This window comes from Methylopila capsulata (genome assembly GCF_016907975.1).
Taxonomy (GTDB): Bacteria; Pseudomonadota; Alphaproteobacteria; order Rhizobiales; family Methylopilaceae; genus Methylopila; species Methylopila capsulata.
This window is the reverse complement of record NZ_JAFBCY010000004.1, coordinates 279443-334824: the sequence shown is the minus strand read 5'-3', so window position 1 is coordinate 334824 and position 55382 is coordinate 279443. Positions and strand designations below refer to the sequence as shown.

At 70.8% G+C, this 55382-nt stretch carries 53 protein-coding genes, 1 pseudogene and 1 riboswitch (2 of these 55 running past the window's edge); of the genes and pseudogenes, 24 read left to right on the top strand and 30 right to left on the bottom strand.

All coding sequences use genetic code 11. The features are described 5' to 3' along the window. Positions 1-588, bottom strand: partial view of a competence/damage-inducible protein A gene (locus JOD31_RS17475; RefSeq protein ID WP_204951716.1) — the 5' portion only. 144 nt of this gene lie to the left of the window's left edge; only the first 588 of its 732 coding nucleotides appear in the window; its start codon is at positions 586-588; its stop codon lies off the left edge, out of view. 104 nt (positions 589-692) lie between these two features. Between JOD31_RS17475 and JOD31_RS17470 the strand changes: the two genes are divergently transcribed. Together JOD31_RS17470 and sfsA are read left to right on the top strand one after the other, a co-directional pair. Beyond that, positions 693-1106: a VOC family protein gene (locus tag JOD31_RS17470; protein WP_204951715.1), complete on the top strand. Its 414-nt coding sequence runs from the start codon at positions 693-695 to the stop codon at positions 1104-1106. 1 nt (position 1107) lies between these two features. Further along, entirely contained in the window at positions 1108-1842 is a 735-nt protein-coding gene (gene sfsA, locus JOD31_RS17465; protein WP_246482567.1) for a DNA/RNA nuclease SfsA, read from the top strand. Between the two features lie 10 nt (positions 1843-1852). On the opposite strand, the gene JOD31_RS17460 is transcribed toward sfsA, so the two are convergent. Continuing rightward, positions 1853-2500, bottom strand: coding sequence for an invasion associated locus B family protein (locus JOD31_RS17460; protein ID WP_204951714.1), 648 nt, complete (start codon positions 2498-2500; stop codon positions 1853-1855). Positions 2501-2738: 238 nt separating this feature from the next. Here JOD31_RS17460 and JOD31_RS17455 point away from each other — a divergent pair, with 238 nt between their 5' ends. Beyond that, positions 2739-3584: an AAA family ATPase gene (locus JOD31_RS17455; protein WP_204951713.1), complete on the top strand. Its 846-nt coding sequence runs from the start codon at positions 2739-2741 to the stop codon at positions 3582-3584. A gap of 19 nt (positions 3585-3603) precedes the next feature. Here JOD31_RS17455 and JOD31_RS17450 read toward each other — a convergent pair whose 3' ends face one another. Then, positions 3604-4140: a 3'-5' exonuclease gene (locus JOD31_RS17450; protein WP_204951712.1), complete on the bottom strand. Its 537-nt coding sequence runs from the start codon at positions 4138-4140 to the stop codon at positions 3604-3606. A 123-nt stretch (positions 4141-4263) separates the two neighbouring features. Here JOD31_RS17450 and aroC point away from each other — a divergent pair, with 123 nt between their 5' ends. Together aroC and JOD31_RS17440 are read left to right on the top strand one after the other, a co-directional pair. Continuing rightward, positions 4264-5352 carry a chorismate synthase gene (aroC, locus tag JOD31_RS17445; RefSeq protein WP_204951711.1) on the top strand — a complete coding sequence of 363 codons (1089 nt, stop codon included), beginning with the start codon at positions 4264-4266 and terminating at the stop codon, positions 5350-5352. 304 nt (positions 5353-5656) lie between these two features. Next, positions 5657-6050 (top strand): annotated as a pseudogene (locus JOD31_RS17440) (GFA family protein). Between the two features lies 1 nt (position 6051). Here the strand turns inward: JOD31_RS17440 and JOD31_RS17435 are convergent. From JOD31_RS17435 to JOD31_RS17425, 3 genes are read right to left on the bottom strand one after another with little or no spacing between them, the layout of a single operon-like run. Continuing rightward, positions 6052-7098: a YcjF family protein gene (locus JOD31_RS17435; RefSeq protein WP_204951710.1), complete on the bottom strand. Its 1047-nt coding sequence runs from the start codon at positions 7096-7098 to the stop codon at positions 6052-6054. Next, a complete protein-coding gene (locus JOD31_RS17430) occupies positions 7095-8570 on the bottom strand; it encodes a YcjX family GTP-binding protein (RefSeq protein ID WP_204951709.1) in 1476 nt (491 codons plus the stop codon). Before JOD31_RS17430 ends, JOD31_RS17435 begins: the two co-directional genes overlap by 4 nt. Then, positions 8567-9094 carry a SixA phosphatase family protein gene (locus JOD31_RS17425; RefSeq protein WP_204951708.1) on the bottom strand — a complete coding sequence of 176 codons (528 nt, stop codon included), beginning with the start codon at positions 9092-9094 and terminating at the stop codon, positions 8567-8569. The genes JOD31_RS17430 and JOD31_RS17425 overlap by 4 nt, the downstream gene beginning before the upstream one ends. A gap of 332 nt (positions 9095-9426) precedes the next feature. Between JOD31_RS17425 and JOD31_RS17420 the strand changes: the two genes are divergently transcribed. The 3 genes from JOD31_RS17420 (at position 9427) to JOD31_RS17410 (ending at position 11412) form a co-directional block, all read left to right on the top strand. Continuing rightward, positions 9427-9804 carry an Hpt domain-containing protein gene (locus JOD31_RS17420; RefSeq protein WP_204951707.1) on the top strand — a complete coding sequence of 126 codons (378 nt, stop codon included), beginning with the start codon at positions 9427-9429 and terminating at the stop codon, positions 9802-9804. A gap of 173 nt (positions 9805-9977) precedes the next feature. Then, entirely contained in the window at positions 9978-10298 is a 321-nt protein-coding gene (locus tag JOD31_RS17415) for a 2Fe-2S iron-sulfur cluster-binding protein (RefSeq protein ID WP_204951706.1), read from the top strand. Between the two features lie 85 nt (positions 10299-10383). Beyond that, positions 10384-11412 (top strand): NAD(P)/FAD-dependent oxidoreductase, encoded by a 1029-nt coding sequence (locus JOD31_RS17410; protein ID WP_204951705.1) that lies wholly within the window; start codon positions 10384-10386, stop codon positions 11410-11412. A gap of 220 nt (positions 11413-11632) precedes the next feature. Here JOD31_RS17410 and JOD31_RS17405 read toward each other — a convergent pair whose 3' ends face one another. Then, positions 11633-12811: a vWA domain-containing protein gene (locus JOD31_RS17405; protein WP_204951704.1), complete on the bottom strand. Its 1179-nt coding sequence runs from the start codon at positions 12809-12811 to the stop codon at positions 11633-11635. A gap of 294 nt (positions 12812-13105) precedes the next feature. Here JOD31_RS17405 and JOD31_RS17400 point away from each other — a divergent pair, with 294 nt between their 5' ends. Then, positions 13106-20236, top strand: coding sequence for an apolipoprotein A-IV repeat region-like domain-containing protein (locus tag JOD31_RS17400; protein ID WP_204951703.1), 7131 nt, complete (start codon positions 13106-13108; stop codon positions 20234-20236). Between the two features lie 93 nt (positions 20237-20329). On the opposite strand, the gene JOD31_RS17395 is transcribed toward JOD31_RS17400, so the two are convergent. The 7 genes from JOD31_RS17395 to JOD31_RS17370 all read right to left on the bottom strand — a co-directional run bounded on the left by JOD31_RS17395 (position 20330) and on the right by JOD31_RS17370 (position 25492). Beyond that, positions 20330-20821: a DUF6644 family protein gene (locus JOD31_RS17395; RefSeq protein ID WP_204951702.1), complete on the bottom strand. Its 492-nt coding sequence runs from the start codon at positions 20819-20821 to the stop codon at positions 20330-20332. Positions 20822-20825: 4 nt separating this feature from the next. Next, positions 20826-20966, bottom strand: a complete 141-nt coding sequence (locus tag JOD31_RS19570; RefSeq protein ID WP_246482566.1) for a hypothetical protein — start codon at positions 20964-20966, stop codon at positions 20826-20828. After that, the gene (locus tag JOD31_RS19565) at positions 20963-21175 is read right to left on the bottom strand and encodes a DUF6152 family protein (protein WP_271206213.1); all 213 of its coding nucleotides are present in this window, start codon (positions 21173-21175) and stop codon (positions 20963-20965) included. The genes JOD31_RS19570 and JOD31_RS19565 overlap by 4 nt, the downstream gene beginning before the upstream one ends. 86 nt (positions 21176-21261) lie before the next feature. Beyond that, positions 21262-21897, bottom strand: coding sequence for an ABC-type transport auxiliary lipoprotein family protein (locus JOD31_RS17385; RefSeq protein WP_204951701.1), 636 nt, complete (start codon positions 21895-21897; stop codon positions 21262-21264). Positions 21898-21947: 50 nt separating this feature from the next. Further along, positions 21948-23528: an MlaD family protein gene (locus tag JOD31_RS17380; RefSeq protein ID WP_204951700.1), complete on the bottom strand. Its 1581-nt coding sequence runs from the start codon at positions 23526-23528 to the stop codon at positions 21948-21950. Between the two features lie 21 nt (positions 23529-23549). Beyond that, positions 23550-24344 carry an ABC transporter ATP-binding protein gene (locus JOD31_RS17375; protein WP_204951699.1) on the bottom strand — a complete coding sequence of 265 codons (795 nt, stop codon included), beginning with the start codon at positions 24342-24344 and terminating at the stop codon, positions 23550-23552. Positions 24345-24346: 2 nt separating this feature from the next. Continuing rightward, complete coding sequence (locus JOD31_RS17370; RefSeq protein ID WP_204951698.1) at positions 24347-25492, bottom strand: ABC transporter permease; 1146 nt, start codon at positions 25490-25492, stop codon at positions 24347-24349. Positions 25493-25603: 111 nt separating this feature from the next. Here JOD31_RS17370 and dgcN point away from each other — a divergent pair, with 111 nt between their 5' ends. Beyond that, positions 25604-26611 carry an N-acetyltransferase DgcN gene (dgcN, locus tag JOD31_RS17365; RefSeq protein WP_204951697.1) on the top strand — a complete coding sequence of 336 codons (1008 nt, stop codon included), beginning with the start codon at positions 25604-25606 and terminating at the stop codon, positions 26609-26611. A 178-nt stretch (positions 26612-26789) separates the two neighbouring features. Here dgcN and ntrC read toward each other — a convergent pair whose 3' ends face one another. Genes ntrC through dusB form a run of 3 tightly spaced genes read right to left on the bottom strand, consistent with a single transcriptional unit; the run spans position 26790 to position 30392 of the window. Beyond that, complete coding sequence (ntrC, locus tag JOD31_RS17360) at positions 26790-28232, bottom strand: nitrogen regulation protein NR(I) (RefSeq protein WP_020185519.1); 1443 nt, start codon at positions 28230-28232, stop codon at positions 26790-26792. Between the two features lie 7 nt (positions 28233-28239). Continuing rightward, positions 28240-29367, bottom strand: a complete 1128-nt coding sequence (locus JOD31_RS17355) for a two-component system sensor histidine kinase NtrB (RefSeq protein WP_020185520.1) — start codon at positions 29365-29367, stop codon at positions 28240-28242. Next, positions 29364-30392, bottom strand: a complete 1029-nt coding sequence (gene dusB / locus JOD31_RS17350) for a tRNA dihydrouridine synthase DusB (RefSeq protein ID WP_204951696.1) — start codon at positions 30390-30392, stop codon at positions 29364-29366. Before dusB ends, JOD31_RS17355 begins: the two co-directional genes overlap by 4 nt. Before the next feature lie 160 nt (positions 30393-30552). Here dusB and JOD31_RS17345 point away from each other — a divergent pair, with 160 nt between their 5' ends. Then, on the top strand, positions 30553-31776 hold the full coding sequence (locus JOD31_RS17345; RefSeq protein WP_204951695.1) for a bifunctional 2-C-methyl-D-erythritol 4-phosphate cytidylyltransferase/2-C-methyl-D-erythritol 2,4-cyclodiphosphate synthase: 1224 nt from the start codon (positions 30553-30555) through the stop codon (positions 31774-31776). Then, on the top strand, positions 31773-32276 hold the full coding sequence (locus JOD31_RS17340; RefSeq protein ID WP_204951694.1) for a CinA family protein: 504 nt from the start codon (positions 31773-31775) through the stop codon (positions 32274-32276). The genes JOD31_RS17345 and JOD31_RS17340 overlap by 4 nt, the downstream gene beginning before the upstream one ends. 25 nt (positions 32277-32301) lie before the next feature. Here JOD31_RS17340 and JOD31_RS17335 read toward each other — a convergent pair whose 3' ends face one another. From JOD31_RS17335 to JOD31_RS17310, 6 genes are all read right to left on the bottom strand, one after another. Next, on the bottom strand, positions 32302-33222 hold the full coding sequence (locus JOD31_RS17335; protein ID WP_204951693.1) for a homoserine O-succinyltransferase: 921 nt from the start codon (positions 33220-33222) through the stop codon (positions 32302-32304). Positions 33223-33265: 43 nt separating this feature from the next. Further along, positions 33266-33374, bottom strand: a riboswitch (SAM-I-IV-variant riboswitch). A gap of 63 nt (positions 33375-33437) precedes the next feature. Beyond that, a complete protein-coding gene (locus JOD31_RS17330; RefSeq protein WP_204951692.1) occupies positions 33438-33968 on the bottom strand; it encodes a gamma carbonic anhydrase family protein in 531 nt (176 codons plus the stop codon). Positions 33969-33991: 23 nt separating this feature from the next. Then, positions 33992-34306, bottom strand: coding sequence for a DUF6949 family protein (locus JOD31_RS17325; protein ID WP_204951691.1), 315 nt, complete (start codon positions 34304-34306; stop codon positions 33992-33994). 93 nt (positions 34307-34399) lie between these two features. After that, positions 34400-34609 (bottom strand): DUF3126 family protein, encoded by a 210-nt coding sequence (locus tag JOD31_RS17320; RefSeq protein ID WP_204951690.1) that lies wholly within the window; start codon positions 34607-34609, stop codon positions 34400-34402. Positions 34610-34724: 115 nt separating this feature from the next. Continuing rightward, entirely contained in the window at positions 34725-35549 is an 825-nt protein-coding gene (gene cysE / locus JOD31_RS17315) for a serine O-acetyltransferase (RefSeq protein ID WP_204951689.1), read from the bottom strand. A gap of 96 nt (positions 35550-35645) precedes the next feature. Beyond that, positions 35646-36398, bottom strand: a complete 753-nt coding sequence (locus tag JOD31_RS17310) for an alpha/beta fold hydrolase (RefSeq protein WP_204951688.1) — start codon at positions 36396-36398, stop codon at positions 35646-35648. A 156-nt stretch (positions 36399-36554) separates the two neighbouring features. Here JOD31_RS17310 and JOD31_RS17305 point away from each other — a divergent pair, with 156 nt between their 5' ends. Genes JOD31_RS17305 through JOD31_RS17295 form a run of 3 tightly spaced genes read left to right on the top strand, consistent with a single transcriptional unit; the run spans position 36555 to position 38942 of the window. Further along, on the top strand, positions 36555-36803 hold the full coding sequence (locus JOD31_RS17305; RefSeq protein WP_204951687.1) for a zinc-finger domain-containing protein: 249 nt from the start codon (positions 36555-36557) through the stop codon (positions 36801-36803). Positions 36804-36810: 7 nt separating this feature from the next. Next, positions 36811-37950: an FAD-dependent monooxygenase gene (locus tag JOD31_RS17300; protein ID WP_204951686.1), complete on the top strand. Its 1140-nt coding sequence runs from the start codon at positions 36811-36813 to the stop codon at positions 37948-37950. A 23-nt stretch (positions 37951-37973) separates the two neighbouring features. Beyond that, a complete protein-coding gene (locus JOD31_RS17295; protein WP_204951685.1) occupies positions 37974-38942 on the top strand; it encodes a hypothetical protein in 969 nt (322 codons plus the stop codon). Between the two features lie 6 nt (positions 38943-38948). Here JOD31_RS17295 and JOD31_RS17290 read toward each other — a convergent pair whose 3' ends face one another. Both JOD31_RS17290 and JOD31_RS17285 read right to left on the bottom strand, forming a co-directional pair. Continuing rightward, positions 38949-39908 (bottom strand): hypothetical protein, encoded by a 960-nt coding sequence (locus JOD31_RS17290; protein ID WP_204951684.1) that lies wholly within the window; start codon positions 39906-39908, stop codon positions 38949-38951. 57 nt (positions 39909-39965) lie between these two features. Next, complete coding sequence (locus JOD31_RS17285) at positions 39966-40724, bottom strand: SDR family oxidoreductase (protein WP_204951683.1); 759 nt, start codon at positions 40722-40724, stop codon at positions 39966-39968. A gap of 276 nt (positions 40725-41000) precedes the next feature. Here JOD31_RS17285 and JOD31_RS17280 point away from each other — a divergent pair, with 276 nt between their 5' ends. Further along, entirely contained in the window at positions 41001-42176 is a 1176-nt protein-coding gene (locus JOD31_RS17280; protein ID WP_204951682.1) for an FAD-dependent monooxygenase, read from the top strand. Between the two features lie 4 nt (positions 42177-42180). Here the strand turns inward: JOD31_RS17280 and JOD31_RS17275 are convergent, their stop codons facing one another. Further along, a complete protein-coding gene (locus JOD31_RS17275; RefSeq protein ID WP_204951681.1) occupies positions 42181-43128 on the bottom strand; it encodes an AEC family transporter in 948 nt (315 codons plus the stop codon). 86 nt (positions 43129-43214) lie between these two features. On the opposite strand from JOD31_RS17275, the gene JOD31_RS17270 reads away from it, so the two are divergent. From JOD31_RS17270 to hspQ, 3 genes are all read left to right on the top strand, one after another. Beyond that, on the top strand, positions 43215-44153 hold the full coding sequence (locus tag JOD31_RS17270; RefSeq protein ID WP_271206214.1) for a lysophospholipid acyltransferase family protein: 939 nt from the start codon (positions 43215-43217) through the stop codon (positions 44151-44153). A gap of 91 nt (positions 44154-44244) precedes the next feature. Beyond that, on the top strand, positions 44245-45285 hold the full coding sequence (locus JOD31_RS17265; protein ID WP_204951679.1) for an HpcH/HpaI aldolase/citrate lyase family protein: 1041 nt from the start codon (positions 44245-44247) through the stop codon (positions 45283-45285). Positions 45286-45413: 128 nt separating this feature from the next. Further along, the gene (hspQ, locus tag JOD31_RS17260) at positions 45414-45755 is read left to right on the top strand and encodes a heat shock protein HspQ (RefSeq protein ID WP_020185538.1); all 342 of its coding nucleotides are present in this window, start codon (positions 45414-45416) and stop codon (positions 45753-45755) included. A 197-nt stretch (positions 45756-45952) separates the two neighbouring features. Here hspQ and JOD31_RS17255 read toward each other — a convergent pair whose 3' ends face one another. Continuing rightward, complete coding sequence (locus tag JOD31_RS17255; protein WP_204951678.1) at positions 45953-46696, bottom strand: invasion associated locus B family protein; 744 nt, start codon at positions 46694-46696, stop codon at positions 45953-45955. Between the two features lie 280 nt (positions 46697-46976). Here JOD31_RS17255 and JOD31_RS17250 point away from each other — a divergent pair, with 280 nt between their 5' ends. From JOD31_RS17250 to JOD31_RS17235, 4 genes are all read left to right on the top strand, one after another. Continuing rightward, positions 46977-48791, top strand: a complete 1815-nt coding sequence (locus tag JOD31_RS17250; RefSeq protein WP_204951676.1) for an extracellular solute-binding protein — start codon at positions 46977-46979, stop codon at positions 48789-48791. 17 nt (positions 48792-48808) lie between these two features. After that, positions 48809-50323 carry an AMP-binding protein gene (locus tag JOD31_RS17245; protein ID WP_204951675.1) on the top strand — a complete coding sequence of 505 codons (1515 nt, stop codon included), beginning with the start codon at positions 48809-48811 and terminating at the stop codon, positions 50321-50323. A gap of 97 nt (positions 50324-50420) precedes the next feature. Beyond that, positions 50421-51086: a DsbA family oxidoreductase gene (locus JOD31_RS17240; RefSeq protein ID WP_204951671.1), complete on the top strand. Its 666-nt coding sequence runs from the start codon at positions 50421-50423 to the stop codon at positions 51084-51086. Positions 51087-51165: 79 nt separating this feature from the next. Continuing rightward, positions 51166-51390 carry a hypothetical protein gene (locus tag JOD31_RS17235; protein ID WP_204951670.1) on the top strand — a complete coding sequence of 75 codons (225 nt, stop codon included), beginning with the start codon at positions 51166-51168 and terminating at the stop codon, positions 51388-51390. A 12-nt stretch (positions 51391-51402) separates the two neighbouring features. Here JOD31_RS17235 and argC read toward each other — a convergent pair whose 3' ends face one another. The 3 genes from argC to fabG all read right to left on the bottom strand — a co-directional run bounded on the left by argC (position 51403) and on the right by fabG (position 54633). Further along, entirely contained in the window at positions 51403-52455 is a 1053-nt protein-coding gene (gene argC / locus JOD31_RS17230; RefSeq protein WP_204951668.1) for an N-acetyl-gamma-glutamyl-phosphate reductase, read from the bottom strand. 337 nt (positions 52456-52792) lie between these two features. Further along, positions 52793-53776 (bottom strand): acrylyl-CoA reductase (NADPH), encoded by a 984-nt coding sequence (acuI, locus tag JOD31_RS17225; RefSeq protein WP_204951666.1) that lies wholly within the window; start codon positions 53774-53776, stop codon positions 52793-52795. Between the two features lie 83 nt (positions 53777-53859). Continuing rightward, complete coding sequence (fabG, locus tag JOD31_RS17220) at positions 53860-54633, bottom strand: 3-oxoacyl-ACP reductase FabG (protein WP_204951664.1); 774 nt, start codon at positions 54631-54633, stop codon at positions 53860-53862. 171 nt (positions 54634-54804) lie between these two features. On the opposite strand from fabG, the gene JOD31_RS17215 reads away from it, so the two are divergent. Continuing rightward, a protein-coding gene (locus JOD31_RS17215) for an ABC transporter substrate-binding protein (protein ID WP_204951662.1) crosses the window boundary here: on the top strand, positions 54805-55382 show its 5' portion. The gene runs 562 nt beyond the window's last position; the window shows 578 of its 1140 coding nt (coding positions 1-578); the start codon lies at positions 54805-54807; its stop codon lies beyond the right edge, outside the window.

Genomic DNA, 55382 nt, shown 5'->3' with positions numbered 1-55382 from the left:
CTTCTGCACGGCGCCGAGCGGCGTCGCAATGTCGCCCTCCTTGGCGTCGGCCCGCACGCTCTCGCTCAGGACTTTGACGCCCGCCGCGAGCGTCGGCCCGACCTCGTCGAGCATGGCCTGCATGATCGAGGGCACGCCGGCGAAGACGAAGACGTTCTCGAGCCGGAAGCCCGGGGCCTTAGAAACCTTGTTGGCGATGAGGTCCGCGCCGAAGGGAATGCGGGCCATGCGCAGCCGGCCCTCGTTGAGGTCCGCCGCGTTGGGAAAGCGCTCCCGCAGCATCGCGACGGCCCGAGGATCGTGGTCGATGCCGACGCCGAAGGCTTTCGCCACCGAATCGGCGGTGATGTCGTCGTGCGTCGGGCCGATGCCGCCGGTCGTGAACAGGTAGGTGTTGCGGGCGCGGAGCGCGTTGATCGCCTCGACGATGGCCGCCTCGTCGTCCGCCACGACGCGCACCTCCTTCAGGTCGATCCCGATGTTGGTGAGATACTGCGCGATGTAGCCGCTGTTGCTGTCCCGCGTGCGTCCCGAAAGCACCTCGTCGCCGATCACGAGGACGGCGGCGGTGGCGGGCGTGTTCGACATGGGATCGGCCTTGCGATGGGAGGACGTGGCGGAGATAGAGGAGCGATCGGCGGCGAACAAGCGAGGCGCCGCCTCGGGAGCCGCTTCGCCTGAAGGAGACAGCCGTGACGCCGCTCATCAACATCGACGTTCCGGATCTCGCCGCCGCCGTGCGGTTCTACCGCGCGGCCTTCGGCCTGGCGCCGACGCGCCGGATCGGCGACGCCGCGGTGGAGATGGCGGGCTGGCCGACGCCGGTCTATCTGCTCCAGCGCGGGGAGCACACCTCGACCGCCGGACGCGCGCGCCGCTCCTACGCCCGGCACTGGACGCCGCTGCATCTCGACGTCGTCGTCGACGACGTCCGGGCCGCGCGCGACCGCGCGGCGGCGGCCGGGGCGGTCGTCGAGGGCGAGATCGCCGCCCACGACTGGGGCTCCCTCGTCACGCTGTCCGATCCCTTCGGCCACGGCTTCTGCCTCATCCAGTTCCACGGCGACGGATACGGCGCGATCTCCACGGCGGCCGACGATCTCTGAGATGGACGCCGCCACGCCCGCGTTCCCCGTGCTGCCCTACCCGGCCACGCTCGTGCCCGGCCGGCTGGTCCGCCGCTACAAGCGCTTCCTCGCCGACGTCCGGCTCGACGACGGCCGCGAGGTGGTCGCCCATGTGGCGAATTCGGGCTCGATGATGGGGCTTTCCACGCCCGGAATGCGCGTCTGGCTCTGCCCGAAGACCAGCGGGTCTCTGCTGTGGTCCTGGGCGGTGGTCGAGGTGGAGATCGACGGGCGTCCGACGCTGGTGGGCGTCGACACCGGAGCGCCCAACAAGCTCGGGCTCGCGGCGGTCGCCGCCGGCCTGCTGCCCGCCTTCGCCGGCTACGACAGCGTACGGCGCGAGGTGCGCTACGGCGTCAACAGCCGCATCGACCTGCTGCTCGAAAGCGCAGGCCGGCCGAAGGCCTTCGTCGAGATCAAGAACGTCCACCTGTGGCGTCGCGGCGCGCTCGCGGAGTTCCCGGACGCGGTGACCGCCCGGGGCGCGAAGCATCTCGTGGAGCTCTCGAACGAGGTCGCGGCCGGGGCCCGCGCGGCGATGCTGTTCATCGTGCAGGGCCCGGCGGCCGGCTTCGCGATCGCCCGCGACGTCGACGCTGCGTATGGTCGCGCCTTCGACCTGGCTCGCGCCCGCGGCGTCGAGGCGCATTGCTGGAGCGCGACGGTCACGCTGGACGGCGTCCGGCTCGACCGCGAGGTCCCGATCGTTGACTGACCTCTGAGGGTCAGCTTCCCAGCGCCGCCAGCCGGTCGAGCGCGGCGGAGAAGCCGTTCAGCGAGACGCTGAAGCTCGTCACCTGGCCGTCGCTCTGGTTGAGAGAGGACACCGTCAGGCGCTGGCCCTTCTTCATCGCGTCCGTCGCCGCCGCGGGGAACGACACCGGCAGCACGCAGCCCTGCGGCACGCAGGTGGAGAAGCGCAGGCCGCTCCCGAAATCCTTGTCGTCGAGGGTGAGGATGGCGCCGTTGTCGAGCTTCAGGCCGAAGGGCATCAGCACCGCGCCCTCGGTCTTCCCGTCCGCCGGCACGCGCAGCTCGATCGCGAACACGCGGCGGCCGGACTGCTTGTCGCCTTGCGCCTGCGACAGCAGGCAGCTCTTGCGACTGTCCGCGACCCGGCAATCCACGGTCCAGTCGCCGTAGGTCTCGTTGATGGAGCCCGCGCCATTGGGCAGCGCCGCGGCGGCGGGCTGTCCCGGAGCCTGCGCCTTCGCCGCCTGAGCGTCGGTCGGCTGCGGCTGCGTCGTCCGGTCGTTCTTCCGCAGCCGGTCGGTGGCGGCCTTCATCTCCTCGGGCGTCGGCTGCTGGGCGAAGGCGGCCGGAGCGGCCGCCAAGGCGGCGGCGAGAAGGATGGCGGCGCTGAAGCGGAGCATGACGGGGGCTCTTCCAAAACATCGAACGGCGGATGCAGGCCGCTTTACACCAAAGGCGCCGCGCAAGGTAAGTCCCTCGCCGCAGGAGATCGCAAAAGCGGCAGAACTGCAAAGTATAGAATAGATCTAAAGTTCAACCGTGACAGCGGACCGGCGCGGCGATCGAGCGCCTGACGCGCACGCCCGCCGGATGCTATCTGTCCTGCGACGCAACCACGCACGGACGGGCGCCCGACGCATGAGATTCGAAGGCACGACCTCCTACGTCGCGACGGAGGATCTCAAGATCGCCGTCAACGCCGCCGTGACGCTGGAGCGGCCGTTGCTGGTGAAGGGCGAACCGGGCACGGGCAAGACCGTGCTCGCCCGCGAAATCGCCCAGGCGCTCGGCGCCCCATTGCTCGAGTGGCACGTGAAGTCGACGACGAAAGCCGTTCAAGGGCTTTACGAATACGACGCCGTCGCCCGGCTTCGCGACGGTCAGCTCGGCGACCCGCGCGTGTCCGACATCGCCAACTACATCCGCAAGGGCCCGCTGTGGACCGCCTTCGCGGCGGAGCGCCGCCCGGTGCTGCTGATCGACGAGATCGACAAAGCGGACATCGAGTTCCCGAACGACCTGCTGCTCGAGCTCGACCGCATGGAGTTCCACGTGCCCGAGACCGGCGAGACGGTGAAGGCCGCCCGCCGGCCGGTCGTGATCATCACCTCGAACAACGAGAAGGAGTTGCCGGACGCTTTCCTTCGCCGCTGCTTCTTCCACTACATCCGCTTTCCCGATCCGGACACCATGGCCGCGATCGTGGAGACGCATTTTCCCGGGCTGAAGAAGCGCTTGCTGTCGGAGGCTCTCGCGCTGTTCTACGAGGTGCGCGATGCGCCCGGGCTGCGCAAGAAGCCCTCGACCAGCGAGTTCCTGGACTGGCTGAAGCTGCTGCTGGCCGAGGACGTGGCGCCCGAGACCCTGCGCGCGAAGGATCCGCGCCGGGCCATCCCGCCGCTCCACGGCGCGCTGCTGAAGAACGAGCAGGACGTCCAGCTGTTCGAGCGCATGGCCTTCATGATGAGGCGCGAGGGACGATAGCGCGCCCGTCGACCGGGACTCAGACGAGCGCCAGCGACTTCTCGAACACGGTGAGGCCCGTCAGGCAGTCCTCCATCGCGCGGCGGGCGCGGGGGCGCGGCACGTCGAGGGCCTTGGCGACCGTCTCGAGGCGGTGGTTCGGGAGGTCCTTCACGCGGCCCTGTGCGAAGCGCATGGCGCACACGGTCGTCGCCGGCGCCGTCAGGCCGGCGCGCTCTGCCTCGGCGACGAGGAAAGCGTGGTCGAAGCCGATGTTGTAGGCGACCAGGGGATCCTCGCCGACGAAGGCGAAGAAGCTCGCCAAGGCGTCCTTTGGCTCGGGCGCCTCGGCGAAGGCGGCGTCGTCGAGGCCCGTCATCGCCCTGACGAAGGCGGGAATCGCCCGGTCCGGCTTGACCAGCGACTGGAAGGCCGACAGTTCGCCGGTGGCGCGGTCGAACTTGAGGGCCGCGATCTCGATCACGCGGTCCCGCTTCGGCGTCAGGCCCGTCGTCTCGAGGTCGAAGAAGACATAGCGGCTTTCGCCGGCGGCGATGCGTTCAAGCGGCGTGGACATCTCTTTCCGATCGGGACTCGACTGGCGCGTGCGGCGGGACGTTAACGGATCGTTCCTACGGTATCGAAAAGAGCGTCGCCAGAAGCTTTTCGCCACGATCACAGCGTGGCATAGCCTCCACCCATGTCGCACAACAGCTTCGGCCACCTCTTCCGCGTCACCACCTTCGGCGAAAGCCACGGCCCCGCCATCGGCGCGGTGGTCGACGGCTGCCCGCCGCGGCTGACCTTCCGGCGGGACGACGTCCAGGCCGCGCTCGACCGCCGGCGCCCCGGCCAGTCGCGTTTCACCACCCAGCGGCGCGAGCCGGACGAGGTCGAGATCCTGTCGGGGGTGCTGGAGGCCGAGGACGGCCTGCTCACGACCACCGGCACGCCGATCGGACTGCTGATCCGGAACGTCGACCAGCGCTCGAAGGATTACTCCAACATCGCCCAGAGCTACCGCCCGGGGCATGCGGACGTGACCTACGACATGAAGTACGGCGTGCGGGACTACCGCGGCGGCGGGCGCTCGTCCGCGCGCGAAACCGCCATGCGTGTGGCGGCCGGCGCCATCGCGCGCCTTGTTCTCCCGAACGTCACCATCCGCGCTGCGCTCGTCGCCATGGGCGAGATCGAGATCGATCGGTCGCGCTGGGATTGGGCGGAGGTCGACCGCAACCCGTTCTTCTGCCCCGATCCGGTCGCGGCGAAGGAGATGGAGGCCTATCTCGACGGGATCCGCAAATCAGGCTCCTCGGTCGGGGCGGTGCTCGAGGTCGAGGCGGACGGCGCGCCCGCAGGCCTCGGGGCGCCGATCTACGGCAAGCTCGACGGCGACCTCGCGGCGGCGCTGATGAGCATCAACGCGGTCAAGGGCGTCGAGATCGGCGCGGGATTCGCCGCGGCGCGCCTCACGGGCGAGGACAACGCCGACGAGATGCGGGCCGGGAACGACGGCAAGCCGGTGTTCCTGTCGAACAAGGCCGGCGGCGTCCTCGGGGGCATCTCGACCGGGCAGGCCATCGTCGCGCGCTTCGCGGTGAAGCCGACCTCGTCGATCCTCACGCCGCGCCGGTCGATCGACGCCTCGGGCGCCGACGTCGACGTCTCGACCAAGGGCCGTCATGACCCCTGCGTCGGCATCCGCGCCGCGCCCGTCGGCGAGGCGATGGTCGCCTGCGTGCTCGCGGACCACGTCCTGCGACATCGCGGCCAGACCGGCGGCTGATCAAAGGCTTGACGCGTCGTCCGGGCGGCCCGAAACCGGGGCGCGTCCAGACGGCGATTTCGACGACGCGACCGAAGGCGCGGTTGGTCCGCGGCGAGGTAAATCCGTTGTCACGAACGCGCCGTACGAGACCGCATAGGCGCACCCCCTCGGGGCCGCGTTTTCAACTTGAGAAACCCGCCGGCCGGTAAGCAGTCCCCGAGCCGGCGGTTTTTTTTGCTCTCCGCGCCCCATGGTCCAAGCTGATGTTCGGCGCGGGCGGCGGATCCCTGCCCCTGGCGACCTCAACCGGAGGGCTGCGGCCATGGAGCGATTTACAGGTGGTTGTCTCTGCGGCGATGTCCGGATCGTGGCGTCGGGACGTCCCTACCGGGTCGGGCTCTGTCACTGCCTCGACTGCCGCAAGCACCACGGCGCGCTGTTTCACGCCTCCGCGGTGTTTCCCCAGGATGCGGTCGCGGTCCACGGCGAACCGCGCTCCTACGCCGGACGGCTTTTTCTGTCCCCGTTGCGGCTCGTCGGTGTTCGCGCGCACGGGCGACGAGGTCGAAGTGAACCTCGGATCTCTCGACGCGCCCGACCAGCTGCGTCCCACCTACGAAAGCTGGACCGTCCGTCGCGAGTCCTGGCTGCCGCCGTTTCCGCTGCCGCGCCGTTACGGCGGCGACCGCGACCCCACGGGGCGGTCCGAGGACTGAGCTAGGGGCGCTGCGTGTCGAAAAGGTTGCCGGCGACCTCGCGCACCGTCGGAGGACGGCGTTCGACGAAGGGCAGAGGCCGGCAGACCGCCATGGCGGCGAGGCCGACGCGGGCCGTCAGAAGACCGTTCAGCACACCCTCCCCCAGCCGCGCCGAAAGCTTCGCCGCAAGGCCATGGCCGAGCACCTGCTCCAGCAGACCGTCGCCGACCCCCATGCCGCCGGTCACGGCCAGATGGCCAAGCACATGCTTCGCCAGCTTGAAGAAGCCGAGCGACCCCGGGCGGCCGCCGTAGATCGTCCCGATCCGCCGGATGAGTCGCATGGCCTCCACCGCCACGAAGGCGAGATCCACGATGGCGCGCGGCGACACCGCGGTCACCACCGACACGCGCTTGGCGGACGACGCGATCGCGCGCGTCGCCTCTACGTCGAGCGCCGCCAGCAGTTCGCGCTCTGCGATCTTGAGACGGTCTGAGCCGTCGATGATGTCGTCGTCGTGGGCGGCGATGGCGCGGCGCGCGCGCGCCGTCTCCGGCCGCGCGGCGTAGAGCGCCATCACGTCCGCGATCACGCGCTTGGCGGCCTTGGCGTCGTCGCTCGCGTGCGCGGCGTCCGCCGCCTCCCGCAGGTGCTCGATCCGCGACAGGCGCATGAGGCCAGCGGCCTCTCGCCCGATGATGGCGAGGCCGGCCAGCGCCGCGAGCCCGGCGAGACCGAGCGCGACCCACCCCAGCCAGTCCGAGCGCGCGAACAGGTCCTCGACCACCCGCGTCGCCCACAGGCCGACCGCAAGACTGACGAGGCCCCCGAGAGCGCCGAAGAACAGGTTGCCGAGCGACAGCCCCTTGCGCCGCGGCGCGACAGGCGCGGCCGCCGGCTCCTCGACCTCGAAGGGATCGGGCTGCGAGGTCACGACCACGCCGCCGCGCGAGGTGGCGACCGTCTCGTCGGGAGCGGCCATCACCACGGAGGGATCGTTCAGGCGGAAGGCGGTCGGCCGCCGCGGGGCCTGCCGCCGCGGGTCGTTTGACGGAGCGTCGGTCACAGCAACGCGTCTCCCAGCAGGAATTCGAGCGTGCGGTCGAGCCGGATGTGCGGAAGCTGCGTGACCCCGCGCTCGGGCGCGAGCCTCGGCGGACGAAACTTCACGAAGCGGATGTCGCCGCCGTCGTCGCTCACCGCGCGGCCGCGGTAGCCGCCAGCGCTGAGCGCCGTCTCAGGGTCCTCCGGCAGATCGCCGGGGAACACCGCGATCTCCTCCTGGCCGTCGAACACCTGGCCTCCGGAGCGCTCGCCCGCCTCCGGCACGCCCACGATGACGGGGAGATCGTCCCGGCCCTGCCGCGCCGTAGCTTCCCGTGTGGCCCGCACCGCGGCCAGCGCCACGACGTCGACCGCCGCGCCGTCGAACTCCGCATTCTTGATCGCCCGTCCGACGAGGCGCCGCAGGATCGCCTCGAGCCGGTCATGGCTGGTGTGATGCAGGTGGTCGGCCTTGGTGGCCGCGAACAGCAGCCGGTCGACCTTCGGCCGGAACAGGCTGGTGAGCCACGAGTTCCGGCCGTGCCGGAACGCCGCGAGCACGTCGGTCAACGCCACCTCGAGATCCGCGACCGCTTCGGGGCCCGCGTTCAGCGCGGCCAGCGCGTCGACGAGCACGACCTGGCGGTCGAGCCGCGCGAAGTGGTCGCGGAAGAACGGTTTCACGACGTGGTTGCGGTAGGATTCGTAGCGCCGCTCCATCATCGCCCACAGCGACCCGGTCGGGGCCTCGCCTTCGGCCGGAAGGTCGAGCGGCGCGAAGGTCAGCGCCGGGCTGCCGTCGAGATCGCCCGGCATCAGGAAGCGGCCGGGCGGGAGCGTCGACAGCGCGACGCGTTCGCCGCGGCCTGCAATCAGATAGGCGCGGAACAGCGCGGCCGCCTGCCGGGCGGCGGTTTCGTCTTCGCGGGCGGTCGGATCGAGGGTCGCGAGATGGGCCCGCCATTCGGCGGCGAGCGGCGCGCGCGTTGGGCCGTCAGAGGCTTGCAGCGTCTTCTGCGACCAGGTCCGGAAGTCCTGCGACAGCAGGGCGAGATCGAGCAGCCATTCGCCGGGGTAGTCGACGATGTCGAGCGTGAGGCGACGGCCCGGCCGCTGCCGGCTGAGAAAGCCGGAGCGGCTTTCGAAATCGACCACCACGCGCAGCTCGGAGATCCGCCGGGTGGACTCGGGCCAGTGCCGGTCGGCGCCGGTCAACGCCCTCAGATGGGTCTCGACCTCGAACCGCGGCACGGCGTCGTCCGGCTGCGGCGCGAGCCGCGCCCCGGCGATGCGGCCCTGGCCGTAGGCGCGAAACGCGGGCAAGCGGCCGCCCTGCGTCAGGGCGTTGACCAGCGCGGTGAGGAACACGGTCTTGCCCGCGCGCGACAGCCCGGTGACGCCGAGCCGCAGCGTCGGATCGAGCGTGCCTGCGGCGGCGTCGAGCAGGCTCTGCGCCGCGATCCGGGCTTCGTGGGCAAGGTCGCCGAAGTTCATGCGACGTCGAGGCCGAGGCTCTTGGGGGTGACGAACCGGTCGAGCCGTCCCGCGCGCGGCGCAGTCTCGGTCCAGCGATCGAATGGCAAATCGAGCACCGCGATCGCGGCCGTCGGAAACTTCACCGACAGCAGCCGCCGGGCCTCCGGGTCCCCCGAGCCCGCCAGCAGGTCGACCAGATCCGCGAGGCCGGGATTGTGGCCGACGAGCATCAACGTCTGCGCCTCCGACGGCGCGGAGCGGATCAGGTCCAGCAAGCCCTGGGCGGACGCCTCATAGGCCTCCCGCAACACGCGTGTCTCCGGAGCCGGCGAGAAGGCGCCCTTCGCGATGTCCCAGGTGGCTTTCGCGCGCTTGGCCGTCGAGCACAGCACGAGGTCGGGGCGGAAGCCCCGGCCCGCCAGCCACGCCCCCATGGGCCCGGCGGCCTTTCGGCCGCGGGTGGCGAGGCCGCGGTCATGGTCGGCGGTCGCGGCCAGCGACCAATCGGACTTCGCGTGACGGAACAGAATGAGACGGCGCATGGATCCCCGGAATTCACAGCCGCGACGATTCCACGGCGCTGCAGGAGGTGGGGGCCTCAAACGCCTTTCTCAAGCCTCGCCGTTCACGACTCGGAAACCTTCCATGGCGTTTCCATGGGTGGCGCCAGGGTGAACGGCGGATGAACGCCGCGTTCGGACCGAGTTCAACGTCGCTCGGCGAAACTGATCACCGTGGCCGAAAGGTCACTTTCTAGGAAAAGCTTTCGCCGAAAGGTGATCAAGACGTTTCGGCGCCTTTGTTTCACCATCGCAGTCGCACACTTCAGAAAGGCGCCCGCAGCGTATCAGCGGGGTTGGAGTTTAAAGTCATCATGTCGAGCATCATGGAACAGTACGAGCAACGCACCGGCGGGGAATTCGCGACTGCGATCGACCTCGCCCACCTCTCCCGCCAGACCCTTGGCGACCGGACCCTCGAGCGCGAGGTCCTCGAGCTCTTCCGCCGTCAGGCGCGCATCCTCCTCTTCCGTTTCGAAGCGGTGACCTGCCCGTCCGAGCGCGCCCAGATCGCGCACACGCTGAAGGGCTCGGCCCGCGGCGTCGGCGCCGGTCGCGTGGCCTATGCGGCCGACGAGCTCGAGCGCGCGGCGAACGCCGGCGAGCCTACCGGCAAGGCTCTCGCCGAAGTCGCCGAGTCCGTCGCAGAGGCGACCTCCGCGATCGAACTGCGCTTCGGGTTCGACCGCTGAGCCTTCAGGCTTCGAACGTACGGGCCGGCTGGATCAGCCGGCCGCGATCTGAACGCGCGACGACGGCGACCGGCCGGCGTCTGGCGCGCGGATGCGAAACGCTCTAAACAGCCCGCCGAAGGATCGGCCGCGGCACGGCGGGCCGGTCCGTCTGTGCAAGAGGCGGCGCGGCGATGGCCCAGATCACCTTCACCGATCATGACGGCGGCGAACGCACGGTCGAGGCGCGAGAGGGCCAGACCGTGATGGAGGTCGCCATCGCGAACGACGTCCCCGGCATCGAGGCCGAGTGCGGCGGCGGATGCTCCTGCGCGACCTGCCACGTCTACGTGGACGAGGCCTGGAGCGAGGTGGTCGGCGGTCCGACCCCGATGGAGGAGGACATGCTGGACTTCGCCTTCGACGTCCGGCCGTCCAGCCGCCTCTCCTGCCAGATCAAGATCACGTCGGCGCTCGACGGCCTCAAGGTGACGACCCCTCAGCGTCAGGGCTGACGCCGTTCGGCCGCCGGTCCTTTTCCCGGGGCCGCGCCTCGGCTAGATCTGCGCGTCCTCACGCTTCGCGCAGATCCGGGACGCCATGACCGACATCATCCGCACAGACGCCGTGATCGTCGGGGCTGGCCCCGTCGGCCTCTTCGCCGTGTTCCAGCTCGGCATGGTCGACGTCGAGGCCCATGTCGTCGACATTCTCGACCGGCCCGGCGGGCAGTGCGTCGAGCTGTATCCCGAGAAGCCGATCTACGACATTCCCGGCCTGCCGGAGGTCACCGGCCAGGGGCTCGCCGACAACCTGCTCGCCCAGATCAAACCCTTCGCGCCCCGGTTCCACTTCAACCAGATGGTCTCCGCTCTCGAGCGGACCTCCGACGACCGCTTTCTTCTGACGACCGACGCCGGGACCCGCTTCGACGCCAAGGTCGTGGTGATCGCCGCCGGCGGCGGCTCGTTCCTGCCGCGGCGCGCGCCGATCCCGGGCGTGGAGGCCTACGAGGGGCGCTCGGTGTTCTACGCCGTCCGCGCCAAGGACGCGTTCCGCGCCAAGCATCTGGTGATCATCGGCGGCGGCGACTCCGCGCTGGACTGGACGCTCAACCTCGCGCCGATCGCCGAAAGCGTGACGCTGATCCACCGGCGCGACGTGTTCCGCGCCGCGCCGGACACCGTCAACAAGATGCGCGCGCTGGTGGACAAGGGGGTCGTCGACCTGTTCATCGGCCAGGCCACCGGCCTCATCGGCGAGAACGGCATGCTGAAGGCAGTGAAGGCCAAGGCTGAGGACGGGTCGCTCCACGAGATCGCCGCCGACGCCATGCTGCCGTTCTTCGGCCTCGCGGCCCAGCTCGGCCCAATCGCGGACTGGGGACTGAACCTTAGCGAAAACCTCATCCCGGTCGACGTCAAGAGCTACCAGACGACGACACCCGGCGTGTTCGCGATCGGCGACGTCAACGCCTACCCCGGCAAGCTTAAGCTAATCCTCTCGGGCTTCCACGAGGCGGCGCTGATGGCCCAGGCCGCCGCCCGCCGCGTTCATCCGGAGCGCCGGATGGTCTTCCAGCACTCGACCTCGTCGTCCACCCTGCAGAAGAAGCTGGCGGGCGCCTGACGGCCGATCGCGCCCAACTGGCGCCCGTTCACCGCGACTTCGAGCGCGTGAACCACCGTCGTAATGCCGTCCGAAGTGCCGGCATCCATAACCACGACGGTGCGTAACAACCTGATACGACTGGGTTTATGACCCCGGCACTTCGGCCGGGACGACGTGGAGCGTGTTCGCCGCCACAAGCGAACTCTGGCGAACGTGTTTTAGGACGCCGACCGGGCCTTCAGCGCGCCAGCGCCCGGGTCGCGCGGTCGAGTCCGTCGAGGCTGAGCGGGTACATGCGTCCTTCGACCACGTCCCGGACGATGTCGATCGACTCCGTCCACGACCAGTTCCGCTCCGGCAACGGATTGACCCAGGCGAGCTTCGGGAAGCGATCGGCGAGCCGCCGCAGCCAGACGCGGCCTGCCTCCTTGTTCATGTGCTCGACCGAGCCGCCGGGCGACAGCAGCTCGTAGGGGCTCATGGACGCGTCGCCGACGATCACGACCCGGCACTCCGGCGGATAGCCGCGCAGCAGGTTGAGGGTGGGCGTGAGTTCGGCGCGCCGGCGGCGGTTGTCGCGCCACACGTGCTCGTAGACGCAGTTGTGAAAATAGAAGTGGTCGAGCCGCTTGAACTCGGACCGCGCGGCCGAGAACAGCTCCTCGCAGGCGCGCACGTGCCCGTCCATGGACCCGCCGACGTCGAGCAGCAGCAGCACCTGCACCGCGTTGCGCCGCTCCGGGCGCAGCTTCACGTCGAGAAAGCCCTGGCGCGCGGTCGCGCCCACGGTGCCGTCGAGGTCGAACTCCTCCGCCGCGCCGGCGCGGGCGAAGCGACGCATGCGCCGCAGCGCCACCTTGATCGCCCGCGTGCCGATCTCGACATCGCCGTCCAGATCGCGGAACTCCCGCTTGTCCCAGACCTTCACCGCCTTGAAATTGCGGTTGCCCTCCTGCCCGATCCGGATCCCTTCCGGATTGTAGCCGTAGGCGCCGAAGGGCGACGTGCCGCCCGTGCCCACCCACTTGTTTCCGCCCTCATGCCGCCCTTTCTGCTCCGCGAGGCGCTGGCGCAGCGTCTCGAGCAGCTTGTCGAGCCCGCCCATCGCCTCGATCGCCGCCTTCTCTTCATCCGACAGCAGCCGTTCGAAGCGCTTCAGCAACCAGTCCGGCGGGATCTCGGCCCCGGCGAGCGATTCCGCGAGGGCCTCGGCTCCGGCGAAGATCTGGGCGAAAACGCGGTCGAATCGGTCGAAGTGCCGCTCGTCCTTGACGAGGCAGGCGCGGGCGAGCGCATGGAGCCCGTCGGCGTCCGTCGGACGAAGCCCGCGGTCCAGCGCCTCCAGAAACGCGAGGTGCTCCCGCAAGGACACCGGCACGCCGGCGCTGCGGAGCGCCTCGAAAAACCTCAGGAACATGACGCGGGACCGGCCGAATCGTTTGAGATGGTGAACAACCCGTTAACGACGTTTGCCAACGGATGGATTCCGCGGTTCTCTAGTCGCGGGATCATCGGTACCATCAGAAGCGTGGGGACGCATGCCTGACGACGCCGCGGCGTTTTCGTGGCGATGGCGTGACGACCCCGAACGGCGAGACGGGCCGTGTCTGTGTGGGGACACGATCCGGCAGAGGGCGTCGTCAGTCTCGCGTGAGACCGGCGGGTCCGAAGCGACCGATGTGTGCAGTGTACGGACGCGAGGCTTGAGACGATGGCGAATCCCAATCCTGCCAAGGATCCCGCGGAAGCGGCCCTGTCCGCCATCGAGGAGGCGCTGAACCTGGTCGCCCCCGGCGCGAAGGCGGTCGTCGCCCCGCGCAAGGCCGCGCCCGAACCTACCGTGACGGAGCCCATGGTCGAGCCGCAGCTTCAGGCCGCCGCTCCCGAACGCCGCGTCGCGCCGACGCCCGACCGCTCCGGCCGCCGCGCGCCCGCGAACGACGACGCCCGCTCCTTCGCACACATCCTCTACGCCCTGCAGCGCAAGCCCTCGAACGGCCCGTTCGTGCTGGCGACCGCCGCCGCCGTGGCCTGGGCCGCGCTGGGCGCGCTCTATGTCTTCGGCGTCGTGGGCCTCGGCCAGGGCGGCGCCGACCTCGCCGACCGCGCGATCCAGGCGCAGCTCGCCGCCGCCTTCGTCGGCACCTTCGCGCCGATCGTATTCTTCTTTATGCTCGCGATGATGGCCTGGCGCTCGCAGGAGATGCGCCTCGTCGCCCGTTCGATGACCGAGGTCGCGCTCCGTCTCGCGGAGCCCGAGACCTCGTCGACCGACTCCGTCACCTCGCTCGGCCAGGCCGTGCGCCGCGAGGTCGCCGCCATGGGCGACGGCATCGAGCGCGCCGTGAACCGCGCCGGCGATCTGGAGTCGCTGGTGCGCGGCGAGGTCTCCTCGCTCGAGCGCTCCTTCCACGACAACGAACTGCGCGTCCGCAACCTGATCGCAGAGCTGCAGAGCGAGCGCGAAGCCATCGACGGCAACGCTGAGCGCCTGCGCGAGACCATCGCCGGGGCGCACGAGCTCCTCGCCCGCGACCTCAACGCGGCCGCGACGCTGCTGACCGCGAACATCGCCGAGTCCGGCGCGCGGGTGACCGAACACCTCGACGCCAAGAGCATGGAGCTGTCCGCGGCGATCGCCGAGGCCGGCGAGGCGATGCTCGTCGCCGTCGGCGGACGCGGCGCGGAGCTGATCGAGCGTCTCTCCAGCACCAGCGACGCCGTGACCCGCAGCCTCGACGAGACCGGCTCGCGGCTCGCCGAGACCGTCGCCGCCCGCGCCGACGCGGCGCGCGACGCAATGACCGACAGCGGCGAGAGCCTCGCCCGCTCGCTCGAGGAGCGCACCGCGCTGCTCACCGACCGGCTGGCGGCGACCGGCGTCGACCTCGACGAGCGGCTCGCACGCACCAGCGAACAGATCGTCGGCGTGCTCGACGGTCGCGGAAGCCAGATGGCGACCGAGCTGGAGCGCTCCGGCGCGGCCGTCCTCGACCGCATCTCCGAGCGCTTCGGCGAGCTGCACGTCGCGCTCGATCGCACCAGCGCCGATCTCGGCGAGGGCTTCGCAGCGCGCGCCGGGGAGCTGACCGACGCCCTCGCCTCCACCGCCGCCTCCGTCACGGACGCGTTCGGCGAACGCGGAGCGCGCGTCACCGAGCAGCTCGAGACCGTGGCCTCGCGCCTGTCCGACGATTTCGCCGCCCGCGGCGAGCGCGCGGCGGAGACGCTGCAGCGCGCCGGCGACGACGTGACCGGCGGATTCACCGAGCGCGCCGACCTCATCCTCCGCAGCCTGTCGGAGCGCGCCGAGGCGGTGTCCGAGGCGCTCCGCGAGGTGGGCGAGGACTTCCAGGGCGTGCTCGCGGTTCGCGCGGCCGAGGTCACCGAGGCCGTCAAGACCGCCGGCGACGGGGTCGTGCTCGACCTGTCGCTGCGCGGCTCCGAGATCACCGGCAAGCTCGACGAGACCGGCGGACGCCTTGCAGAAAGCATCTCGCTGAAGAGCGGCGAGCTCGCCGACCGTCTGTCCGAGGCGAGCGCCAAAATGCACGAAGCGATCGTCGTCCACGGCGGCGAACTCGAGCGTCGGTTCGGCGAGAACGGCGAGCGCATCGCCGCCCTGCTCGAGGAGCGCGGCGACAACGTCGCGACCCGCATCGCCGCGGCCAGCGACCGCGTCCACGAGGCCGTCGTGGGCCGTTCGGGCGAGGTCGAGCGCGAGTTCGACGCGGCCGGCGCCCGCATCGTCGCGGCCATCGAGACCCGCGCGCTCGAAGTGCGCGAGAGCATCGAAGCCACGACCGTCACCATCGCCGACGTGCTGTCGGAGCGCGGCGGCATCCTCGTCACCCAGCTGGGCGACGCCGCCGAGCGGATCCACGACGTCGTCGTCGTCCGCGGCTCCGACCTCGAAAGCCGCCTGGCGGCCACCGGCGACAACCTCGGCGAGACCATCGAGGCCCGCGCCGTCGCGGCGCAGGCGGCGTTCGACGCGGCGGCGGAGCGCATCTCCTCCGGCGTCGAGGAGCGCCTGCGCGCCTTCGAGGAGCGGCTTTCGACCACCGGCGGCTCCGTCGCCGATATCATCGCCGACCGTGGCGGCGCCCTTGCCTCCACCCTCGAGGAGACCGCGGAGCGCATCCACGAGAGCATCGCCGGTCGTGGCGGCGAGCTCGAGGGCCGCCTCGTGGCGGTCGTCGGCTCGCTCGGCGAGGCCATCGACGGCCGCGCGGCTGCGGTCGAGGAGATCTTCGCGTCGGCGTCCGAACGCGCCACCTCCGGACTTGACGAGCGCCTCGTGGCGTTCGAACAGCGCCTCACCGGGGCGGGCGGCGTGATCGCCGGGGTCATCGCCGAGCGCGGCGGCGACCTTGCGACCCGCCTCGACGACGCGGCCGAGCGGATCGACTCACTGCTCGCGGGCCGCGGCGGCGCGCTCGGCGACCGGCTCGAAGCCGGCGCCGAGACCCTGCGCGTCGCGCTGGAAGAACGCGCGGCGGCGATCGAAGCCAAGTTCGGAGCGGCGGTGGAACGCGTCGCGACCGGTTCGGACGAGCGCCTGCGCGCCTTCGACGAGCAGATCACCAGCACGGGCGGCGTGATCGCCGAAATCATCGCGGAGCGCGGCGGGGCCCTGGTCTCCTCGCTCGGCGAAACCGCCGAGCGCATCCACGACGTCGTCGTGCTGCGCGGCGACGAGCTCGAGCGCCGGCTCTCGGCCAGCGGCGATGGCCTCGGCGCCAAGATCGACGAGCGGGCGGCCGCGGCGGAAGCGGCGTTCGACGCCGCCACGGGCCGCATCTCCACCACCGTCGAGGACCGCCTGCGCGCCTTCGAGGAGCGCCTCGCCACCACAGGCGTCTCGGTGGCGGACGTCATCGCCGAGCGCGGCGGCCAGCTCACCATGACGATCGGCGACACCGCCGAGCGGATCCACGACGCCATCGTCAACCGGGGCGCCGACCTCCAGACCCGCCTCGCCTCGGCGGAGATCCGCTTCGTCGAGACGATCGACGCCCGGGCTCTCGCGGCCGAAGGCGTCTTCGACGCCGCCGGCCAGCGCCTCGGGGCGAGCTTCGAGGACCGGCTCGGCGCCTTCGAGCAGCGCTTCGACGGCGCGGGCTCCGCGCTCGGCGAGCGGCTCGCAGGCGAAGTCGCCCGCGCGGAGCGCCTGCTCGGCGAGGCCGCGAGCCTCGTCGCGCTGCGCCTGCGCGACGGCGCCCAGAACGCCGGCGCGACGCTGCAGGCGTCCGTCGAAGGCTTCGGCGTCGCCCTTGACGGGCGCGTCGCCGAGGTCAACAGCCAGCTGGAACGCGTCAGCGACGAGATCGGCTCGGCCATTGCGAGCCGCGGCGAGACCCTGAGCGAGGCGCTTGCGGCGACCGCGCGTCAGCTCGCCGACGAGATCGCGACCCGCGGCGGGGCCGTGAACGACGCCTTCGCGGCCCAGCTCACCGCGCTCGACAAGACCCTCGACGAGCGGGGCCCGGCGCTCGCCGACCGCATCGGCGCGGCGAGCGAGAGCTTCGCCGAAAGCGTCGCGTCGCATGTGGGCGACGTGGAGCGCGTGCTGCGCGAGGACGGCGGACGCCTGGCCGAGTCGATCGGCGAGACCGCCGGCCGTCTTGAGACCTCCATGGCCGACCGGCTGGCCTCGTTCGACGGCAAGATGTCCGAGTTCGACGGCGCCATCGCCGACCGACTCGCGGGCTTCGACGACCGTCTGGCGGCGATCGACCTCGCCTCCCGCAGCCACCTCGGAGCGGTCGACGGCCGCATCGAGCGGCTGGACGAGACGATCGGCGCGCGCGTCGGGCAGTTCGACGAGAAGATCTCGACCTTCGACCAGCTATTCTCCGGTCGGATCACCGCGCTCGACGGGCAGATTCTGCGGCTCGACGAGACCATCGCGCTGCGCGTCGGATCGATCGACGAGAAGATCGACGCCATCGACGAGACAGTGGGCGCCCAGGTCGGCCGCATCGACGACCAGGTGGCGCAGCTCGATCGCGTGATCGGCGAGCGCCTCGGCGCCTTCGACGCGCGGGTGACGACGCTCGACGGCACGCTCGGCGAACGCCTCGAGAGCTTCACCGGACGCGTCGCCGCGCTGGACGACTCGCTCGGCGAGCGCGTCGCGTCCTTCGACGACAAGGCGACCGGCATCGGCGAGGCGCTGACGAAGAGCCTCGAGACCTTCGACAACCGCGCCAACGTGCTCCACCGCGCGGTGGCCTCCCGCATCAACGTCTTCGACGCCAAGGCGACGGAGTTCGAGAAGGCGATCGCTGCCCACGCCGACGGCGTGACCACGCGCACGACCGAACTCGAGGGCGTTCTGGCCCAGCGCTTCGGCGCCTTCGACGAGCAGCTGGGGGGCCGCATCGGCGATCTCGCGCTGTCGCTCGAGAGCCGCATCAGCCGCATCGACGACGGCCTCGAGGCGCGCACCCGCGCGCTGAACGAGACGCTGGCCGCCCGCACGCTGGAGCTCGCGCGCACGCTGGGCGACGGCTCGACCGGGGTCGCGGCGGCGCTCGCCGACCGCGCCGCCGAGTTCGCCGCGACGCTCAGCGAGCGCACCGACGAGCTCATCGCCTCCTTCGACGGCAAGGCCGAGACGGTCGGCGCGACGCTTGGCGCACGCGCGCTCGAGGTGGCGTCCGAGCTCGAAGGCCGCATCACGCGCTTCGAGACCGTCGTGTCCAGCGGGCTCGACGCCGTCAGCGCCAATCTCGGCGCCCGCGGCGATGCGCTGACCTCCGAACTCGCGCTCAAGACCGACGCCCTGGCCCAGGCCATCGCGGAGGCGACCGAGCGCGCCCAGGGCGACATGTCGCGCCTCTCGGGCGAGGTCGCGGAAGCGCTCGTCGCCCGGATCGGCGAGCTGACGGTGACGCTCGAGCGGCAGGGCTACGGCCTCGTCGAGCGCTTCGGCGCCCAGAGCGCGGCGGTGACGCGCGAAATCGCGGCCGCCGGTGACGCGGTCTCGACCCAGATCGAGAGCCGTTCGGCGACCCTGATCGACGGACTGGCCTCGCGCGGCGACACGCTGAAGGAAACGCTCGAGGCGCTGAACGGCGACCTCGTGCGCACCTTCGAAACCCGCGGCGCCGAGACGGTGGAAAGCCTGAACTCGGTCGCGGACCGCCTGCGGGTGGTGTCGCATCGCCTGTCGGAGACCATGGGCCTCGAAACCTCCAAGGCGGTCGAGCACCTCGACGGCTCGAGCCGCAAGCTCCAGGAGGCCGTCGTGGAGGCGACCTCGACGCTTGCGACCACCGTCGCCCGGGAAAGCAAGCGCGCCGTCGCCGACCTGTCCCGGACCCAGACCGCCCTCACCGGCGAGATGGCGGACGTCCTGACCAAGCTCGCGGACTCGAACGCCGGCCTGCAGACGCTGCTCGACAACGCCGGGCAGAAGCTCGGCGCGGTCGAGAGCGAGCTTTCGGGCCGCGTCACGGCCTTCGAGGAGATCATGGCCGACATCGCGGAGACGACGACCCGCACCGGCGAGAAGGTCGGGGCCCAGGTCACCTCGCTCCGCGACGTCTCCTCGGGCGTGCTCCAGCGCGTCACCGAGGTGTCGAAGAAGCTCGACGACCAGACCCAGGCGATCGCGGCCGTCACGACCACGCTCGACGGCGCGCAGGGCCGCCTCGCCGGCGCGCTCGAGGAGCGCCGCTCGGCGCTCGAGACGCTGTCGGGGGCTCTCGTCGCCAAGGCGGACGAGCTCGGCGGCGTGATCGAGGGCTTCACCGTCTCGATCGACGGCGCGCTGTCGAAGTCCGAGCAGCGGGCGCAGAAGGTCGCCGAAAGCCTCGCGCAGCAGGTCGGCGCCACCGCCCAGCAGATCGCCGGGGAGTTCGAGAAGGTCCGCCAGACCACCGAGACCGAGCGCGAGAAGACCGCGACGGCGCTCAAGGCCGCGAACGAGGAGGCGGCGCGCGACATCGCCAAGACCCTCGGCGCGGCGACCGGGCGCTTCGCGGAGATCACCCGCGAGCTGCGCGGCATGACCTCCTCCATCCAGGCCGAACTCGACACGACCCGCGAGCAGCTGCGTCGCGGCGTGCTGGAGATGCCGAAGGAGGCGGAGGAGAACGCGGCCGAGCTGCGCCGCGTGATGGCGGAGCAGATCCGGGCGCTGACCGCGCTCGGCGAGATCGCCGCGCGCCAGGGCGCCTCGTTCGACGTGGCCGAGCCCGCCCAGGCCCGCGCGGCGGCGGCGAAGCCGGCTGCGGCGCCGGCGCGCCCGGCCGCTCCGGCCCCGACCCGCGCGGCTGCGCCCGCAGCGACCGCTCCGCGCCCCGCGACGCCGAAGCCCGCCGCGCCTGCGGCCGCGCGCGGCGCCGCCCCGGCGGAGGAAAACGGCAGCTGGATCTCAGGCCTGCTCGCCCGCGCCTCGCGCGACGATGCGCCGGCGGGCGCTCCGGCGGCGGCGGTCCGCAAGCCCGCGCCGGCCGCCCCGCAGCAGCGCTCGCCGCTGCACGCGATCGAGTCGCTCGACAGCCTCTCGGTCGACATCGCCCGCATGATCGACCATCAGGCCGTGACCGACCTGTGGGACCGCTACCGCCGCGGCGAGCGCAACGTCTTCACGCGCCGGCTCTACACGCTGCAGGGCCAGCAGACCTTCGAGGAGATTCGGCGCAAATACGGCGCGGAGCCCGAGTTCCGGGCGACGGTCGAGCGCTACATCTCGGAGTTCGAGCGCCTGCTCGAAGAGGTCGGCGAGGACGATCGCGACAACATGCTGACCAACACCTACCTCACCTCCGAGACGGGCAAGGTCTACACGATGCTCGCCCACGCCGCCGGGAAGTTCGATCCGAGCTGATCCGACCAAAGGACGCCATGCGTCAAAAGCCCCGGCCGCGTCGCGCGCGCCGGGGCTTTTTTGTGGGCGAGCGGCCGAGATGGCGCGGTCCCGTCAGACGTAGGCGATCAGCCGGCCAAGCGCGGCGACGGTCAGCCACAGCGCGATTGAGGCGGCCGCCTGAACCCGCGCCGCGCGCGGCGCCGTCTCGTCCCAGTCCGCGAGCGCGCCCCGCCACAGCACGTGGAACAAGACGGCGTTGGCGCAGGCCGCCGCCACGAGCCCGAGTTTCCAGAGAAACGCGCCGTTGACGATCAGCGCACGGGCGTCGGCGGCGAACAGCAGGCCGCCGGTGACGACGAGCAGCCCGGCGCCGCAGAGCATCGTCGACGTCAGGACCTGCGACACGGCGTGGGCGGGAAGCCGCCGGCCCGCGCCGAGCAGGCGGAGATCAAGCAGCGCCACCGAGCCGACGAGCAGCGTCAGCCCGAGCAGATGGCCGAGGTTCGCGATGGGATAGGCCGCGGACGCGCCCCGCATGAACGCGCCCAGCGCGGACGCCTCGAGCGCGGCGGCCCAGACCGGCGCAGCCCCTGCGGCGTCCATCCCGTCAGCGCAGTTCGACGGTCTTGGACCCCACGATGACGCGCTCCGCCCGGAGTTCGGTCGCGACCCGGGTGCTGACGTAGCCTTCGACCGTGATGGTCGCGCCGACCGCGATGTCCGCCTCGACCAGGCCGCGCGCCGTCATGCGCGAGGCGGGGCGAGCACCGCCTCCCAGCGCTTGCCCTGGTGCTCGATGGTCACGGAGCCGTGGGGGTTGCCGTGACGGGACTCAAGGACGGGTCCCTGCAGCGTCACCAGCTTGGTCGAGTCGTAGCTCGACCACCCATGGTGCGCGAGCGCCGGCGTCGCCATCAGGCCGGCCAGCGTCAGTCCTCGAACGATCACCACTTTCACCGGCGCCTCCTCCGCTGTTCGTCACAGGGAGGTGGCGCGCGGGGATGGTCGGTCGGGCGGGCTCCGGATGACGCCTGCGTGAGGGATCAGAGGCGCTGCCCGGTCCAGGCGACGAGGCCGCGCAGCACGTCGGCGAGCGCGGCGTTCAGGGCGCGGGTCGCGGTCGGGCCGTCGACGGCGCCGGGAAGCGGCTGGCGGGCCTGGAACACCTCGCCGGCGACGATCTTTCCGGTCTTGTCGCTGACGATCTTCGCGGTGAGCTCCACCACAGCCTGGCCCTGCCCCGCGCGGATCTCGAAGGCGCGGAGTTCGGTGACGAGCTGGTAGTCGACGGCGAGCCGATCGCCGGGGCGGCCGACGCTCTTGAGGCGGTTGGCGTTTTCGTAGGCCTCGATGATCTTGGCCTGCACCAGCTTCGGCAGACGGTCGGACCACTGCGAATCCGGAAGGTAGGTCACCTGCCCCGCGTCCGGCTTCACGACGATGCGCTGGCCGTCGATGACGGCGACAGCGACCGGCTCGCCGACCACGAGGTTGCCCTTCTGCGAGCCGCCGCGCGGAAGGTCGGTCGGCGCCGTGAGGTCGTAGGTCGCCGGCGGCTTGCCGGCGATCAGGCTCGAGCAGCCGGCGAGCGCGACGCCCGCGAGTAGGACGGCCGTGGCGCTGAAGGTCTTGGCGCCGAACGTCTTGGCGCGGAACGAACGGGTACGCGGTGCGGTCACGGCTCTCTCCGAGCTCGTCGGGATACGGGGCGATGCGGCGGAAGGAATCGTCATCGGCGGTTGTACTCGCGCACGCCGCCCGTGTCGCCGAAAAGGAACTGGCGCGGGTTGCTCTGGAGGCCGCGCAGGACGCGGTCGAGTTCGTTCAGCGTGCGGCGGCCGTCGGCGGCGAAGCCCTGAAGGTCGCGGACGCCGGAGGTCGAGAGCTTGTTCACGCTCGCGGTGATGTCGGCGGTGCGGCCGTCGAGGCGCTGTGCGAGTTCGCGGATCGCCTGGCTGGTCTTCTGGAAGTCGGCGATGGCGCCTTGCGTCTGGTCGCTGCCGATCACGCGCTGCGCGTCGGTGATGACCGCGTCCAGCTTGTCGGCGGTGCCCGTTAGACGCCCCGAGATCTGCCGCGCGTCGGCGACGATCTGGTCGACGTCGTTCGTGCTCCGGCCCAGAGCGGCCGCGAAGCTGTTCACGTTGTCGATGGTGGAGCGCACCTTCTCGCTGTCGACCGCGGAGATCACCCTGTCGACGTTGGCGATCGTGCGGCTGATCGTCGGGCCGTCGATCGAGGTCGCGAGGCTGGTGAAGCCGTCGACCGCGCGGTTGATCTTGTCCGGATCGATCGCGGCGATGGCGCGGTCCGCGTTGCGGGCGGCGTTCTCCACCGAGGTCACCGCGTTCGAGACCTTGCTGGGATCGACCGAGTTCAGCAGCGCGGCGAAGCGATCGACCGCGCCCGAAACCTTCTGCGGATCGACGCCGCGCACGATCTCCTGGACGCCGGCCAGCACGGAGTCGATGCGCCCGCCGGAGGCTTTCAGCTGGGTGGCGAGCGCCGCGACGTCCTTGAGCGCCGTCTCGATCTGGGGCGCGCCGTTCTTCAGCGACTCGGAGAAGGCGACGACGTTGGACATGGTCTTGTCGACCTTCGCCACGTCGACCGCGCGAACGAGATTCTGAACATCGGTCACGAGCGGCACGAGATTGTCGGCGAGGGTGCCGATCTGGCGCGCGGCGATGCCGGTGTTCTGCATGAAGCTCTTGAGGTCGTCGGAGTTCGCGGCGAGGGCCGCGGTGAACTGCTCGACGTTCAGCAGCGACCGCTCCACCGAACCGCGGCTGTTCGCCACCAGCCCCTGGACGTCGTTGAAGGTCAGCTGCGCCTTCTCCAGCACGCTGCGCGCGCCTTCGAGAATGTCCTGGAAGGCGGAGGGTTCGGCCACCAGCACGGGCGCGTTGTTCGGGTCGCCGGACTCGGTGGTCACCTTCGGCAGCGGCGCGGCGGTCGATGAGCCGCCGGCGAGCTGGATGACGGAGCCGCCCGTAAGACCCGTGATCTCGAGCCGAGCCTTGGTGTCGGACCGGACCGGCGTGTTGGTGAACACCTCGATCCGCGCTACGACCTTGGCCGGATCGAGCGGGTCGAAATTCAGATTGGTGACGTCGCCGACGCGGATGCCGTTGAACAGCACGCCGGAGCCGGGCGTCAGCCCGGACACCGCGCCCTGGAACTGCACGCGGTAGATCGCGCGTTCGCGCTGCTGGCCGGCGGAGGTGAACCACCAGACGAAGGCGAAGGCCGCCGCCACGACGAGGAGCGTGAAGCCGCCGACGAGGGCGTGATTGGCGCGGGTTTCCATCCGGTGTGCTCCTTGCCCCCGTCAGGCGGCCGTCGCGCCGATGCCGGCCGCGCGGGCCCGCTCGCCACGGAAATACTGCTGCATCCAAGGGTCGTCGTTCTTGACCATCTCGGACATGGGGCCGACCGCGAGCGTCTTGCCGCCCTTGAGCGCGGCGATGCGGTCGCAGGCCGTGGTCAGGCTGTCGAGGTCGTGGGTCACCATGTAGACGGTCAGCCCGAGGGCGTCGCGCAAGGTCATGATGAGCTTGTCGAAATCGGCGGCGCCGATGGGGTCGAGGCCCGCCGTGGGCTCATCGAGAAAGACGATGTCCGGATCGAGCGCGAGCGCTCGGGCGAGCGCCGCGCGCTTGATCATGCCGCCGGACAGCTCCGAGGGAAACCGGTCCGCGGCCTCGGGCTTGAGGCCGACAAGGTCGATCTTGAGACGCGCGATTTCATCCAGCAGCTTCGGCGAGAGCGAGGTGTGCTCGCGCAGCGGCATCTGGATGTTCTGCAGCACGGTCTGCGACGAAAACAGCGCGCCCTGCTGAAACAGCACGCCCCAGCGCCGCTCCACCGCCAGCCGCTCCTTGGCCGTCGCCTGGTCAAGATCGACGCCCAGCACCTCGACGATCCCCGCCTTCTTCGGCAGCAGCCCGATCACTGCGCGCAGCGTCACGGACTTGCCGGCGCCGGACGGTCCGACGACTCCTAGAATTTCGCCGCGGCGGACGTCGAGATCGAAGCCGTCGATGACGTTGCGGTCGCCGAAGCCCACGACGAGGTCGCGCACGCTGATGATGTTGTCCGGGGTCCCGCCGTTCGCTTCGGCCATGGTCAGATCCCCATCGCCGCAAAGAACATGGCGAACACGCCGTCGAGCACGATCACGATGAAGATCGACTTCACCACCGAGGAGGTGGTGCGCGCGCCGAGCGATTCGGCGGAGCCTTCGACCTTCATGCCTTCCGTGCAGGCGATCAGGCCGATCACGATCGCCATGAAGGGCGCCTTCACAAGGCCGACGAAGAAGGTCTGAAGCGAGAGCGCGTCCTTCAGCCGCTGCAGGAAGGTCACCGGCGTGACGTCGCCGTAGATCCACGCCACCAGACCGCCGCCGAGCAGCGCCGACATGGAGGCAAGGAAGGCGAGCAACGGCATCGCGATCACGAGCGCGACCAGCCGCGGCATCGCGAGGATCTCGATCGGATCGAGGCCCATGGTCTTCAGCGCGTCGATCTCCTCGCGCATCTTCATGGACCCGATCTCGGCGGTGAAGGCCGAACCCGAGCGGCCGGCGACCATGATCGCGGTGAGCAGCACCCCAAGCTCGCGCAGCACGAGGATGCCGAGCAGATCCACGACGAACAGCGTCGCTCCGAAGTTCTTCAGCTGGAAGATCGACTGCTGCGCCACGATCGCGCCGACGAGGAACGAGATGAGCGCGATGATCGGCACGGCGCGCAGCCCGACGCGCTCCAGATGCACCACCGTCGAGGTGAAGCGGAAACGCCAGGGCGCGAGCATGAGTTTGCCGGTGGCCGCCACCACGGCCCCGAGGAAGGAGGTGGCGCGCGCTGCGTCCTTGCCCATCTCGAGGACGCTCTCGCCGACATCGGCGAGCAGGGTCACGGGGCCGAACTCTCCCGCCTTCGCGGGCGGGTCTCCGCGACCGCGGTCGCTCAGCGCGTCGAGCAGGCGTTGATGCGGCGGCTTGACGTTGTGGATCTCGACCTTGGCGTCGATCTCGGCCGCGCGGGCCTCGAGCCGGTGCAGCACAAGGACGCCGACGGTGTCGAGGCGATCCAGCTGGCCCAGATCGAACGCAAGGGTCTTGCCCTTCGCTCCCGACAGATCGAGCTTCTCGGCGCGGCGCGCGGCCGCGTCCACGCCTTCGGCGGTCCATGCGCCCAAGGGGGTCAGCACGAGCCCTTCGTCGAAGGTTTCGATCTTCAGATCGCCAGTCTTGGCTTCAACCTGCACGTGCGCTCGCTGTTGGCCGCAGAGACTCGACCGCTTGCCCGACGCCACCCCAGCCTTAATAGTCAGGCTATCAGCCGCGTGTCGAGGCGGCGTCGCGAGGCGGAGCGCGTTGTGGAGATAGCAAAGCCCTACCTGTTGTTTCTGGGCGACGCCCCGGACGCGCTGGCGGCGAAGACGGCGGCGGGCGTCGTGGACTGGCGGCGAGACTGGTGCGTGGGCCAGACGCGTCTTCCCGGTTGCGGCTCGGACGTAGGTCTTGCCGACATGGACGTTCCGGCCGCCGTCGCCGCCGGCGCCAAGACCCTCGTCATCGGGGTGGTGAACGCGGGCGGCGTGCTGCCCGACCATTGGGTCGACGAAATCGTGGCCGCCCTGGAGGCGGGCCTCGATGTCGCCAGCGGCCTCCACGGCCGCCTGAAGGACACGCCCCGCATCGCTGAAGCGGCCGAACGCTGCGGCCGGACGCTGCATGACCTGCGCCACGCCGCGGAGCGTTTCGCGACCGGCAAGGGAACCAAGCGGCCCGGCCGGCGGCTGCTGACCGTCGGAACCGATTGTTCGGTGGGAAAGAAATACGCCGCGCTTGCGCTGGAAGCCGAGATGCGGGCCCGCGGGCTCGACGCGGAGTTCCGCGCCACCGGGCAGACCGGCGTGCTGATTGCCGGCCGCGGCGTCGCGGTGGACGCCGTGATCGCCGACTTCATCTCCGGGGCCGCGGAGTGGCTGACGCCCGCGAACGATCCCGGCCATTGGGACGTGGTGGAAGGCCAGGGATCGTTGTTCCACCCCTCCTTCGCCGGCGTCACGCTCGGCCTGCTGCACGGCGCGCAGCCCGACGCGTTCGTGGTCTGTCACGAGCCGACGCGCACGACGATGCGGAACGTCGCCCATCCCCTGCCGACGATCGGCCAGGTGATCGAGGCGACGGTCGCCGCCGGCAGGCTGACGAACCCCGAGATCCGGTGCGTCGGACTCTCGATCAACACCGCCGCGCTTCCCGACGCCGAGGCCCGCGCCACCCTCGATGCGGCGACCGCGGAGCATGGGCTGCCCGCGAGCGATCCGATCCGCTTCGGAGTGGCGCCGATCGTGGACCGGCTGCTGGCGGCTTTTCCGTAGCTGACGGCCGCCGGGGACCCCGCTTACCGCCGGGCCAAGGTAAGAGACCGCCAGTAAGTCTCGTCATTCCCCGGTTTATCCGGGGAATCCAGGCCAGATCGTCAAGCGGGAGCTCGCGCCGGTCTGGATGCCCCGGATAAACCGGGGCATGACGCGGAGATCATTGGATGATCAGCCGTCACCGCGACAGCCGGACCACCTGCACGTCGAGGTCGCGGATCTTCTTGCGCAGCGTGTTGCGGTTCACGCCGAGCAGCTCCGCCGCCTTGATCTGGTTGCCGCGGGTGGCCGCAAGCGCGGCCGAGATCAGCGGGTACTCCACCTCCCGCAGCACCCGGTGGTAGAGGCCCGGCGGCGGCAGGTTCTCGCCGAACTCGGCGAAGTAGGCGTTGAGGTGGCGCTCCACCGAGTTGATCAGCGTCTCGGCGCCGCCCGCCTCGTCGCCGATGGTCGCGGCCGGCGGCTGCGACAGCTCGGCGTCGATGATGGCCGCGCCGATGATCTCCTGCGGATAGAGCGCGGCGAGGCGCCGGATCAGGTTCTCGAGTTCGCGGATGTTGCCGGGCCAGCGGTAGCGCTTCAGCCGGTCGATCGCCGCGGCGTCGATCTGCTTCGGCGGCAGACCCTCGCGCGCCGCCAGCGTGAAGAAGTGGCGCGTCAGGTCCGGCACGTCTTCGGCGCGCTCGCGCAGCGGCGGCAGCCGGATCGGCACCACGTTCAGGCGGAAGAACAGGTCCTCGCGGAACAGGCCCTGCTGGATGAGCAGGCGCAGGTCCTTGTTGGTGGCGGCGACGATCCGCACGTCGGTCTTGATCGCGGTGCGGCCGCCGACGGTGGTGTACTCGCCCTGCTGCAGCACCCGGAGCAGCCGGGTCTGCGCCTCCATCGGCATGTCGCCGATCTCGTCCAGGAACAGCGTGCCGCCCTCGGCCTGCTCGAAGCGGCCGGAGCTTCGCGCCTGCGCGCCGGTGAAGGCGCCCTTCTCGTGGCCGAACAGCTCGGCCTCGATCAGGTCGCGCGGGATCGCCGCCATGTTGATCGCGACGAAGGGGCCGGCGCGGCGCTTGCCGTAGTCGTGCAGCGCGCGGGCGACGAGCTCCTTGCCGGTGCCGCTCTCGCCCGAGATCATCACGGTGAGGTCGGTCTGCATTAGCCGCGCGAGCACGCGGTAGATGTCCTGCATCGCGGGCGAGCGGCCGACGAGCGGGATCTCGTCCACCTCGGCGTCGTCGCTGCGGCGCAGGTCCTTGCCCTTGGGCTCGGTCAGCGCGCGGCCGACGATCGCGATCAGCTCCTTCAGGTCGAAGGGCTTCGGCAGATATTCGTAGGCGCCCTTCTCCGAGGCGCGGATCGCCGTCATGAAGGTGTTCTGCGCGCTCATGACGACGACCGGAAGCTCCGGGCGCGCCTTCTTGATGCGGGGCAGCATGTCGAAGGCGTTTTCGTCCGGCATCACCACGTCGGTGATGACGAGGTCGCCGTCGCCCTGGGAGACCCAGCGCCACAGCGTGGCGGCGTTGCCTGTTGAGCGCACCTCATAGCCGGCGCGGCTCAACGCCTGATTGAGGACGGTGCGGATCGCGGCGTCGTCGTCCGCGACGAGAATGCTGCCTTGCGGCATGGGGCGATCAGCTCCGCTGGCGGCGGCTGTCGCCGCTCGTGAACATGGGCATCAGCACGCGGAAGGTCGTCCGCCGCGGCTGGGATTCGCATTCGATGATGCCGCCGTGGTTGCCGACGATCTTGGCGACCAGCGCGAGGCCGAGGCCGGAGCCTGTCGGCTTCGTGGTCACGAACGGGTCGAACAGGTGCGGCAGCAGGTCTTCCGGCACGCCCGGCCCGTTGTCGCGAACCGTGAACTGCAGCGGCAGGCTCACGCGCGTGCTGGATCCCGGCACCGAGAGCCGCACGCCGGGGCGGAAGGCGGTCGTGAGGTGGATCTCGCCATCCTGAGCATCGCCAATGGCTTCCGCGGCGTTCTTCACCAGGTTCAGGAACACCTGCACCAGCTGGTCGCGGTTCGCGAGCACCGGCGGCAGAGAGGGATCATACTCTTCGATGATCCGGATCCCGCGCGCGAAGCCCGAAACCGCGATGCGCTTCACGTGCTCGAGCACGGCGTGGATGTTCACCGCCTCGCTCTCGATCGGCCGCTCGTCGGAGAACACCTCCATCCGGTCGACCAGCTTCACGATGCGGTCGGCCTCGTCGCAGATCAGGCGGGTGAGGACGCGGTCCTCGTCGCTCGCGGACTGCTCCAGAAGCTGCGCCGCGCCGCGGATGCCGGACAGCGGGTTCTTGATCTCGTGCGCGAGCATCGCCGCGAGCGCCGTCACCGAGCGCGCCGCGCCGCGGTGCGTCAGCTGGCGGTCCATCTTGTCCGCGATCGTGCGCTCCTGCAGCACCACCACGAGGACGTCCGGACGCTCGTGCAGGGGCGCGACGTGAATGTCGACGATGCGCTCCCCGCCGTTTCGTGGCGTGCCCAGGTCCACGCGGTACTCGTTGACCGGAGCGCCGCGGTCGCGCGCCTGCTCGATCAGCGAGATCAGCGGCGACCCGAACGGCACGAACTCGCGGATGTCGTGCCGGCGGAGCACGTTGGCGCTCGCCTCGAAGAAGGCTTCGGCGGCGACGTTGACGTCCACGATCCGGCCGGCGTCCGCGACGCAGATGACGGGATGGGGCAGCGCGTTCAGCACCGCTTCCGGCGCGCCGGCGCCGGTGCGGGGACGATCGCTCGGCGCGAGGCTCATGCCGCGGCCCTCCAGCCGAGTTTGTCGTAGGCCGCGACGAAGGCGGACCGCGCCTCCTCCGCGGTGGGAGCGCTCTGGGCTGCCGCTTTCAGCGCCGCCGGAACAGGCGTCCCGGCGCTCGCCGCCGCGGCGTCGATGTACCAGCCGAGATGCTTGCGGGCGTGCCGCACGCCGACGTCGCGTCCATAGAGCGCGAGCAGGCCTTCGTAATGCTCGAGCGCCAGATCGCGCTGCATGTCGAGATCCGGCGCCTTGACCTGCCGGCCGGCGAGATGGGCGGCGACCATGCCGGGGAACCACGCCCGCCCCTGAGCGCCGCGGCCGATCATCACCGCGTCGGCGCCGGAGGCCTGCAGCATCGCGGGCGCATCCTCCACCGCGACGAGGTCGCCGTTCGCGACCACGGGAATCGAGACCCGATCGACGATGGCGCGGATCGCGCCCCAATCGGCGCGGCCTTCGTAGAACTGCGCCCGGGTCCGGCCGTGGACCGTCACCATCGCGACGCCCTCCGCCTCCGCGCGGGCGGCGAGCTCCGGCGCGACGATCGAGTCGGCGTCCCAGCCGAGCCGCATCTTCACCGTCACCGGCGCGTCGACAGCGGCGACCGTGGCGGCGATCAGGCGCGTCGCGAGATCGAGATCCTTCAGGAGCGCCGAGCCGCCATGGCCGCCCACGACCTTCTTGGCCGGGCAGCCCATGTTGATGTCGACGATCGAGGCGCCGGCGCCGACAGCGACGCGGGCCGCCTCCGCCATCCATGAGGGATCGCGGCCGGCGAGCTGAACCACATGGACCCCCAGACCTTCGCCCTCGGCGCGCAGCCGCGCCTCGTCGTCAGCCGTGGCGAGCTCGCGGGACGCGACCATCTCGGACACCACGAGCCCTGCCCCAAGCCGCGCGGCGATTCGGCGGAACGCAAGATCCGTCACGCCGGACATCGGCGCGAGAAGCACCGGGTTGGCGGGGGACACGCGTCCCACGACGAAATTTTGGGCGAGAGGCACAGGGGTGTTGCTGCTCATAAAATTGGCCGGGGGCTTGTGTGCACACATATTAGACAGATTTCGATCGGACACAACGCCGCAAAGCGTGTGTTTCCGTCGCCGCGCGACATCGAGGCCGCGCTTCGCTAGAAGACGGCGGGAATTCGGCGCCCGTCGCGCCGGCATCGGGCGAAAAACGATGGCATTGTCCACAGATTCCAGCGGCCGGACGGTCGCCCTGATCTGCGCGGCTGGCGGAGGGCTTCGCGCCGGTGCCGGCGCGCCGAAGCAGTACCGGCCGCTCGGCGCGCAACCGATGCTCGCCGTCGCGGCCCGCCTGTTTCTTGACCATCCCGACGTGGCGGAACTGAGGGTGATCATCGGGCGAGGCCACGACGACCCGTACCGCGACGCGATGGCGCCGTGGCTCGGTCATCCGAAGCTGGGCGAGCCCGTGCTCGGCGGCGCGACGCGTCAGGCCTCGGTTCACGCCGGATTGCAGGCGCTCGATCGCGACGTCGACATCGTCTTGGTCCACGACGCCGCCCGCCCCTTCGCGAGCGCCGCGCTGGTCTCCCGGGCGATCGCCGCCGCCCGCGCCCACGGCGGCGCCGTTCCCGGCGTCGCGGTGGTCGACACCGTCTGCGCGGTCGCCGCCGACGGCGAGCGCGGCGCCACGATCGACCGCGCCGGCGCGCGTGCGCTGCAGACCCCGCAGGCGTTTCGCCACGCGACGCTCCTCGCCGCCCATGCCCGCGCGGCCGCGGAAGGTCGCGAGGATTTCACCGACGACGGCGCGCTTTACGCCTGGGCGGGGCACAGGGTCGTCGTGTTCGAGGGAGAGGCCCGCAACGTGAAGCTCACCACCTCCGACCAGTTCGACGACGACCTGCTCCGGCGCGCCGGCGCCGAGTTCCTGGCCCGCGGCGACGTCCGCACCGGGACGGGCTTCGACGTTCACGCCTTCACGGCCGGCGACCATGTGACGATCGGCGGCGTGAAGGTCCCGCACGGCTTCGGCCTGTCCGGCCATTCCGACGCCGACGTCGTGCTTCACGCAATCACCGACGCGGTGCTCGGCGCGCTGGGCGACGGCGACATCGGCGCGCATTTTCCGCCGTCGGACCCGACCTGGAAGGGCGCCGACTCCGCGCAGTTCCTCGAGGACGCGGTCACGCGCGTGCGGGCGGCCGGCGGCGTCATCGCGCACCTCGACGTCACGGTGATCGGCGAAGCGCCCAAGGTCGGGCCGCACCGCGAGGCCATGCGGGCGCGGATCGCGGAGATCGCGGGCGTCGCCGTTGGCCGCGTCGGCGTGAAGGCGACGACCACCGAGCGGCTCGGCTTCGCCGGGCGCCGCGAGGGCCTCGCCGCCATGGCCTCCGCCACCATCCGCCTCCCCTTCAAGGACGATCTCGCATGAGCGCGACGATCTACGAGCTCGCCGAAGAGGCGCTTCGCCTCGCCCGCGGCGCGGGGCTGACGATCGCGACCGTCGAATCCTGCACCGGCGGGCTGGTGGCCGGCGCGCTGACCGAAGTGCCGGGCTCGTCAGACGTGGTCGACCGCGGCTTCGTCACCTATTCCAACGCGGCCAAGATGGCATTGGTCGGCGTGCCCGCGGAGCTGATCGCGGCGAAAGGCGCGGTCAGCGAAGAGGTCGCCGTCGCCATGGCCGAGGGCGCGCTTGCGGCCGCCGGCGTGGGCCTGACGGTCGCGATCACCGGCGTCGCAGGCCCCGGCGGCGGGTCGGCGGAGAAGCCCGTCGGGCTGGTGCACTTCGCGGCGGCGCGCGCCGGCCGGCCGACCCTGCATCGCGAGCGCCGCTTCGGAGACCTCGGCCGCGCCGAGATCCGCCGCCGCTCGGTGATCGAGGCGCTCGAGATGCTGCAGGAGGCCGCGGGCGCGACCGGATTCGCCTGACGGCGCCCGCCGGCTGCCTCAGCGTTCAGGCCATGCCGATCCGCGCCGCGTCGAACGGCGTCGTCTGGTAGATCTCGTTGATCCAGTTGCCGATCAGCAGATGCGCATGGCTGCGCCAGCGGTTTTCCGGCTCGCGGGCGGGGTCGTCGTTGGGAAAGTAGTTCAATGGAATCGCGTCGCCGAGCCCGGCGGCGAGATCGCGACGGTACTCGTCGGCCAACGACGTCGAATCGTATTCGAGGTGGTTGAACATGTGCAGCGACCGGTGTGCGGGATCATCCAGCAGGCAGAGGCCCGTGGCGTCGCTGTCCGCGAGCACCTCGAGGCCGCGGCCTTCCGGAAGATCCTCGCGCCGAACCTCCGTCCAGCGCGACACCGGGATGGAGAAGTCGTCGGAAAACCCGCGGAGGTAGGGCGAGGCCGGCGACAGGTTGCGGTGGCGAAACACGCCGAACGCCTTCGCGCGGAGATCGTGCTTCGGCAGCCCGTGGAAGTGATGCGCCGCCGCCTGGGCCGCCCAGCAGATGGTGAAGCAGCGGTGCACGTTCGTCTGCGTCCAGTCGAAGACGCGGCGCAGTTCGTCCCAGTAGGTCACGTCCTCGAACGGCAAGCGCTCCACAGGGGCGCCCGTGATGACGAAGCCGTCGAACCGTTCGGCCCGGACCTCCTCCCACGACCGGTAGAACGAGATCACGTGGTCGGCGGGCGTGTTGCGCGCCACGTGGTTCGTGATCCGGACGAGGGTCAGCTCCACCTGAAGCGGGGTGGCGCCGACCAGCCGCGCGATCTGGGTCTCGGTCTTGATCTTGTTCGGCATCAGGTTGAGCAGGCCGATCCTGAGCGGACGGATGTCCTGACGCACCGCGTCCGTCTCGCGCATCACCATCACGCCTTCGGCCTCGAGGGCGCGGAAGGCGGGCAGATCGTCCGGGATTCTGATCGGCATCGACGCGTCGTCCCTTAATGGTCGTGGGACAGACGCTGCGTGGCTGGATCCGTTTGGTTGCCGGTTCGGCCACATCCTCCCCTGCGGGAGAGCCACCTTGCCCGGAGAGGCAGGTTGGCGTTGGGCGTCGGCCCCAACTCTTGATGTGCGTCGGTCTTTAGGGAGATCCGCGCCGGCGCTCAAGAGCAAAGTTCGAGGCGACGACGCCTTGGCGGTCAATCCACCCGCTTCATGCCCTTGGCGAAGCGGCGGGCGTTCGCGACGTAGCGGCCGGAGGTCCCGAGCAGCTTGATCTCCCACTCCGGCCCGAGCGTCTTCACGACCTTGGCCGGCGACCCGACGATCATGGAGAAATCCGGAAACTCCTTGCCCTCGGTCACGAGCGCGTTGGCGCCCACGAGGCAGGACTTTCCGATCTTCGCGCCGTTCAGCACCGTCGCGCCCATGCCGATCAGGCTACCGGCCCCGATGGCGCACCCGTGCAGGATCGCGCCGTGGCCGACCGTGCAGTCCGGCCCGATGTCGAGCGGAAAGCCCGGATCGGTGTGGAGGATGCAGCCGTCCTGGACGTTGGAGCGCGCGCCGACAGTGATCGTCTCGTTGTCGCCGCGCATCACGGTTCCGAACCAGACGTTGGCGTCCTCCTCGAGCACGATCTTGCCCACGAGCACGGCCGTCTCCGCCACCCAGTACCGGCCGTTCGCGGGCGTCCGGGGGCGTTCGCCGTCGAGTTCGTACAGGGCCATGGCCGGCTCCCCTTTTCCAAACGTCACATGCCCAGCGCCGCCGCCCCCGAGAGCGCGACGGAGCCCAGCGCCAGGCTCCAGAGGCCGGCGAGCACCGTGCCGACGGCGACTCCGATCGCCGACCGTCGGCGGGCGCGAAGGGCGATAAGGTTGCGCGCCATCATGTACGGCGCGGCGACGGTCACAAGCGGCACCGCGACCACGGCCGTCGAATCCGGCGAGCGCAGCAGCCGAAAACTCGCCCGACGCGCGGTCGCCGCCTCGAAGGCGGAGGCCGCAAGCGCCGACAGGGCGAAGCCGAGGCAAAGAGTGAACAGGCTGGCGACGAAGGGCGACATGGGCCTCTCCCGACGACGGCGGGGCGCCGACGTTTGAGCCATGACGCCAGCAACATCCGGGCCGTCCCTGAATGGGACGAGGCCCGGCGGACCTCACTCGAGGTCGGTCTCCAGGATCGCCATCTGGAAATTGTAGGACAGATCGCCGTCCTCGTCGTCGCGGAACAGCACTCCTATGAACTCCTCGCCGAGATAGACCTCGGCGCTGTCGTCCTTGCGCGGGCGCGCCACGACGCGGACCGTCTGGTTCTGGAACAGGCGGCGCATGTAGCTCTGCACGCGCTCGATTTCGCGCTTTTCCAACGTCACCTCCCAGAGTGGACTGGCTTGACGCGCCGACGCGGACGGCCGGCGCGAGAGGCCGCACGCCTTGCCACGGGCGGCGGCGGGAGGCAAGGCGGCGCGAGCGACGACGGCGTCAGAGGCCAGCGTCGTAGAAGATGTGGTCCATGGTCCGCGACGGCTCCTTGCAGGGCGACGCGCCCACCACGCGGGCGGGGACGCCGGCGACGGTGGTGTTGGCCGGCACGTCCTGCAGCACGACCGAGCCCGCCGCGACGCGCGAGCAATGGCCGACCTCGATGTTGCCGAGGATCTTCGCGCCGGCGCCGATCAGCACGCCCTGGCGGATCTTGGGATGGCGATCTTCCGTGCTCTTGCCCGTGCCGCCGAGCGTGACGCCGTGCAGGATCGACACGTTGTCCTCGATCACCGCGGTCTCGCCGATCACGACGCCGGTGGCGTGGTCGAAGAACAGGCCGCGGCCGATGCGGGTCGCCGGGTGGATGTCGACCTGGAACACCGAGGACGAGCGGCTCTGCAGGTACAGCGCGAAGTCGTGCCGCCCCTCGGTCCAGAGCCAGTGCGCGAGCCGGTGGGTCTGGATCGCGTGGAAGCCCTTGAAGTGCAGCAGCGGCTCCAGCGCGCGGGTGCAGGCCGGGTCGCGCTCGACCACCGCCGCAAGGTCGGCGCGCACCGCCGCGGCGATCGTCGGATCGGCGGCGACGGCCTCGTCGTAGGTCTGGGCGATGATGGCGGACGAGAGGTCCTCGTGGCCGAGGCGCGAGGCGATGCGGTGGCCGACCGCCTGCTCCAGCCGCTCCTGGTTGATCACCGTGGCGACGAGGAAGCTCGCGAGCTCCGGCTCGCGCCGCAGCGCCTCCTCGGCCTCCGAGCGCACACGCGCCCAGACGGGGTCGAGGGTGAGCAGGTTATGGCTCTCGGCGCGCGCGAGCTTGGCCATGGCGTAAAACTCCGGGGGACCGCCGTTCCGTACGGCGGTTCTCTACCACACATGGTCTTGGCGCGCGCTGAAGAAAGGGCGAGGCGCCCATGCGCCTCAAGGGCGCCTGGACAGGAAGTCGACCACGCCCTGCTTGTAGACCTTGTCGCCGACCGCGCGGTTGTGGTCCCGGCGGGGGATTTCGAGCACCTCCGCGCCGGGGATCAACTTGGCGAGCGCGTGCGGATCGCCCGCGACGTCGTCCTCGGTCCCGACGGCGATCAGCACGGGCGTGGTGATGGTCCCGAGCTTCTCCGGGTCGACCAGCGAGCGCTGCGCCCGCATGCAGGCGGCGAGCGCGCGTCGATCCGCCCTGGTCGCCTCCGCGAAGCGCCGGAACATCTTGGCGGTGGGGTTCACGATGTCGTCGACGCTGTCGGCGAGCAGGCCTACGGCGATCTCATCCGCCGAGGGCGCGCCCCGCAGCAGCCCCTCCCCCATGCCGCCGATGATCGCGCTCCGCAGCCGCTCCCGGTTCCGGATCGCCATCAGCGACGTGACGCGCGCGCCCATGGAGTAGCCCATGACGTCCGCGCGGGCGATCTCGAGATGGTCGAGCAGCCGCAGCGCGTCCTCCGCCATCATGTCCGAGCCGTAGAACGCCGGATCGTAGAGCTTCTCGCTCGCGCCATGGCCGCGGTTGTCGATCGCGATCACGCGGCGGCCGTCGGCCTTCAGCAGGTCGAACCAGCCGGGTCCGACCCAGTTGACGTCGAGGTTCGAGGCGAAGCCGTGGATCAGCAGGATGGGATCGCCCTCGCCCTCGTCGCGGTAGGCGAGGTCGAGCCCATCGGAGGAGAAGGTCGGCATGGCGGCTCCGGTCGTGCGTGGGGGAGAGCGAGGCGTCGAGGGGCCGCGACCCTAACCGCAGCCGAGGTTAGACGAAAGCCGGGGGACCGCTTGTCCGCGCCGCGCAAACCGCCTAATCCGAAGCGCAGGCTGCACGACGATCGAGGACCCGCGCCCATGGCCGACCACGGAACCCCGCATTTCGCCAACGACGCCGGCGTGAGCGTCATCCACATCGGGGCGAAGGAGTTCCAGTGCATCGGCGCGAAACCGCCGTTCGACCACCCGCACGTCTTCCTCGACATGGGCTCGGACGACGAGATCATCTGCCCCTACTGCTCCACCCTCTACAAGTTCCGCGCCGACCTGCACGCCGACCAGTCCGACCCAGCGGCCTGCCTGTGGAAGGCGCCCGCCGCGGCCTGACGCGGACGTGACCCGTCCGGTCCTGATCGCCGGCGCCGGCATCGGCGGCCTGACGCTCGGGCTGGCCCTCGCGCAGCGCGGTCTCTCCAGCGAGATCTTCGAACGGGCTCCCGCGCTCGACGAGGTCGGCGCCGGCGTGCAGCTCGCGCCCAACGCGAGCCGGATCCTCGACGGGCTGGGCCTCGGGCCGGCGCTCGACGCCGTATCCTGCCGGCCTGAGGGCGTCGCGATCTCGGACGCGCCGAGCGGCAGCCGGCTGAAGACGCTGCCGCTCGGCGCCGCCGCCGAACGGCGCTGGGGCGCGCCCTACCGGGTGATCCACCGCGCCGATCTGCAGGCGGCGCTCAGCGCCGCCGTGGACGCGAACCCGTCCCTCCGCCTGACGCTCGGCGTCCGGGTCCTGACCGCCGGCGACGGCCTGGACGGCGCCTCTCTGGAGATCGAGACCGGCGGCGAGCGCAGGACGGTCGACGGCTCCTTCGTCGTCGGCGCGGACGGCCTCCGCTCGGTCGTGCGGCAGGCCGTAAAGCTTCCCGAAGCCGTCCGCGCTACCGGTCTTATCGCCCATCGCACGGTGCTGACGGCCGAGGCGCTGCCGGAGGCCATCCCGCTCACGCATGTCAGCGTCTGGCTCGCGCCCGGCGCGCATATGGTGGTCTATCCCGTTCGCGCGGGACGCGAGGCCAACGTGGTGCTGATCGGAGCGCTCGGCGCGACGACCCCGGAGGAGCGCGTCGCACGCTGGGCGGCGCCCGCCCGCAAGCTCGTCGCAGCCGCCCCGCGCTGGACCGAATGGCCGCTGTTCGACCGCGCACCGGCCGCGCGCATGCGCCGGGGACGGGTCGCGCTGATCGGCGACGCCGCCCACGCCGCCCTGCCCTCGCTCGGCCAGGGCGCGGCCTTCGCGATCGAGGACGCGGCCGTGCTCGCCCGCGTGCTCGGCGACGGGGCCCCCGATCCCCTCGCGGCCTACGAAACCGCGCGGATCATGCGCGCCATGCGCCTGCCCGAAGCCTCGCGCCGCCAGATCGCGATCGACCACATGGGCGGCCTCGCCGCGCGGGCCCGCAACCTGGCGCTGGCGGCGACGCCGGCCTCCGCGCTTCTGCGCGGTCTGGACTGGATCTACGGCTGGCGCGACGGCTGAGCGACGACAAAGGGGAAAAGCGAATGACGAACTACGCCGCCCGCGGCGACCAGCTCATCAAGGCCTTCCCCGAGCGCATCGCGGCGCCTCCCGCCTTGTTGCTGGCGTTCGCCGACTGGCTGGCCGCCCGCCCCTGGGGCTCGGTCGGATCGTTCGATCTTTCCCCCGGCTGGTCCGACCACATGATCTTCGGTGGCGAGCGCTTCTTCCGCCAGTTCGCGTTCGTCGTCCGGCTGCCGGACGGCTCCCGCGCCGGCTACTGGCTGCGCGACGACCGCCCGCTGGAGCAGGCGCCGATCGTGCTGCTCGGCTCGGAGGGCGAGGCCGAAACCTGGGCCCCGGATCTTCCGAGCTTCCTCGTCCGGCTCGCGACCGCGGACTTCGACGACAGCGGCCCGGCGAGCGACCTGATGCCGGGCTCTTACGACGCCGGTCCGAACCTCCGGGGCGAGCTCGCGGGCTGGCTCGGCGCGCGGCTGGGCGCGTCCGGCGCCGACCGGCTGAAGCGGCCGCGGCCGGGCGAACCCGACGCCTTTCGCGACTGGTATCTGACCGGTGCGCGTGAGCCCGAGACCGACCTCGCGCACGATCCGGACACGCAGGCGATAACAAAACTGCTGGAACGCTACCGGCCTCCCGCCTCCGCGCAGCCATGGGAGGTGACGACGCTCTCCGTGGGCTGGGCGGGCGATCAGGTCGAGATCGTGAACGCCTCGGCCGGCCACGGACCCGTTCCCGAGAAAGACGCCCTGCTGCCGCACCTCGCCGCGCTGCGCCGGAGAGCCGCCGAGCGCACGCCCGGCGTGGGGCTGTGGCACCACGCCTGGATCACGCTCGCGAATGAGGACCCCGCCCGGCTCGACGCAAGCTACCTGTTCGAGCCGAAGTTCTTCCTCGGCCAGCCACCGGCGGAGGCGTTCCGGGCCGACCAGCGGAGCGCCCCACGCGCCGCGCGACGCATTCCCGACTGGCTGGCGACCCTGCTCGCCTGAACGCCGTCACTTACCGTCCGAAAAGCCCTTGAACGTGACGTCGGGGGCGCTGGTGTTGTGCTTCGAGGGCTCGACGCGGTCGAAGCGCACCTCGGTGGTGCTGGCGCTCTTGAAGTCCATCACCGGCTCCACGAACAGCCCGCCTTCCATCCGCCAGTTCACCCGCGCCGTGTCGGCGTTGTCGGACGTCACGAACATCGAGCGGATGCCGGCGAAGGGCGCGAGCTTGTCGCCGGCCGGCAGCCCGTCGAGCTTGACCTCAAGTGTGACCCCGTCCCGTTCCGCCTTCGCGACCTTGAGTTCGCCCACGCCGCCGCGGGCGTAGGTCATGCGGAAGGTCAGCGTCTTGGGATCGATCTCGAGCTTCGAAACGTCCACGATCGGCCGGTGCTGCTCCTCGATCGGCCCGAGCAGGAACGAGGTGCCGTAGGCCGCCTCCGGGAACTTCGCCGGCGGGATCGGCTTCGCGCGCCAGTAGCCGTCGAAGGGGTAGAACACGAGGTATTCGACGAACTTGCCGTCGACCTTCTTCAGCGCCTGGATCAGGTGGATGTCGCTCTCGTCGACGTTGCCGACGACGACCTCCGCGCCCCGCGCGCGCCAGCTCACCTCGTGGGTGAAGCCCAGGATCTTGGTGTCGGCGTCCTCGTAGAGCGTCAGCGTCTTCGGTTTGAACTTGAACTTCGGGTCGTCCTTCATCGCGTCGCAATGGTCGAAGTTCGGCGCGGTGTCGTCCTTCTCGAGGCTCTCGAGATAGACCGGCGGGGTGACCTCGATGGCGAAGCGGCCGACGTCCGCGCCCGTCATCGTGTAGTAGACGTTGTCGAATTCGGCGCACTGGGTCGGATGGCTGCGGTTCTCGACCAGCGCCCGCGCCTCGGCGCCGGAGGCCGGGGCGGCGAGGCTCAGGCCTGCGCCCGAGAACGCGAGGATCGCAGCGGCGAGACGGGCAGTCGAATTGCGCACGTCGAGGGTCTCCGGCGGTTGACGTCGGTCAAGGGCTTTCGTCGGCAGAATAGCGCCTTAGCGTCCGCCGGCGACCCGTATGTTCGCGCCCGTCACGTAGGACGCCGCGTCCGACAGCAGCCAGACGATCGCCTCGGCGGTCTCCTCCGCCGTTCCGGCCCGGCCGATCGGGATGCCCGGGGCCATCCGCTCGAGCCGGTCGGGCTGGCCGCTAGCGGCATGGATTTCGGTCTCGATGAGCCCCGGCGACACGGCGTTCACGCGCACCCCCTCGGCGGCGAGCTCCCGCGACAGCCCGATCGTCAGGCTGTCGATCGCGCCCTTGGTGGCGGCGTACCAGACGAACTCGCCGGGCGATCCCAGACTGGCCGCCGCCGACGATAGATTGACGATGGAGCCGCCCTGCCCACCGCGCGCGGTGGAGAGCGTCCGGGCGGCCTCGCGCGCCACGAGCAGCGCGCCGGTGACGTTCAGCGCGACGACGTCCTTGAGCATGTCCGCTGCGGCGTCCGCGAGTTTTCCGGCGGGCGCGCCGGTGATCCCAGCGTTGTTGACGACGCCTCTGGCGGGCCCGAGCGCCGACTGCGCCATGTCGAACAGGTTGCGCACGTCGCTTTCGATCGCGACGTCGCCCTGCACCACGGTCGCCTTGCGGCCGAAGGCGCGAACCTCGTCCGCCACCTTCTCCGCCGCCGCCTTGTCGCGGGCGTAGTTCACCGCGACGTCCCAGCCGTCCCGCGCCGCGAGCCGGCAGACCGCCGCGCCGATGCCGCGGCCGCCGCCGGTGACGATCAACACCTTACCCTGGTCGTTCACTGCAGCGCCCTCGCCTTTGCCGAACGTCGCGAGCGGCTTCGCTCTCGACGATCCTTGGGTATCGCGCGGCGCCGACGCGCCGTCGGAGCGACATACACCCGCCGTGACCCAGCGCAAGGCGCAGAGGTCCCCGCCGGCCGATCACAACGCCGTCGACTTCCTCAGACCGGACGTCGAAATTTCTCGCTCGGCGCGTCGCAGGCGCGAGACTTTCGGCCGACGCCGCGCCATCTAGGTCGCGGAACCGCGCAAAGCGCGAAGGGACGGGACGCAGCCATGAAAGACGCCATGACAGCCGACGTGGCCGTGGTCGGCGGCGGCCCTGCGGGGCTGCTCGCCGCGCTACTCTGCGCCCGCGCCGGCGCGTCGGTGGCCCTGATCGCCGCGCCGCTTCCCCTCGACGCGCGAACCACCGCGCTGCTGGACCGGTCGGTGGCCGCTCTGCGCGACGCCGGACTCTGGGAGCCGCTTGCGGCCGCGGCCGCCCCCCTCCGGAAGCTCCGGGTCATCGACGGCGGCCGGCGGCTGGTGCGCGCGCCGGAGGTGCTGTTCGACGCGGCGGAGCTGAAGCTCGAAGCCTTCGGCTGGAACGTGCCGAACGTCGCCCTCGTGGCCGCGCTCCGGGAGGCGCTCGCCGCCGAGCCGACCGCGACCCTGATCGACGCCGCGGCGGTCGCCAGCCGCCCGGGCGAGGACGACGTCGAAATCGAGCTGGCCGACGGACGCGTCGTGCGCGCCGCGCTCGCGATCGCCGCGGACGGCAAGCGCTCCCTGATGCGGGAGGCGGCCGGCCTCGCGCTGCCGCTGACGCCGCGGTCGCAGACCGCCCTCGCCTTCACCGCGGACCATGAGCGGGACCACGACGGCGTCTCGACCGAGATCCACTTCGAGGAAGGCCCGTTTACGCTCGTGCCGATGCCGGGCGGGCGCCGCTCCAGCGTGGTGTGGGTCGTCCGCCCCGCGCAGGCCGAGGACCTCCAGGCGCTGTCGCCCGAAGCCTTCGGCGAGGCCGCGACCCATCGCGCCGGACGGCTGCTCGGCGCGATGACGCCGGTCGGCCGAGTCGGCGCCTTCCCCATCGCCGTCGGCGCCGCGCCGCGGCTCGCGGGCCGCCGCACGCTTCTCGTCGGCGAGGCCGGCCACGCCCTGCCGCCGATCGGCGCGCAGGGGCTGAACCTCGGCGTCCGCGACGCGGTCGCGGCCGCCGACCAGGTCGGGCGCGCCATCGCCGCGGGCCGCGACGTCGGCGGTCTGCCGACGCTCGCCGGCTACATGCGCGACCGGGCGACGGACGTCTGGTCCCGCACGCTCGCGACCGAGGGGCTGAACCGCACCCTCACCTCGGCGCATCCGTCGCTGCACGCGGTGCGCGGCGCCGGGCTCGCGGCGCTTCAGGCGATCGGCCCGCTCCGGCGCTTCGTCATGCGTCAGGGAATTGGCGGCGCCGCCTGAGGGCTCACGGCAGCATGCCGTGGACCACGAGGTAGAGCATGCCCGTCACCGTCAGCACGGACAGCACCGTGCCGACCAGGATCACGCTCGAGGCGCGCTGCACGTAGGTCTCGTACTGGCTCGCCATCACGAAGATGTTGAGCGCGGGCGGCAGCGAGGCCATCAGCACCGCTGTCGACACCCAGATGCGGTCGAAGCCGCCGACCAGCGTCAGCAGCGTGAACACGATCAGCGGGTGCACCAGCAGCTTGATCGCGAGCAGCGCCGGAAGCTCGCCCGGGATGCGCTTCAGCGGCCGCAGGGCGACGGTGACGCCCAGCACGAACAGGGCGCAGGGCGCCGCTGAACCGCTCAGAAGCCGGACGATCTCATCGATCGGTCTGGGCGGGACATAGTGCAGGTAGGCCGCGATCCCGCCGGCGAGCGTCGCCAGATTGAACGGGTGCAGCGCGACGCGCCGCACCACCAGCGCCGCCGTCGCCCACAGGCTCTCCCGCTTGCTCGCCGCCACCGACATCAGGAAGGGGACGAGCGTGAAGAACAACATGCAGTCGAACACGAAGATCAACGCCGTGGGCGCCGAGGCGGCCGGTCCGAGCGCGGCCAGCGTGAGCCCCGGCCCCATGTAGCCGACGTTGGAGTAGCTGCCGCCCATGGCCTGGATCGTCGCCTCGGGGATCTTGCCGCGGGCGGCGATCATCCCGACGCCGAAGGACAGCGCGAAGGCGAGAAATGTCGAGGTCGTGGTGACCGCGATGAAGCCGACGTTCGCCAGCTCCTCGAACGGCGTGCGCGAGATCAGAACGAAGTAGAGCGCCGGGACCGCCACATAGACGATGTAGACGTTGAACCACTCCAGTCCCTCGACCGGCGACTTGAGCAGGCGGCCGCAGGCGAAGCCGAGGAAGATGAGCCCGAAGAACGGCAGGGCGAGGCCGGCGACGTCCGCCATGCGGTCCAACAGGCTCGTTGCGGCCCGGCGAGCCGCTTGACGTGCGGCTAACGCCTTTGCCAAGAGGGGTCAACGCCGCGAGACGAATGTCAGACATCCAGCCCCCCGCGCTCCCGCCGTCCCCGCCTCAGCCCCCCCGCGGGCCGCGACGCCGGAAGCGGCGCAGCCGCCTCCGCAACGCGCTCGAAGCCGCGGGCGTGCGGCTGATCGCAGGCCTGTGCCGGCTGCTCGGCCTCGACGCCGCGTCGGCCGTGTCGGGCGCCGTCTGGCGCACGCTCGGTCCCTTCAACCGCCGCCACCGGCGGGCGCTCGCCAATCTCGCCCAGGCGTTTCCCGAGAAGACCCCGGCCGAACGCGAGCGCATCGCCCGCGCGGCCTGGGAGAACCTCGGCCGCACCATGGCGGAAGGCTTCCTGCTCGACCGTCTGCTCGCCCTGCCCGATCGCTTCGACGACCGCGCCGTCCCCGTCTTCGCCGCGGCGCGGGCGGAGGGGCGCGGGCTCGTCGCCGTCTCCGCCCATTACGGCAACTGGGAGCTCGGCGCGAAATCGGTCGTCGAGGCCGGCTTCCGGCCGATGGCGGTCTACCGCGCGGTCGAAAACCCGCACGTCGACGCACTGGTCCGCACGGTGCGGGAGCCGCTCTACCCCGGCGGGCTCGTGTCGAAGGGCCCCGAGGCCCCGCGCAAGCTGATCGGCCACGCCCGGTCGGGCGAGGCGGTGGTGATCATGGCGGACCTGCGCGACGGAAACGGCGTCGAGGTCCCCTTCTTCGGGCGCCCCTCGCGCTCCACCCCCTTCCCCGCCATCGTCGCTCGGCTGCTCGACGCGCCCCTGATCGCCGGCCGCGTGGTCCGGACCAAGGGCGCGCGCTTCGAGATGCTGTGCGAGCGGATCGAGGTGGCCCGGACCGGCGACCGCGACGCCGACGTGCTGGCGACCACCGCGGCGGTGACCGCCCTGTTCGAACGCTGGATCCGCGAGCGACCCGAGCAGTGGATGTGGAGCATGGGCCGCTGGCGCTAGCTCCGCTGCGACGAAAGCAGCGTTGCGCCGCAGCATGGGCGCGGGGAATGTGCCGGCGTCCCAGCCCACTCGCCCGAAAGGCCGTCCGCTCATGATCGTTCCGAGCGCCTACTACCGCCCGCTCGCGCTCGGCGCGCCCGCGCCCTTCCGGGAACCGCCGGTCAAGGTGGAGCGGATGATCCACTTCGTGCCGCCCCACGTGGAAAAGATCCGCAACCGCGTCGGCGAGCTCGCGACCCAGGTCGACGTCGTGCTCGGCAACCTCGAGGACGCGGTGCCGGCGGACGCCAAGGAGGCGGCCCGCGCGGGCTTCATCGAGATGGCGAAGGCCAACGACTTCGGCGCGGCCGGCCTCTGGATCCGCATGAACGCGCTCGACAGCCCCTGGGCGCTCGACGACGTCATCGAGATCGTAGGCACCGTCGGCGACAAGCTCGACGTGATCATGCTGCCGAAGGTCGAGGGCGCGTGGGACGTGCACTACCTCGACCGCCTGCTGGCGCAGCTCGAGGCCCGCTACGAGATCAAGCGGCCGATCATGATCCACGCCATCCTGGAGACGGCGCAGGGCGTGATGAACGTCGAGGAGATCGCGAAGGCGAGCCCGCGCATGCACGGCATGAGCCTCGGCCCCGCCGACCTCGCCGCCTCGCGCCGCATGAAGACCACCCGCGTCGGCGGCGGCCATCCCGGCTACGGCGTGCTGACGGACAAGGAAGGCGACGCGCCCCGCGCCTTCTACCAGCAGGACCTGTGGCACTACACGATCGCCAAGATGGTGGACGCCTGCGCCGCGAACGGCATCAAGCCGTTCTACGGCCCGTTCGGCGACTTCTCCGACGGCCCGGCCTGCGAGGCGCAGTTCCGCAACTCCTTCCTGCTCGGCTGCGTCGGCGCCTGGACGCTGCACCCCTCCCAGGTCGCGATCGCCAAGCGCGTGTTCTCGCCGGACGTGGAGGAGGTGAAGTTCGCCAAGCGCATCGTCGACGCCATGCCGGACGGCACCGGCGCGGTGATGCTCGACGGCAAGATGCAGGACGACGCCACCTGGAAGCAGGCCAAGGTCATCGTCGACCTCGCCCGGCAGGTGGCGGAGCGCGAGCCGGAGATGGCGGCGGCTTACGGCCTCTGAACCGATCGCGCCTGTCCGGCGTATGTGACGCGGTCGGACACGATCGCGTCGCAATACCGTCGCATGCCATTGACTTGGGGCCGCCGTCGCGATCCTTTCCGCGTCCCGAAGCGAGACGTAACGTCGTCATGGCCGCCCGCGCACAGTATCGAAACGCCAGGTTCAAGATCGGCGAAGTGGTCCGCCACCGCGTCTATCCCTTCCGGGGCGTGATCTATGACGTCGACCCGACCTTCTCGAACACCGAGGAGTGGTGGCAGGCGATTCCCGAAGACGTGCGTCCGGAGCGGGACCAGCCGTTCTACCACCTCCTCGCCGAGAACGCGGAGACCGAGTACGTCGCCTATGTCTCGGAGCAGAACCTGCTGCCGGACACCACCGGGGAGCCGGTGCGGCACCCGCAGGTGGAGGCGATCTTCGAGCGCTCCAGCGACGGCTCCTACCGCGTCCGCCGCGACGTCCGGCACTGACGGCGCGCGTCGCGCCTGACCGTCCTAATCTGTCTGCGGTCGCCCTCCAAGCCGGGACCTGCCGTCCCGGCATCGAGGCGGGACCCGGGGGTGCGAGGCCGGCCGGTAGTCGGACATCCCCCCAAACGAAAAACGCGCGGCCCGGAGACCCGGACCGCGCGTTCGTCAGTCGTCGTCGCGGGCGCGAGCCCGCGGGATCACTGCTGCTTGACGGGAGCCTGGCCGCCCGGCGCAGGCGTCGCGGTGGGGGCCGCGCCCTGCATCTGCAGCTTGTCGCGGGCCTCTTCGGCGCGCTTGTTCATCTCGGCGTTCAGGCGATCGCGCTCCTGCTGCACGACCTTCGGGTCGAGCGCCGGGCCGTCGTAGGCCTTGCTGAAGCCGGAGAGGCTGATCGGGAAGTTCACCGTCTTCGCCTGCTGGTTCATGGCCTGGACCACGAGGTTGTTGCCCTTCTTCACGTTGGCGAAAAAGGCGTCGGTCACCTCGACCTCGGCGTAGCAGGCGTTGGGGAAGCAGATCGAGTACTTGCCCGTCACCGGCTGGTTCTGGTCGACCGCGACGCGGACGCCGGGCTGGATCAGCAGGCCGGGGGGCACGGCGGCGAGGAAGAAGCGCTTGCTCTCGCCGCTCACCTGGCGGATCGCGATCGAGGCGACGGTCTGGCCGGTGTCGGCCTTCACGTCGCGGGAGGTGAGGCACACCTCCTTCTTCGCCTGCGGATCGGTGTTGCAGATCTTCATCCAGTTCGGCTGCTGGGCCGCGGGCGGCGTCGCCGGCATCGGACCCGGACCTTCGGCTTGAGCCGGAGCCTGCTGGGCCTGAGCCGCGGGCGCCTTCTTCTCCTGCGCGAACGCCTGCGACGTCAAAGCGACGGAGGCGATCGCCGTGGAGATGGCGGCGACGCGGGAGTACCTACCAAGATTCATGAGCGTTCCCTTCATGTCGTTCGAGACGACCGTCGCATCGGCGGCCGCGCGGATCAGGTGGCGTCAGCACGTGCGCCGAGATGCGCGAAGCCGAGCGTTTCTAACGCGAAGACGTCGCTGTCTGTCCAGCAAATGCGGCGACAGAGTGGCGCTTTGTGCTCCGTCGCCGCCTCGTCCGGGCGCGCTTCGCGGTTGTGATACGCTCTTTCTCGTGATTTGCGAATCGGACCCCGCGTCGGACCCTTACCGAATGCCGACACGATCCGACAGATGTCCGCGGCGCCGACTTTCGCAGATGCTGGCGGCGGTCGCTCTCGCCGCCGCCCCGTGGTTCGCCGCAAGCGGACCGGGCGCAGCCGAGGAGCCCGTGCTGCGCGCCGGCGTCGCGATGCACGGCGCGCCGGCGCTCGCCCCCGGTTTCGACCACCTCCCTTACGCCAATCCCGACGCGCCGAAGGGCGGGCGGGTGACCTACGGCTGGCTCGGCGCCTTCGAGACGCTCAACCCCTTCGGCTACCGCGGCACGCCCGCCCAAGGGCTGAAGGCCAACGTCTACGAGAGCCTGCTCGCGCGGTCCTACGACGAGCCGTTCTCGCTCTATGGGCTGATCGCGGAGAGCGTGGAGCTGCCCGACGACCGCAGCTCGATCACGTTCCACCTCAATCCCAAGGCCCGGTTCTCCGACGGCGAACCGATCACCGCCGACGACGTCATCTTCACCTTCGAGCTGTTGCGCGAGCGCGGCCACCCGTCGTTCCGCACGAACTACCGACGCGTGCGCTCCGCCTCCGCGGAGGACGAGCGCACGGTGCGCTTCGACCTGACGGGTTCCGACGACCGGGAGATGCCGCTGATCCTGGGGCTGATGCCGGTGCTGCCCCGGCACGCGATCGACCCCCAGACGTTCGAGGAGACGAGCTTCCGACCGCTCGTCGGGAGCGGGCCCTACGTGGTGAGCGACGTATCCCCCGGCCGCGCCGTGACGTTCCGGCGGGACCCGAACTACTGGGGCGCGGACCTGCCGGTGAACCGCGGCCTGAACAACTTCGACGAGATCCGCTACGACTACTACCGCGACGCCAACGCGCTGTTCGAGGCCTTCAAGGCCGGGCTGGTCGACGTCCTGCCCGAATCGGACCCGATCCGCTGGACGACCGGCTACGACTTCCCCGCCGTGCGCAACGGCGACGTCGTCCGCGACGAGCTGAAGACCGGCCTGCCCTGGGGCATGAGCGCCTTCGTGTTCAACACCCGCAAGCCGCTGTTCGCCGACATCCGGGTGCGCGAGGCGCTCGCCGCGCTGTTCGACCACGCCTGGATCGACCGCAACCTCTACGGCGGCGAGACGGTGCGGACCTCGAGCTACTACGAAGGCTCCGAGCTCGCCTCTACAGGACACGCCGCCGACGCCCGGGAGCGCGCGCTGCTCGCGCCGTTCCCCGGGGTGGTGCGGCCCGACGTGATGGACGGGACATGGCGGCCCTCGGCCAGCGACGGCTCCGGCCGCGACCGCGACCAGCTCCGCCGCGCCCTGGAGCTTCTGGCCTCGGCCGGCTGGACCGTGCGCGACGGCGAGCTGCGCGACGCGGCCGGCGCGCCGTTCCGCTTCGAGATTCTTGTGAGCAGCAAGGACTTCGAGCGCCTGTCGCTCGCTTATGTCGGCGCGCTGGAGCGCGCCGGCATCCGCGCGACCGTGCGGCTGGTCGACTCCACACAGGCTTTCCGGCGGCTGCAGACCTACGACTTCGACATGATTCCCTACAAATGGGTCTCGACCCTCTCGCCTGGCGCCGAACAGAAGAAGTACTGGAGCGCCGCCGCCGCGGACACGCCGGGCGAGCGGAACTACATCGGCGTCAAGCAGCCGGCCGTCGACGCCATGATCGAGGCCCTGCTCGCGGCGCGGGAGCGGGACGACTTCGTCTCCGCCGCGCGGGCGCTCGACCGGGTTCTGCTTTCGGGTTTCTACGTGGTCCCGCTGTTTCATCTGAAGGATCAGTGGATCGCGCGCTGGCGGCGAATCGAACGACCCGATACGACTCCTTTGTACGGCGCGGCGTTCGAGACTTGGTGGCGCGCCCCAGCTTCGGCGGACCGACCGCGCCCCTGACCTTCCGGATCCGGCCCATGCGCCTTCCCGCAGCTTCGAACGACCCTCTCCCCAACCCGGTCGCAGGACGTTCGACGCTGGATGAGGTGCTCGCCCACAACGCCGCCGGCCACCCGGACGGCCGCGCGCTGGTGGACGCCGCCCTGCCGTTCGCCGGCTCCTGGCGGGAGGCGGACCGGGCTGTCTCCGCGCTCGCCGCGCGCTTCGCCGCCTGGCGGCTGAGCCCGGACGCCACGGTCGGCGTGCAGATGGGGTCGAGCCCCGAGGGCGCGCTCGTTATCGCCGCGCTGTGGCGCGCCGGGCTGATCCCCGCCTTGCTGCCCCTGCCCTGGCGGCGGCGCGAGATCGCGGCCGCGCTCGACGCCGTGCGCGCCGAGGCGATCGTCGCGGTCACCGAACGCTCCGGCCTGAAGGCCGCGGAGAACGCCTGCGAGGCGGCCGTCGGCCTCGAACGCATCCGCTTCATCGGCTCGTTCGGCGCGAACCCGCCGGACGGCGCGACGCCGCTCGACGGGGCGCTCGTCGAATCCGCGCCGCCGTTCGAGCGGGCGGGCCGGCCGGACGACGCCGCCGACCATGTGGCGGTGATCAGCTTCGAACTCGGCGCCGTGCCCGTCGCCCGCACCCACAACGAGCTCGTCGCGGCGAGCCTCGGCACGCTGCTCGCGTCGCAGCTCGACGCCTCCGGCCGGCTGTTGTCCACGCTCGACCTCGGCGGCCTCGCCGGCGTCGCCACCGGCCTCGCGCCCTGGCTGCTGGCGCGGTCCGCCGCGACCTTCCACCAGGCCTCGACCACCGCCGCCTTCGCCGCCGCCGCGCGCGCCCTGGACGCGACCCACGTCGCGGCGCCCGGCCGGGCGCTGGAGCGGCTCGTGGGCGACGGCGCGCTGGGCGGGACCATGCCCGACGCGCTGATCGCCGTCTGGCGCGCGCCCGATCCCCGCAGCGGGGCTTCCGCCTCCGGCCTGACCACGGCCGCGACGCTGGTCGACGTCACCCTGTTCGGCGAGCTCGGCCTCTTCTCCGCCGCCCGCAAGGCGCCGACCCGGCCCGTGGCGACGGCTCTCGGCCCGATCGCGCCGGAGGGGCTCGCGCCCCTGATCGAGACTCAGATGACGCCGGACGGACGGCTGCTGGTGCGCGGCCCCGCCTGCCCCGGCGGGCGCTTCCTCGCCGCCGGCGGGGCGCGGCTGACGCACGACGCCGACGGCTTCGTCGACACCGGCCTCGTTGGCATCGCCGACCGCGCCGCCGGCCGGATCTCGCTCGGCGGCCGACGCCGCGGCGTGGCGCAGGTGGGCGGCGTCGCGCTCGCGCTGTCCGAGGCGGACGCCGCCATGGCCGCCGTCGGCCTGCCCGGGTCGGTCTCCGTCGAGGACGACGCTGTGCTCGGCGGCAGGCTCAGGCTCGAGGGCACGGGCGGCCGGAGCGTCACGGAGCTGGAAGCGGCGGAAGCGCTCGCCGAGGCCGGTTTCGGCGCCGGGTTCGCGCCGCTCACGGCCCCGCTCGAACGGGCGCGCCTGACCGCCTGACGCGCGGATCGGCCCCCGGCCGGACGCGCGAGGGTTCCGTCCGGCGCCCGACGCGCCTATATCCGGCCGACGCGTCCCCGATTTGAAAGCGTCCGCCGTGGCTTCCGAACCTCTCACCATCGACGTCTTCGCCGATCCCGTCTGCCCGTGGTGCTGGCTCGGCAAGCGGAGGCTCGACGCCGCGCTCGCCGCCCGGCCGGACATCAACGCCGAGGTGCGCTGGCGGCCCTACCAGCTCGACCCCTCGGTGCCGCCCGAGGGCGCGGACCGGGCGGAGTATCTCGAGGCGAAGTTCGGCGACGTCGCGCGCGTCCGCGCGACCCACGAGCAGCTCGTCGCCATCGGCCGCGACGAGGGCGTCGCCTTCCTGTTCGGCGAGATCGAGCGCTTCCCCAACACGCTCGACTGCCACCGCGCCATCCGCCTCGCGGCGGAGGAAGGCCTGATCGCGCAGGGCGCCTTCATCGAGCAGCTGTTCGAACTCTACTTCACCGAGGGCGAGGACATTTCCAGCCCCGACGTCATCGCGCGCGCGGCCGACGAGGCCGGGCTCGACGTCGAGACGCTGATGGAGCGGCTGGAGTCGGACGACGACTCCGAGGACGTACGCGACGAGATCGAGCGCGCCCGCGCCATGGGCATCGACGGCGTCCCCTGCTTCATCTTCGCCGGCAAGCTGGTGGTCATGGGCGCGCACCCGCCGGAAGTGCTGGTGGAGGCGATGGACCGCGCGCTGGGCGACGAGGACGACAGGAGTGATTAGAACAAGAGCTTACGTCGCGATATTGGCAATCATTTCGTTATCGATGGCAGATCCGGCTTCGAGCTATGAGAAGACACAGATGCAGGTTTTCCATTCCGTCTCTGACGCAATTCAAGCCATAAAATCCTATAACGGAGCACCAGAAGAGTTCGAGCTGCGCGTATCGAACGAGCTCCTCGACCCCGTCGGCATCAACATGGCTATTATTACCGACGAGATACTGGCTAGAGACTGGACGCCGAACGGTTACGAGCAGTTTGATGAGTTCCGTCTCTTCCGCTACCGGTCCGACGCCTCCGACTGACATCGGCATTGGTCACGGGAACAGCGCGAGCTGCCCTAGACCCTCGGTCTCCGGGAAACCGGAGATCAGGTTCATGTTCTGCACGGCCTGGCCCGAGGCGCCCTTCACCAGATTGTCGAGCGTCGAGATGACGATCGCCCGGTCCGGCCCGCGGTCGGCGATCACCCCTAGCTGCACGTTGTTGGAGCCGCGCACATGGCGCGACTGCGGGACCTTGCCGAACGGCAGCACCTGCACGAAGGGCTCGCCGGCAAAGGCCGCGCCCAGCGTCTCGTGCAACTGCTCGGCCGTCGCGCCGGCCTCGAGCGTCACGGTGATGGTCGCGTAGATGCCGCGGTTCATCGGGATGAGCTGCGGCGTAAAGGTCGCGAGCGACGGCCGGCCGGCGGCCTTGGCGAACTCCTGATCGAGCTCGGAGGTGTGCCGGTGCTTGCCGACGCCATAGGCGTGGACGCCCTCGGACACCTCGGAGAACAGCATCTCCTCCTTGGCCGCCCGCCCGGCGCCGGACATGCCGGTGGACGAGACGATTACGATCTGGGCCGGATTGATCAGCTTCGCCTTCAGCAGCGGAACCAGGGGCAGGATCGAAGTGGTGGAGTGGCAGCCGGGGTTCGCCACCAGACGCGCGCCGCGGATCGCCTCGCGGTTCAGCTCGACGAGGCCGAAGGCGGCCTCCGCCTGCAGCTCCAGCGCCTGATGCGCGTGGCCGTACCACGTGGCGTAGGCCTCCGGGTCGGACAGCCGGAAGTCGGCCGAGAGGTCCACGACCTTCAGCTCGGGCTTCTTCGCGAACAGGTCCTTGATCACGGTCTGGGTCGTGCCGTGGGGCAGCGCGCAGAACACGAGGTCGATGGCCGCAAGGTCAAGCTCCGCGATGGTGACGAGCCGCGGCAGGTCGAGCCCCGCGAACTGCGGAAACACGTCCGCCATCGCCTGCCCCGCCTTGCGGTCGGCGGTCAGCGCCCGGATCGCCACGCGCGGATGGCGCGCGAGCAGGCGCACCAGCTCGGAGCCGGTGTAGCCGGAGGCGCCAAGGATCGCGACGTTCAGGGGGGCGGTCATCGTCTCAAGCCTTACGTTGAAGCCATCCTCGCCTCCGCGGAGCGAAGAGCCGGGATCGTCAGCAGAACAGCCCGTTATCACATTTCGCGCGGCGTCGGGATGACGGCTGTGCGTGCTTCGAGGCGCCGGCCTGCGGTCGGCTCCTCAGCATGAGGAGGTTTTCCTATCCAGCCTCAGGATGTCGCCGCGTCACGCTCCATCTCGTCGTCATGCACCGGCTTGTCCGGGGCATCCACTCATCCGCCGTGAGCCGTCGCCAACCTGGATCCCCCGGACAAGCCGGGGGATGACGTCGCGGCTTGGGCTATCCCGACTCTGAAAGACGGGAGCCCGGCGCTCAGATCTCGACGACCACCCGGCCGCGGACCTTGCCCTCGAGAATGGCTTCGGCCGTCGGCACGATCTCGTCGAAGCTGATCGTCTTCGTCATGGCGGCGAGCTTGGCGCGGTCGAGATCCTTGGCGAGGCGGCCCCAGGCCTCGATGCGGATCGGCTTCGGCACGGTCACGCTGTTGATGCCGAGCAGCGACACGCCGCGCAGGATGAACGGCGCGACGGAGGTCGGCAGGTCCATGCCGGCGGCCAGCCCGCAGGCGGCCACCGCCCCGCCGGACTTGGTCTGCGCGATGGCGTTCGCGAGCGGCACCGAGCCGACGGAGTCGATCACGCCGCCCCAGATCTCCTTCTGCAGCGGCTTGCCCGGAGCGGCCAGCTCCTCGCGCGGCAGGATGCGCGCGGCGCCGAGGTCGCGGAGGTAGCCGGCCTCGCTCTCGCGGCCGGTCGAGGCCACGACCTCGTAGCCGAGCTTCGCCAGCAGGGCGACCGCGACCGAGCCGACGCCGCCCGCCGCGCCGGTGACCAGCACCGAACCGCGCTCCGGCGTCACGCCGTGCCGCTCCAGCGCCATCACGCACAGCATCGCGGTGTAGCCGGCGGTGCCTACCGCCATGGACTCGGCCGGCGTGAGGCCCTCGGGGAGCGGCACGAGGTAGGCGGCGGGAACCCGCGCGATTTCCGCGTAGCCGCCGAGGTGGGTCTCGCCCACCCCCCAGCCGTTCAGCACCACCTCGTCGCCGACCTTGAACTCGTCGGTCGTGGAGGCCGTCACCTTGCCGGCGAAATCGATGCCCGGGATCATGGGAAAGCGGCGCACGACCGGCGACTTGCCGGTGATCGCGAGCCCGTCCTTGTAATTGACGGTGGAGTGGGACACCCGGACGACGACGTCGCCGTCCATCAGCTCGGCCTCGTCGAAGTCGACCGTCGAAAGGGTCTGGCCGGCGTCGCCCTTGTCGATGCGCAGCGCGCGGAAGGTGGACATGTCGAGCTCCTGACGTGTGACGTTCGGGTGAGGCCCTAGATAGAGGGCCGCCCCCCGTTCGTCATCCCGCAGGCGGCGCGCGATCAGCCCTCCATCGCGTCCAGCGCGCCGGTGTTCTCCGGCAGCACCTGGCCGCCGTCGACCACGATCGTCTGGCCGGTGACGTAGTTCGCGACGTCGCTCGCGAAGTAGAGCGCGGCGCCGGCGATGTCGGCGACGACGCCGAGCCGCTTCATCGGCACCGAGGCCGCGGTCTTGTCGATGTAGTCCTGGCCGACGCCCGCCATGCCCTCGGTCATGATGTTGCCCGGCATGACCGCGTTGACGGTGATCCCGAACGGCGCGAGCTCGATCGCGGCGGTGCGCATGAAGCCGAGCTGTCCGGCCTTGCTCGCCCCGTAGTGCGACCAGCCGGGATAGCCCGTGATCGGCCCGGTGATCGAGGAGGTCAGCACGATCCGGCCGGCCTTCGACGCCTTCAGCGCCGGCAGGCAGGCCTGAACCGAGAGGAAGGCGCCCTTGAGGTTGACGTCCATGACGAGGTCGAAGTCGGCCTCCGTCATGTCGGCGAGCTTGGCGGCCGGAAAGATGCCGGCGTTGGCGCAGAGCACGTCGATCCCGCCGAAGCGCTCGACAGCGGCGGCCGCCATCGCCCGGACGTCGGCGAGCTTCGACACGTCGGCCGCGAAGCCGCTCGCCCCGCCGCCGATCTCGGCCGCGACCGCGTCGGCCTCCGCGCCGTTCCGCGCCACCACCAGCACGCGGTAGCCGGCGTCGGCGAAGCCCTTGGCGATGCCCTTGCCGATCCCCTTTGAGCCGCCCGTCACGATCGCGGTGCGGGATGTTGCGTAAGTCATGGGCGCCCCTGCCGTCTGCCTGTTTCGGCAGCAAGGTCGCTCATAAAAACTACGTTGTAAACCCAACAGACCGGGCGATACTCGCCACAGAAAATGACCGACTTGCCAAGTCGGCGGAGACGGCCGCGGCGCCCGCGGCCTAGCGATCACTTGGGGATCAGGGGACTTCGCATGACCACCGTGACGAAGCGCGACGCGCTGAAACTCTTGGGCGGGGCCGCGCTCGCGGCGCCCTTCGCCGGCGCTCTTCCGGCGTTCGCCGCGCGCGAGAGCGAGCTGAACATCCTGTGCTGGGAAGGCTACAATTCCGCGCAGGTGCTCGACCCCTTCCGGGCGGCCAAATCCGCGACCGTCAAGGCCGAGAGCCTCACCAACGACCCCACCATGATCAACCGGCTTCGCGCGGGCGAGACCAAGGTCTGGGACCTGATCAACGTCAACAACCCCTGGGCTCGCAAGGCGATGTACCCGGAGGGCCTGATCAAGCCGCTGCCGAAGGCCGAGTTCGAGCCGTTCTTCGATAAGATGCTGCCTCAATTCAAGGCGCCCTACCGCTGGGCCATGAGCGACGACGGCAAGGACCTGCTGGGCATGGCCCAGCGCTTCGGGCCCTACAGCTTCGTCGTGAACACCGACAAGGTGAGCCGGAAGACCGCGGAGGAGCAGGGCTGGGACCTGTTCAACGACCCCTCGCTCAAGGGCAAGTACGGCATCCTCGAGAGCGACGACTGGAACGTCTTCAACATCTT

Bases quoted from the DNA above. Each gene is read 5' to 3' on its own strand.
- sfsA (WP_246482567.1), top strand. From the start codon at position 1,108: ATGGACGCCGCCACGCCCGCGTTCCCCGTGCTGCCCTACCCGGCCACG.
- JOD31_RS17460 (WP_204951714.1), bottom strand. From the start codon at position 2,500: ATGCTCCGCTTCAGCGCCGCCATCCTTCTCGCCGCCGCCTTGGCGGCC.
- JOD31_RS17455 (WP_204951713.1), top strand. From the start codon at position 2,739: ATGAGATTCGAAGGCACGACCTCCTACGTCGCGACGGAGGATCTCAAG.
- JOD31_RS17450 (WP_204951712.1), bottom strand. From the start codon at position 4,140: ATGTCCACGCCGCTTGAACGCATCGCCGCCGGCGAAAGCCGCTATGTC.
- aroC (WP_204951711.1), top strand. From the start codon at position 4,264: ATGTCGCACAACAGCTTCGGCCACCTCTTCCGCGTCACCACCTTCGGC.
- JOD31_RS17430 (WP_204951709.1), bottom strand. From the start codon at position 8,570: ATGAACTTCGGCGACCTTGCCCACGAAGCCCGGATCGCGGCGCAGAGC.
- JOD31_RS17425 (WP_204951708.1), bottom strand. From the start codon at position 9,094: ATGCGCCGTCTCATTCTGTTCCGTCACGCGAAGTCCGATTGGTCGCTG.
- JOD31_RS17420 (WP_204951707.1), top strand. From the start codon at position 9,427: ATGTCGAGCATCATGGAACAGTACGAGCAACGCACCGGCGGGGAATTC.
- JOD31_RS17415 (WP_204951706.1), top strand. From the start codon at position 9,978: ATGGCCCAGATCACCTTCACCGATCATGACGGCGGCGAACGCACGGTC.
- JOD31_RS17410 (WP_204951705.1), top strand. From the start codon at position 10,384: ATGACCGACATCATCCGCACAGACGCCGTGATCGTCGGGGCTGGCCCC.
- JOD31_RS17405 (WP_204951704.1), bottom strand. From the start codon at position 12,811: ATGTTCCTGAGGTTTTTCGAGGCGCTCCGCAGCGCCGGCGTGCCGGTG.
- JOD31_RS17400 (WP_204951703.1), top strand. From the start codon at position 13,106: ATGGCGAATCCCAATCCTGCCAAGGATCCCGCGGAAGCGGCCCTGTCC.
- JOD31_RS17395 (WP_204951702.1), bottom strand. From the start codon at position 20,821: ATGGACGCCGCAGGGGCTGCGCCGGTCTGGGCCGCCGCGCTCGAGGCG.
- JOD31_RS19570 (WP_246482566.1), bottom strand. From the start codon at position 20,966: ATGACGGCGCGCGGCCTGGTCGAGGCGGACATCGCGGTCGGCGCGACC.
- JOD31_RS17380 (WP_204951700.1), bottom strand. From the start codon at position 23,528: ATGGAAACCCGCGCCAATCACGCCCTCGTCGGCGGCTTCACGCTCCTC.
- JOD31_RS17375 (WP_204951699.1), bottom strand. From the start codon at position 24,344: ATGGCCGAAGCGAACGGCGGGACCCCGGACAACATCATCAGCGTGCGC.
- ntrC (WP_020185519.1), bottom strand. From the start codon at position 28,232: ATGCCGCAAGGCAGCATTCTCGTCGCGGACGACGACGCCGCGATCCGC.
- JOD31_RS17355 (WP_020185520.1), bottom strand. From the start codon at position 29,367: ATGAGCCTCGCGCCGAGCGATCGTCCCCGCACCGGCGCCGGCGCGCCG.
- dusB (WP_204951696.1), bottom strand. From the start codon at position 30,392: ATGAGCAGCAACACCCCTGTGCCTCTCGCCCAAAATTTCGTCGTGGGA.
- JOD31_RS17345 (WP_204951695.1), top strand. From the start codon at position 30,553: ATGGCATTGTCCACAGATTCCAGCGGCCGGACGGTCGCCCTGATCTGC.
- JOD31_RS17340 (WP_204951694.1), top strand. From the start codon at position 31,773: ATGAGCGCGACGATCTACGAGCTCGCCGAAGAGGCGCTTCGCCTCGCC.
- JOD31_RS17335 (WP_204951693.1), bottom strand. From the start codon at position 33,222: ATGCCGATCAGAATCCCGGACGATCTGCCCGCCTTCCGCGCCCTCGAG.
- JOD31_RS17330 (WP_204951692.1), bottom strand. From the start codon at position 33,968: ATGGCCCTGTACGAACTCGACGGCGAACGCCCCCGGACGCCCGCGAAC.
- JOD31_RS17325 (WP_204951691.1), bottom strand. From the start codon at position 34,306: ATGTCGCCCTTCGTCGCCAGCCTGTTCACTCTTTGCCTCGGCTTCGCC.
- cysE (WP_204951689.1), bottom strand. From the start codon at position 35,549: ATGGCCAAGCTCGCGCGCGCCGAGAGCCATAACCTGCTCACCCTCGAC.
- JOD31_RS17310 (WP_204951688.1), bottom strand. From the start codon at position 36,398: ATGCCGACCTTCTCCTCCGATGGGCTCGACCTCGCCTACCGCGACGAG.
- JOD31_RS17305 (WP_204951687.1), top strand. From the start codon at position 36,555: ATGGCCGACCACGGAACCCCGCATTTCGCCAACGACGCCGGCGTGAGC.
- JOD31_RS17295 (WP_204951685.1), top strand. From the start codon at position 37,974: ATGACGAACTACGCCGCCCGCGGCGACCAGCTCATCAAGGCCTTCCCC.
- JOD31_RS17280 (WP_204951682.1), top strand. From the start codon at position 41,001: ATGAAAGACGCCATGACAGCCGACGTGGCCGTGGTCGGCGGCGGCCCT.
- JOD31_RS17275 (WP_204951681.1), bottom strand. From the start codon at position 43,128: ATGGCGGACGTCGCCGGCCTCGCCCTGCCGTTCTTCGGGCTCATCTTC.
- JOD31_RS17270 (WP_271206214.1), top strand. From the start codon at position 43,215: ATGTCAGACATCCAGCCCCCCGCGCTCCCGCCGTCCCCGCCTCAGCCC.
- JOD31_RS17265 (WP_204951679.1), top strand. From the start codon at position 44,245: ATGATCGTTCCGAGCGCCTACTACCGCCCGCTCGCGCTCGGCGCGCCC.
- hspQ (WP_020185538.1), top strand. From the start codon at position 45,414: ATGGCCGCCCGCGCACAGTATCGAAACGCCAGGTTCAAGATCGGCGAA.
- JOD31_RS17255 (WP_204951678.1), bottom strand. From the start codon at position 46,696: ATGAAGGGAACGCTCATGAATCTTGGTAGGTACTCCCGCGTCGCCGCC.
- JOD31_RS17250 (WP_204951676.1), top strand. From the start codon at position 46,977: ATGCTGGCGGCGGTCGCTCTCGCCGCCGCCCCGTGGTTCGCCGCAAGC.
- JOD31_RS17245 (WP_204951675.1), top strand. From the start codon at position 48,809: ATGCGCCTTCCCGCAGCTTCGAACGACCCTCTCCCCAACCCGGTCGCA.
- JOD31_RS17235 (WP_204951670.1), top strand. From the start codon at position 51,166: ATGCAGGTTTTCCATTCCGTCTCTGACGCAATTCAAGCCATAAAATCC.
- argC (WP_204951668.1), bottom strand. From the start codon at position 52,455: ATGACCGCCCCCCTGAACGTCGCGATCCTTGGCGCCTCCGGCTACACC.
- acuI (WP_204951666.1), bottom strand. From the start codon at position 53,776: ATGTCCACCTTCCGCGCGCTGCGCATCGACAAGGGCGACGCCGGCCAG.
- fabG (WP_204951664.1), bottom strand. From the start codon at position 54,633: ATGACTTACGCAACATCCCGCACCGCGATCGTGACGGGCGGCTCAAAG.